The following is a 55952-nucleotide window of genomic DNA, read 5'->3' as shown; positions in this document are numbered from 1 at the left end:
CTACGGCCATGGAGTTCCGCGGGGATGGGTGCCACATCAAACCGGCTGGCTGCGGTGCCCACCAGCACGACGCGATCGATGCTGCGCGCCGCATGCAGCCGGGCAACAGCGTGGCTGGTGACAAATGCGCCAAACGAAAAACCGCAGAGGCACAGCGGGCCCGAGGGCGCCTGGGCGGCCGTCACCGCAAGCAGGTCATCCAGCTCGCCCCGACCTTCGTCATACACACCCTCGCTCTGACCCACACCACGGAAATTGAAACGCACAGCAACCCAACCGCTCTGCACGCAGGCTCGCGCCAGCGTCTGGACCACTTTGTTGGTGAACGTGCCACCGTGCAAGGGATGGGGGTGGGCGATCACTGCCGTGCCGTGGACCTCGCCAGAAGGGCGGTCGATCGCGACTTCCAGTGAGCCCACAGGGCCCGCCACGCTGAGAAATTCGGTCTGCGCGTTCATGGGCGCCGCTCAGCGCCCCACGTCCGCCGGCGTCAAAAGTCGCTGCACGACGACACCGTCGCGCAAATGTGATTGCACGATTTCATCGATGTCCTGCTCGTCCACATAGCTGTACCAGACAGCTTCCGGGTAGACCACGGCGATCGGGCCGCCCGCGCAGCGGTCCAGGCACCCGGCCTTGTTCACCCGCACCTTGCCCACCCCCGTCAAGCCCAGCGCTTTGGCCTGCGACTTGCAGCGGTCAAACGCGTCCTGCGCCCGATGCTGGGCGCAGGACGCCTCGCCTCCGTCCCGCTGATTCAAGCAAAAGAAGATGTGCCGCTCGTAGTAGGACTTGTTTTCACTCATGGCGGAATTTTAGTGGCGGGGCTCGACGAGCGAGCCACCGCGCGCAAACCGAAGACCAGCGCAGCGAATGGCCACAGCCATCCGAGCCACTGGGACAAGCCGTGAAAACGAATGAACCGCCCCTGCTCCCACACTTCCAGCGATTGCACGAAATACGGGCTGTCGGGCGCCTGATTCAACAGCGTGAGCGACACCGCCAAAGCCAACAGCATCACCACCGTGCACAGTCGACGCGGCAGGCCCAGCATGCCCAGGCCGGCCAACAACGCGACGCCCATCCCCAGAGCAGCCTGTGGCGTGATCCAGGCCCAGGCATGGGTCGGGCCGTAGGTGAGCGCGGCCGACAGGCCGGCGGCCACAAATGCACAGAGAAACAATGCGAGCATGAAAGCGCTGCGGCGAACGACCGAACGCATCTCGGCATAACCCATGAGCAGCGGGGACAACAGGCACAGCGCCACGCAAAAGGCCTCGGCCAGCGGACTCAGTGGATCGGGCGTTTCCAACCGCAAAGGCAACCAGGTGAGGAACGGCGTGTCTTCCAACAAGGCGACCAGGCCCGACTCCAGCCGATCCAGCACCTGCCCCAATCCGAACGGCACCGAGACCGGATACAGCAGAGCGAACGGCCACAAGGCCAACAGCACGAGGCTTCCATGGGCGGTCGGCTCAAACCAGTTGGCGCGGAACTGGCTCCAGCGCCGCAAGATGCCAATGCGCTCCATCACCCAGGCGCAGACCACCCCCGCCGCCGCACCAGCGCCGTTGAGCGCAAAGTCGACGTTGGATGGCACGCGCATCGGCAAGTAGTTCTGCAGGGTTTCCACCGCCAAGGACAACAGCGTGGGCAAGGCAAACGCCAGCCACCACGACCATCGCCCCAGGTCTGAGCGCAGCATCGCCAGACTCAGCAGGAAACCCAGTGGGGCATAACCGAGCAGATTGGACGCCACATCAAAGCCCGTCCAGTACTGCGGCAGTGGCGCCTGCAAAAAAGCCAGCGGCGAAACGCCCTGCACCCGCCACCCGCTGAAGGGGTACAGGCTGGCGTAAACCACCAACCCGGCAAACAACAGTGCCAGTGGCCAGGCGGACGAACGGGTTTTCAAGGCATCAGAAGGGCTTGACCACCACCAGCACCACAATGGCCACCAGCAGGATCACGGGCAATTCGTTGAACCAGCGGTACCAGGTGTGGCTGCGCCGGTTGCGGCCTTGCGCAAAATGACGCAAAGTCGCGGCGCAAGCGTGGTGGTAGCCCAGCACCAGGGCCACCGCAGCCAGTTTGGCGTGCATCCAGCCCTGCCCGGAGCCGCGACCGATGCCGTAGCCAAGCCAAAGCCAGAGCCCCAAACCCAACGCCGGCACCGCCAGCAAGGTCGTGAAGCGCAGCAGTTTGCGCGCCATGAGAAGCAGGCGCTCACGCTCGGCCACGCTTTCAGGCGGCACCATGGCCAGGTTTACGAAGATGCGCGGCAGGTAAAACAAACCGGCAAACCAGCTGGCCACGAAAATGATGTGGAAGGACTTGACCCAGAGCATGGCGGCAGTGTAGCCCGGGGGGTCAAGATGAGGGTCAACGCCCCACGCAGTGCTGATGGCACAAAAAAAAACCCGGCCTTTCGGGCCGGGTTCGGAAGCCTTTTTGCTGTCACACACTAAGGCACCCGCTCAGGGAGGAAAAGCGGGGAGTCGACCTTTCGGAAGACTCGGAAGAAATGTTACACCAGTTATATGGAAAAACCAAGTGACCCTGTCAATCCTGACATTGATTTTTTGTGACATTTGATGTAACTCGAACGATTACGTCATCTTGGCAAGTTCAAACATGATGGCTGTGCCCAAAGCTTCGCGGATATTGCCTCGCCCCACCTTGGCCATGGAGAACTCGCCAAACCCCGACATGTCAAAGGAACTGTCGTCCGGTGAAATTTCGACAAAGGGAAACTCGAACACGTCGCGCAGCAACTCGCGACGGAACTGGTCGAATCCGTAATCCTTGACGTCGGCGTCGACGACGATGAGGTTGGGCATGCGCGACGCAATCGCTTGGCGCGCCTGATCAAAGTCGACCACGCTGTCCGACAAGATGCCGATCTCGCGCAGCGCGTCGCGCACATCGGCCCGGATCTGCAGCGCAGGGGAGATTGTGAGCACATACACACTAGCGAGGGTCTTGAACATGGACGATTGGTTGTCCGAGAAGTCCACGGCCGAAATGCCGTCCACCGCTTGCACAGTACGCGTGAACATCGCCGTGAAATGCACTCCGTCTTCGGTCATCTGACGGTCGATTTCAATGCCGCCGGCGGCCAGGGCAATCTGGCGCACCAACATCCAGCTCAGGCTGTCCATGGAGGCGCTGCTGGAAGGCGGTGTGCCGTCATTGGAGACGCGCAGTTGGAGACGTGCGTACTCTGGCCATGTGTTGAGGTCCAGACGCACATCGATGTGGTTGCCAAAAGGTATTCCCCATTCGACCACCGCGCTGACGAACGTGTGGGCCACGGTCGGATCTATCAGGACTTCGATCGATTTGAGTTTGCGCCGCAGCTCAATGCCGAGGATGGCCAGGTCCTTCTTGCGCTCCTGCAACACGCCTTCGACCAGTTTGGCCATGCAGATGCGCTCGTGCGACTGCCGAATGCGCCCGCCATAAAAGCGGTGGATCTGCTGGGCGCCGATCCCCGAAAGCTTGATGCGGTCCGTAGGGATGCTGAGCATGAGGTGCTCTTGCTTGCTGATGCTTCCTTTGCTTAGCAACAAATCGATGGTGTTCTGCAGCGCGTTGGCGCCTTCGGTCACTTGATCGGCGAGCCCGGACAGCAGCGTCGGCCAATGATCGTCCAGCGACCATGACTCGGCTTCTTTGGTGTTGGGCTTGGTGTGCGCGACAGTGCTCACGCTGGGCTTTTTGGTAGTCAACATGTTCGTACAGAGGAGGTTGCGGCGTTGCAGGCCTCAATGCGCCGACAGGTAACAGAATGTGTCGCACAAGAATACCGCCATTGCCGGTGGAGTAGAAAGAACTAACACCCAGTATTTTCTTATTACTGTGTACTTCTTCGCAACCTTTGTTGATTTTTGCACTGCACACATCTACTAAAAGTTGTACATCAACCCGTGGCATCAGACGGCCGAGATGGCCAAAGTGGGTGTGTTTGCCACAATACGCCCATGCATCCACCTGCCCCCTACCCCTCAAACCGCCCCCGCCGCCTGCGCCGGGATGCTTTCACCCGTGACCTGGTGCGCGAACACCGCCTCCATGCGAGCGATCTGATTTACCCGGTGTTCGTGCAGGACGGCCAGAACCAGCGCGAGGCGGTGGCGTCGATGCCTGGCGTCGAACGACTGAGTCTGGACTTGCTGCTGCCCGTGGCAGAGGACTGCGTGGCGCTGGGGATTCCCGTGATGGCGCTGTTCCCGGTGATCGACCCGTCGCTGAAAACGCCCGATGGCCAGGAGGCGCTGAACCCGGACGGCCTGGTGCCGCGCGTGGTGCGTGAAATAAAACAACACTTCCCACAACTCGGCGTGATGACCGATGTGGCGCTAGACCCGTACACCAGCCATGGCCAGGACGGCGTGCTCGACGAGCACAACTACATCCTGAACGACCCCACGGTGGAAATCCTGGTGAAGCAGGCGCTCACACAAGCGCAAGCTGGTGTGGACATTGTGGCGCCGAGCGACATGATGGACGGCCGCGTGGGCGCCATCCGCACCGCGCTGGAGGCACAGGGCCTGGTACACACGCGCATCATGGCTTACAGCGCCAAGTACGCCAGCGCCTTCTACGGACCGTTCCGCGATGCGGTGGGCTCGGCGACCAACCTGGGCAAGGCCGACAAGAAGGTCTACCAGATGGACCCCGGCAATACCAACGAAGCCCTGCGCGAAGTGGCGCTGGACCTGGCCGAAGGGGCCGACATGGTGATGGTCAAGCCCGGCATGCCGTACCTGGACATCGTGCGCCGCGTGAAGGACAAATTCGCCGTGCCGACCTTTGCCTACCAGGTGAGCGGCGAGTACGCGATGCTCAAGGCGGCGGCCCTCAATGGCTGGCTGGACCACGATGCCGTGATGATGGAGAGCCTGCTGGCCTTCAAGCGCGCGGGCGCCGACGGCGTGCTGACCTATTTCGCGCGCGACGCCGCCCGGCTGCTGCGCGGCTGAAGCCCAACATGCGCATCTTTCGCGTTCTGCCCTCCGGCGCCAGCGAAATCGACAGCCTGCCGACGTCGCTGGACGCCCAAGGCTACCTCTGGATCGCCTGCGGGCGGCGCGAGTTCGAGCTGGAACAGGCGCGCATCCAGGCCACGCTGCAGTCGCTTGCGGGCACCACGCTGGTCGACCTGCACATCTCGGACCTGCTCAACAACCAGTTGCCGTCGCACTACGACTACACGTCGAAGTACGACATTCTGGTGTTCCGGCGGTTGGCGGCCGGCCAAAGCGAGACCGATCTGGCGCAGCCCGGCGCAGTGCTCACGCAGTCGCTCAAGCGCGGCGGCCCACCGGTGTTGCGGCGCATCGACACCAGCCCGGTGGGCTTTGCGGTGTTTGACAGGGTGCTGCTCACGGTGCATCCCGCCGGCTGCCAGGTGTTGGAGCAATACGCCACGCGCCTGCTCTCATCGACGGCGGTGGCCACGCGCGTGACCGGCGTGCACTTGCCACCGAGCCCTGCCGATCTGATGCTGCGCATCGTCAACCAGATGGTCGACGGCTACCTGGAGTTGCGCCGCGAGCTCACGCGCCAGCTCGACCACTGGCAGACCGAGTTGCTGCAACCCAAGGGTCGCTTCAGCAACTGGAGCTCGCTGCTGGATGCGCGGATTTCCCTGCACCAGCTCGACGAGATCTGCGAAGACCAGCGTTCAGCGATCCAGGACTGGATCGAATCGCTGTCGACCTGGGAACCCAACGAGACCAACGGCGGGCAACGCGGACTGGAGTTGCTCAAGGTGCGCTCGCGCGACGTGCTGGAACACATCGAACGCGTGGTGCACCACGTGCGCCGCCTGGAGCAGAACGCCGAGACGGCCGTTCAGATGCATTTTTCGGCGCAGAGCAACCGCACCAACGACATCATGCGCACGCTCACCGCGCTCACCGCCATCTTCCTGCCGCTGAACCTGATCGCCGGCATCTTTGGCATGAACTTCCAGTTCATTCCGTTGTTGCACCAGCAGACCGGCTTCTGGTGGGCCATCGGTTCCATGGCGCTGACCGCGGTGGTGCTGGGCGTGCTGTTCTGGCGCAAGCGCTACCTGGTGCGCACGTCCTCCGGGCGTTGAGCGTTCAGATGAAGGGAGCGCTCAGGCCTTCGTTGGCCAGCACCCGCTGCACGGCCGGGCGCTCCAGGACACGCCGCAAATAGGGACCAAGATGCGCCCGGTCGCGCGCGGGTGCGTTGGGGAAATTGCGCGTCCAGCGGCACAGCGTGAACACGTACGCGTCGAGCAGGGTGAAGGCTTCGCCCATGAACCACGGACCGCCGTGGCGCGCAAGTTCGGCGTCGAGCTGGTCGAGCAGCGGCCCCACGCGCGCCTGGGCGTTGCGCTGCACTTGCGCCGCCACGTCCGTGTTGCCGGTGTCCGCCCAGCGCTCGGGATAGAAGTAGACGATGAGCGTGGCCTGCAGCGTGTTCGTCATCCACATGAGCCATTTGTAGGCATGGGCGCGGTCGCGCGTGTCCATCGGCGGCATCAGCCGGGCCTCCGGGTGCGTGTCGCTCAGGTGCAGGCAGATGGCGGCGGTTTCGTACAGCACGAGGTCGCCCTCGACGAGCACGGGGATCAGGCCGTTCGGGTTGAGCGCGAGGTACGCGGGCGTCTTGTGCCCACCGTTCTGTTTGTCGACCAGCACGCGTTCGTAAGGCGCGCCGATTTCTTCGAGCAGGATGTGCGGCACCATGGAGGCGGTGCTGGGGGCGAAGTGGAGCTGGATCATGTTCAGGGTTTGGGCGTGGCCACGCCAAAGAGTTTCGCGCCATTGTCCCAGGCGATGCGCCGCGCCACGTTCGCGGGCAGTCCGCCGAGCCAGGTGCGGTAGCCCTTCATGAGTTCGTCGTAGTGCTGCCAGCGCTGGTTGATCCAGGTGTCCGAGCCGATCAGGAAACGGTCGGGGTACTTGAGCAGCAGCGCACGCCATTCGGGGCAGAGCTGACCGTCGGTGCAGGTCAGACCCGGGCGGTAGGACAGCTCGCCCATCAGGCGCGGATAACGCGCGAAGAGTTCGTCCACACGCGGAGCAGGCGTGCCACCGATGCCGGTGTGCGCCCAGATCAGCAGCGACTTCTGGCCTTTGGACGGCGTGTTCGCCATCAGCAGGTCGATGGCCGCGTCGTCCACGTGCGCGAGGATCGCCAGGTCTTTTTCTTCGGCCAGCGCCATGAGCTGCCTGGCCACCGGGCCGTTGGCGTTGGCGCTGTCGTAGAGATGGAACTCACCCAGACCACGGTAGGGGCCGGCGGGCGTGCCTTGCTTCAATTCGGCGTTCACCATGTCGACGATGGTCGGGTCGCGGAACCAGTTGTTGTAGTCGGCGCGGTCGCGGTACAGGCGCACGAAGGGCACCACCGCCACACCGGCCTTGCGCGTCTGCTCGCGCGCGCTGGCCAGCGCCTTGGTGCCATCGTTGGGCCGCGAGTTGGCGACGACGGCGCGCACGCCGTTGCGCTGCATGCGGTCGAGCACGTCGGCCATGGGGTGCGGGCAGCCCGGAGCGGGCGTGTCGTGCGTGCAGGCTTCGTTGTTGTAGTGCAGGTGGGCGTCGAACAGCGGGCCGCGGTAGTCGGCTGCTACCGCGGCCGAGCCAGCACCGATCAGCAGGCCCAACGACGCAACCGCGCGCCACATGGCATCACGCGATGTGTTGTGCGAAGAACGCCAGCGTGCGTTCGCGCGCGAGCTTGGCCGCGGCTTCGTTGTACGAGCCACGCTGGTCGCAGTTGAAGCCGTGGTTGGCATCGTAAAGGTGCACGGTCACGCCGGGTTGCGCCTTCTTGAAGGCTTCCACCGTGTCGAGCGGAATCCAGTGGTCTTGTTCGCCGAAATGCACCATCACCGGCACGGTCGGCTTGCGGGTAGGTTCCTCGCCGACGGTCATGCCACCGCCGTAGTAAGGCGCGGCGGCGGCCAGCCCCTTGAGCTGGCTGGCCGAGCGCCAGGTGAGCAGACCGCCCCAGCAGTAGCCCACGATGCCGACCTTGCCGGCCTGCGCGGCGTGGTCGATGGCGGCCTGGATGTCGGGCATCACCCCGGGTGCGGGCAAACCTTCCACCGCAGCCTTCAGCTCCATGCCGGCCTTCATGTCGGCCTCGGTGTAGCCGAGTTCCACGCCTTGCTTGACCCGGTGGAAGGTGGCGGGCGCGACCGCGAGGTAACCCTCTGCCGCGTACCCGTCGGCCACCGAGCGGATGTGCGAGTTCACGCCGAAGATTTCCTGCAGCACCACCACGGCGCCACGCGGCTTTCCGGCGGGCTGCGCCACGTAGGCGGGAAACTTGAAGCCGTCGGCGGATGTCAGTTCGATTGTTTGACCCATGGTGTTTCTCCTGTGTGTTGGTGGCTTGGGTTGAAAAATTCAGGCGCGCAGTTTGCGCGCCACGAAGTCGAGGCGGTCCTGGCCCCAGAACAGTTCGCCATCGACGACGTAACTCGGCGCACCGAACACGTTGAGATCGATCGCGGCTTGCGTCTGCGCGTCGTAACGCGCTTGCACGTCCGGCTGTTGCGACTGCACCAGGCGTTCGGCGTCGAGCCCGGTTTCGGCAAGCAGTTGTGCGAGCACCTCCAGCGAGGCGATGTCGCGCTGCTGTGTCCACACCGCGGCCAACACGGCACCCGTCAATCGCATCGCCGCGTCGTCGCCGTCGTGCAGGGCCACGGCGGTGATCAGCCGCGCGGCGGGGTCGCCTGCCACGGGAAAGAACTGCGGCTCGGGATGCAGCGGCATGCCCAGCGCTTCGCTGAAGCGGCGCAGTTCGAGCAGGCGGTACGCCTGGCGCTGCGGCGCGCGCTTGGGCAGCGGCAGGCCGCCGGAGAGGGGAAAGATGCGCCCGAGGTCCATGGGCAGCACGCGCACGCGGGTGCCGGTCTCGCGCAGCAGGGCGGCGAAGCGCTCGTGCCCCAGGTAGGTCCAGGGGCTTTGCGGCACGAAGTAATAGTCGACTGTGCGACCCATATCGGTCTCCTCTCGCTGTTGTAATGGCCACCGCGGCGGCGAGCCCGTGTTGTACGCGATGCCGCCACATTCTGCAGGAGACGGGTTATGGACAAGGTGCTTTTGGTCACCGGCGGCGGACGTGGTATCGGCGCGGCCACCGTGCAGCTGGCGGCGCAGCAGGGTTGGGCCGTGGCGGTGAACTATGCCGCGAATTCGCTCGCGGCCGACGAGGTGGTGCGCGCGATCCGGGCCGACGGTGGCACGGCCATGAGCGTGCAGGCCGACGTGGCCGACGAAACCCAGGTGCTGGCGATGTTCAAGAAGATCGACGCCAAGCTCGGTCGCCTCAACGGTCTGGTGAACAACGCGGGCGTGGTCGACGTGACCGCGCGCGTGGACGAGATGAGCGTGGCGCGCTGGCGCCGCATGTTCGACATCAACGTGATCGGCTCGATGCTGTGCGCGCGTGAAGCGGTGCGCCGCATGAGTACGAAACACGGTGGCGAAGGCGGCAGCATCGTGAACCTCTCGAGCGCGGCGGCGCGCCTGGGCGCGGCCGGCCAGTACGTGGACTACGCGGCGGCCAAGGGCGCGATCGATGCCTTCACCATCGGTCTGGCGCGCGAGGTGGGCGGCGAAGGCATACGCGTCAACGCGGTGCGCCCCGGGCTGATCGAGACCGAGATCCACGCCTCGGGCGGTCTGCCCAACCGCGTGAACGACCTCAAGCACCAGGTGCCGATGCAGCGCGGCGGCAGCGCCGACGAGGTGGCGCAGGCCATCGTCTGGTTGCTGTCCGACGCCGCGAGCTACACGACCATGAGCCTGATGGACGTATCGGGAGGACGCTGAAGATGACGACGAACACAAGCCACATCAAGTACTGGTGGGAAGACCTGCAGGTGGGCGAGACGCGCGACCTGGGCACGATCACGCCGACGGAGGAAGACACCTTGGCGTTTGCCCGCCAGTTCGATCCACAACCTTTTCACCTCGATGCCGATGCCGCCAAGGCTTCGGTGTTCGGCGCGCTGAGCGCCAGCGGTTGGCACACCTGCGCGATGGCGATGCGCCTGATGGTGACCAATTTCCTCAACCAAAGCTCCAGCCTGGGCTCGCCCGGCCTGGAAAGCGTGAAATGGCTCAAACCGGTGTTCCCTGGGGACACGCTGCGCCTGCAACACACGATCCTGGAAAAGCGCCCCATGCGCAAACGGCCCGACGTGGGGCTGGTGCGCACCACGTGGGAAATGTTCAACCAACATGGTGAGAAAGTGCTGTTCATGGACGGCTACGGCATGTTTCGACGCCGTGATCCGGGTCAGGTGTAAGGCCCCACAATCGCGCGCATGGACTTCAAGCCGCTCATCACCCTGCTGGCGATCGTCAACCCGTTGGCGATCGTGCCGTTCTTCATCCACTACACGCAGGGGTTTTCGCGCCAGCAGCGGCAGCGCACGGTGCTGGTGTCGGCGTTCAGCGCGTTCGCCGTCATCGCCACCTGCGCCATCATCGGCCTGCAGATCCTGGAGTTCTTCAGCATTTCATTGGCGAGCTTCCAGGTCGGTGGCGGCATGCTGCTGCTGACCTCGTCGCTGTCGATGCTCAACGCGCGTCCGGCCGAGGCCAAGGCCACCGACCAGGATTTGAGCGAGGCCTCCGCGCGCACCTCCATCGCCGTGGTGCCGCTGACGATACCGCTGCTGACCGGACCGGCCACGATGTCGACCGTGGTGATCTATGCCGACCAGGCGAAAACCTTTTTCCAGCACGCCGCGCTGGTGGGCTATGGCGTGGTGATCGCGCTGGCCACCGCGGTCTGTTTCACGCTGGCCGAGCCGATCGCGCGCGTGCTCGGACAGACCGGCATCAACGTGATGACCCGGCTGATGGGCCTGATCCTCGCAGCGCTGTCCGTCGAAGTGATGGCCACCGGCCTGGTGAAGCTGTTCCCGGCGTTGCTAGGCTGACGGGTACAACCCCAAGGTCTGCGCCTGCAGGCGCGCAAGACCGAGCAAGGCGTCGGTGAACGGCGTGGGCACGCCGGTGAGTTGGCCGAGTTCGCGCACCACCGCCACCAACGCATCGAGCTCCACCGGTTTGCGCGCCTCCACGTCCTGCAGCATCGAGCTTTTGAACGCGCCGAGTTTGCGGGTGACGGCGTGGCGGTCTTCGGGCTGCTGGTCGATCGGGATGCCGATGCGCGCGCCGATGTCCTTGGCTTCGAGCATCACGCGGCTGATGAAGCCTCGCACCAGTTCGTCGTCCAGGATGCGGTCGCTGGTGGCGCCGGTGAGCGCGCTCACGGGGTTCACCGTCATGTTGCCCCAGAGCTTGTACCAGACGTCTTTCTGGATCTGCGGCGACACGGCGGCGTTGAGGCCTGCGCGCTGCAGCAAGGCGGCCAAGGCCATCACGCGTTCGCTGGCTTGGCCGGACGGTTCACCCACGATGAGGCCGTTGCCGAAGTGGTGGCGAATGACGCCGGGCGCGTCCACCGAGCAGCTCGCGTGCACCACGCCACCGATGACGTGGCGCGCGGGAATGCCACGCTCGATCGCGCCGTCGGCATCCACCGTTTTGAGAGACGTGCCGGCGTGCGCGCCGCCGAAGCCGTTGAAGAACCACCAGGGCACACCGTTCATGGCCGTGAGCACCACCGTGTGCGGCGCGAGCAGCGGTGCGATGCCGCGCACCACACCGGGCAGCGCGGGCGCCTTCACGGCCACGATGACGAGGTCCTGTGCGCCGAGTGCCGACGCGTCGGCGGCGGCTTGCACGGGCGCTTGCTGCCGTTGGCCGTCCTGGTGCAGTTGCAGGCCGGCGCGCTGCAGCGCCGCGAGGGTCTCGCCGCGCGCCAGGGCGCTCACGTGGCAGCCCACTTGCGCAAGCCGCACGCCGAGCCAGCCGCCAATGGCGCCTGCCCCCACGATGGCCACGCGCGGAAATTCGGGGGTCGAACTCACCACATCACTCCAGGTAGCTGCGGTCCAGCCGGTTCACCTGCCGGACCAAGGCCTCGAACACGTCGCGCCCGGCGCCGTGGTCGGGGTTGAATTGCAGCGCATCGCGCGTGCATTTCACGGCAATGGCTTCGGACACGGGAATAGCCGCTGGCGCACCGCCCATGGCGAACGTGGCCATCTGGATTTCGCAGGCGCGCTGCAAGGTCCAGAGGATCACGAAGGTCTGCGGCACGGTCGCGCCCCAGGCGAGCAGGCCGTGGTTGCGCAGAATCACCGCCGGCTTGCCGCCGATGCTCTTGAGCAGGCGCGGCGCTTCGTCGGCGTGGATGGTGATGCCTTCGAAGTCGTGGTACGCCACCATGCCGTGCAACTGCGCGGTGTAGAAGTTGGTCTGCTGCAGGCCGTCTTTCAGACACGCCACGGCCACCCCCGCGGTGGTGTGCGTGTGCATGACGCAGTGCGCACCCGGCAGGCCATCGTGGATGGCGGCGTGCACGGTGAAACCGGCCGGGTTCACCGGGTAGGGCGAGCCGTCGAGCACCTCGCCTTGCAGGTTGATCTTGACCAGGTTGCGCGCGGTGACTTCGCTGTAGTGCAGGCCAAACGGGTTGATCAGGAACTGCTTGTCGTTGCCGCTCACGCTCGCGGGCAGGCGCAGCGTGATGTGGTTGTAGATCATCTCGGTCCAGCCCAGCATGGCGAAGACGCGGTAGCACGCGGCGAGTTCGACGCGCGTGGCCCACTCGTCGGGATGCATGCCAGCGGGCGCCGTGGTGATGGTGGCCGGTTGCAGCGCTGCGTTCATGGCGATCTCCGTTGGGCTGGGCCGTGTGTGGTCAATACACCGCGCCTTTGGCCGGCGTGGGCACGGCAGGGGCCTCGGCCTTGAAGCGCGCGGCGAGCGCGCTGGTCTGGCGCACGAGGATTTGCGTGTCCAGCCCCACGGCCACGAACACCGCACCGCGTGAGAGATAATGGCGCGCAAGGGTTTCGTCGGGCGTGAGGATGCCGGGCGCCTTGCCGGCGCGCAGGATGCGCGCGATGGCGTCTTCGATCGCGGCCTGCACCTCGGGGTGGCCCGGGTTGCCCACATGCCCCAGCGAGGCCGAGAGGTCGGCCGGGCCGATGAACACGCCGTCCACCCCGGGCGTGGCGGCAATGGCATCGAGATTTTTCAAAGCCTCGCGCGACTCCGCCTGCACCAGCAGGCAGACCTGGGCATTGGCTTCTTTGGCGTAGTTCGGGTAGCGGCCCCAGCGCGAGGCGCGCGCACCGCCCATGCCACGGATGCCGCCCAGCCCATCGATGTCGCCCGCCTGCGGATAGCGGCAGGCACGCACGAGGTGGGCCGCTTGCTCGGGCGTGTCGACCATGGGCACGAGCAAGGTCTGCAGACCCAGATCGAGGTATTGCTTGATGAGCGCCGCGTCGCCCACGGGAACGCGCGCGATGGCGTGCGATGCCGGGTAGGCGGCGATGGCCTGCGCCTGCGCCAACAGGTCTTGCAGGCCATTGGGCGAATGCTCGCCATCGATGAGCAGCCAGTCGAAGCCCGCGCCGGCGCAGATTTCGGCACTGTAGGCGTTGGCCAGGCCGAGCCAGAGGCCGATTTGGGCGCGGCGTTCGGCCAGCGCTTGTTTGAAGGGATTGGTGGGAGTTTGCATGGAATGAGGATCAAACGAACTGGAACGTCAGGCAGCCGAGCGGGCCGTAGTCGGCCTCGAACAGGTCGCCCGATTTTGCCGCCACGGGCCGCGTGAACGAACCGGCGAGCACGATCTGCCCGGGCTGGAGCGACTCGCCCCAGGGGGCCAGTTTGTGCGCAAGCCAGACGATGCCGATCGCGGGGTGGCCTTGCACGCCCGCGGCCAGGCCGGTTTCTTCGACCACGCCGTTCTGCCGCAGGATCGCGCCGCACCACGGCAGGTCGGTGGTACGCGGATCGGCGCGGTAGCGCGCGTCGCCTTCGCCGATCACGATGCCGGCATTGGCCGCGTTGTCGCTGATGGTGTCGAAGACCTTGCGCATGGCCTTGGTGTGGCGGTCGAACTGCTCGATGCGCGCGTCGATGATCTCGATCGCGGGCGTCACATAGTCGGTGGCGGCGAGCACGTCTTCCACCGTCACGTTCGGTCCTTGCAGGGGCGCCTTGAGCACGAAGGCCAACTCCACCTCGACGCGCGGCGCGATGAAGCGCGAAGCGGGAATCTGCAGCACCTCGCCGGCGCGTGCGGTGAAGCGCATGCTGTCGAGCAGGGTGCCGAAGTCGGGCTCGTCGATCTGGCTGGAGAGCTGCATCGCGCGGCTGGTGAGGCCGATCTTGTGGCCGATCACCTGTTTGCCGGTGGCCCGCTGCAGCGCGACCCAGGCGCGGCCGACGCGGTAGCCGTCGTCGATGGTGATGCCGGGAAAGCGCTTGGAGAAATGTTCCAGTGGCACGCGGCTGCGCTCGGATTGCTCGAGCTCGGCGGCGAGTTGCTGGATGAGGGTGTCGTCGAGCATGGGCTCAGCCGCCTCGGTTGAACAGCGGGTGCAGCGAGCTGGTCTTGCCGTCGAACACCTCGTGCCCTTCATCCACCTGCACGGTGATGCCGATCGGGCGCGTGGCGAGCTGCGTGGCGAAGTGCGTCTTCACGACCGCCTGCAGCGCATCGCCCACGCGCTGGTGCGTGAGCGCACTGCGGCCCTTGGCCATGCGCACGTTCATGTAGACGAAGGCGTAGTCGCCACCCCGTCCCGCCGCGATGCCGGCTGCGCCACCATCGCCCACAGCACTGTGTGCCGCGGGGTAGGCCAGCACGCGCGTGCCGCCGGTGGGAAACACCTGCTTGTCGGCTTCGTCGCGCACGGCAAGCATGGCGTCGCACAAGGTGCGGCAGAGCGCGCCCATGTCGGCACCGCCGTCGGAAACGGACTTGTCGAGGTTGGGGGTGTAGAGGATGACGAGGTGCGGCATGGTGATCGTTCTTCAGAGGCGCGAGACGGTCTGGTAGCCCTTGGCCGACGAGGCCTGGGCCGCTGGAATGGCTGCGCCCGTCTGCGGCGTGACGGGAAAAATCGCGTTGATCTGGCCGGTGCCGGACGCACCGAAGTACGGCGTGATGACTTCGGCCTGGCCGTCGTAGTCGCTCCAGCCGAGCGCGCCGAGCATCATGGCGGTGTCGTGCATGAAGCCTTCGCCGTGCCCTTTGGCGGCGTACTCGGGCAGCATCTCGCAGAAGGCGTTCCACTCGCCCTGCTCCCACATCTGCACCACGCGGCGGTCCAGCGTTTCGAGGAAGGGTGTCCAGATCTTGAAGGCAAAGTCCGGCGCAAGGCCGTTCTGCGCGAAGCGGTGGCTCAGCGAGCCGCTGGCGAAGAAGGCGACGGTGCCGTCGTAGTGGTCTTCCACGGCTTTGCGCATGGCCCAGCCCAGGCGTGCGCTGTCGTTGAGGTAATGCGACTGGCACAGCGCCGAGACCGAGATGGCCTTGAAGTGCTGGTCGGCGTTCATGTAGCGCATGGGCACGAGGGTGCCGTATTCGGGGCCGAGCGTGGTCGCGTCGTGGGCCAGGGTGTCAACGCCATGCTGGTTGCACACCTCGGCCAGCAGCTTGCCGAGTGCCGGGTTGCCCGGGATCTCGAACGGCATGTTGCTGATGAAGTGCGGCAGCTCGTTGCTGGTATAGGTACCCTTGAAATGCGGCGCGCAGTTGAGGTGGTAGCTGGCGTTGACGAGCCAGTGCGTGTCGAACACGACGATGGTGTCGACACCCAGTTCGCGGCAGCGGCGGCTGATTTCCTGGTGGCCGTCGATGGCGTCCTGTCGTGTGCCTTTGCGCGGCCCGTCGAGTTCGCTGAGGTACATCGAGGGGACGTGGGTGATCTTGGCGACCAGTGCTAGCTTACCCATGGCAGTCTCCGCGTTGTGAAGATCCTTCAGATCGAGCGGGCAGGGCGTTCTGCGCAGCGGGGTAAAGGAGGAGACGGCACCAGCCGTCGGGGGACTCCCGCGGAGCAGAGCGCCCTGCCCGTTCGATCCCACCCACACGGTGGAGCGAAACACAGCGCTTCACTCAAACACCCCAATGCGGAATGTGGTGCGACCCGAGCGACACCGCGACATTCTTGGGCTCCAGAAACACCTCATAACTCCAGGTGCCCCCTTCACGCCCAGTACCGCTGGCCTTCGTGCCACCAAACGGTTGACGAAGATCGCGCACGTTTTGCGAGTTGACGAAACACATGCCCGCTTCCACCGCCGCCGCCACCCGGTGCGCGCGGCCAAGGTTCTCGGTCCACACATAGCTGGACAAGCCGTATTGAATGTCGTTGGCCAGTTCGATCGCATGCGCCTCGTCGCGAAACGGAATCAGGCAGGCCACCGGGCCGAAGATCTCTTCCTGGGCGATGCGCATGCGGTTGTCCACATCGGCGAACACCGTCGGCCACACGTAGTTGCCCTTGGCCACGCGCGCCGACAACTCGGGCGCATAGGAAGGGCGATCCAGCCCGCCACACAACATCGTCGCGCCCTCCTTCGGCCCGAGCTCGATGTAGCCGCGCACCTTGGCCAGGTGCGCCTGGCTGATCATCGGGCCGACAATGGTTTTGGCGTCCAGCGGGTCACCGACCGTGATGCGTTTGGCGCGCTCGGTGAACTTCTGCACGAAGTCCGCGTAGATGCTTTGCTGCACAAGAATGCGGCTGCCCGCCGTGCAGCGTTCGCCGTTGTTGCTGAAGATCATGAACACCGCGGCGTCGAGCGCACGGTCCAGATCGGCGTCGTCGAAGATCACGAACGGGCTCTTGCCACCCAGCTCCATGCTGAACTTCTTCAGCCCCGCGCTCTGCGCGATGCGGTTGCCGGTGGCGGTGGAGCCGGTGAAGGAAATCGCGCGCACATCCGGGTGAGCGCACAGCGGTTCACCCGCTTCCTTGCCGTAACCATGCACGATGTTGAGCACGCCGGGTGGAATGCCCGCTTCAAGCGCGAGTTCGCCCAGGCGCGCAGCGGTCAACGGCGAAAGCTCGCTCATCTTCAACACCGCCGTGTTGCCGAACGCCAGGCAAGGCGCGGTTTTCCAGGTCGCCGTCATGAACGGCACGTTCCACGGGCTGATGAGCGCACACACGCCCACCGGGTGGAACAGCGTGTAGTTCAGGTGCGTGGGCGTGGGGTAGGTGTGGCCGTCCACGCGGGTGCACATTTCCGCGAAGTAGTGGAAGTTGTCGGCCGCGCGCGGCACGAGTTGCTGACCGGTCTGCGCAATCACCTGGCCGCAGTCGTTGGTTTCGGTGCGCGAGAGCTCTGGCACGTTGGCGGTGATGAGATCGCCCAGCCGGTGCATGAGCCTGGCGCGTTCGGTGGCAGGCAGGCCCGCCCACTTGGGGAATGCGTCTTTCGCGGCCTGCACGGCGGCGTTGATCTCGTCCTTGCCGCCGGCTGTGACTTCGGCGAGCACCTCTTGCGTGGCGGGGTTGACGGTCTCGAAGGTCGGGCCGCCCGCGACGGACTGGCCATTGATGAGGTGCTGGATCGTGGTCATGCGGATCAAGGGTGTTGGGTGATGGTGTTGACGAGCTCGCCGATGCCTTCGATGGACGTGACGATCACGTCGCCCGGCTGGCAATCGACCACGCCATCGGGCGTGCCAGTGAGGATCACGTCGCCGGGTTCCAGCGTCATGAAGGCGCTGAAATACTCGATGAGCGTGGGCACGTCGAAGATCATGTCGCGCGTGTGGCCTTGCTGCGTGAGCTTGCCGTTCACCGTCGTCTGCAGCGCGAGGTTCATCGGCCCTCCGTGGCGTTCGTGCACGTCGGCGGCGTCCACCAGCCACGGCCCGATGGGCGTGCAGGTGTCGCGGTTCTTCACGCGCAGGTTGGGGCGGTACCAGTTCTCCAGGTAGTCGCGGATCGCGTAGTCGTTGGCCACCGTGTAGCCGGCCACGAAGTCCAGCGCGTCGTCCTTGTTCACGCGCCGTGCCGTGCGCCCGATCACCACCGCGAGTTCGCATTCGTAGTGCATGAATTGCACGCCATGCGGACGCAGCGTGAAGGCACGGTGGCCCGTGAAAGACGCCTCGCCTTTCACGAAGGCCAGCGGTTCCTCCGGCGCCTTGAAGGCGAGTTCCCTGGCGTGGTCGGCGTAGTTCAGGCCGAGCGCGAGCACGGTGCGCGGGCGCTGGGGCGGCAAGGGTGGCAACGGCGGCAGCCAGACCACGTCGTCGAATCCGACCCGTCGGCCACTGAACGCGGGCGTGAGCAGCTCGAGCTGACCCTCGTGCTCGATGGCGTCGTGGACCGCGCCGGCCCAGGCGATGCGGGCGCGCTTCATGCGGCGGCCTCCTTCACGAAAGAATGGCGCGTGGGCGCGAACCCCGCGGCGGTGATCTCCACCGTATCGCCCGCGTGCACCAACGGCCGCGTGCCATCGGGCAGGCAGTCGGTGCCCAGCATCAGCACGTCGCCGGGGCGCAGCGTCATGAAACCGTTCACCGCGGCCAACAGGGTCGCGGGGTCGCGCACCAGGTCGGCCAGGACCGCGGTCTGCCGGTGCACGCCATTGATGTGCAACTCGATCTGCAAACCCGCCAGCCCCACCATGCCGCCGACCCGCGACAGGGGCACGCACTCGGCGCCCACGCCCAGGAAACCGTCCAGGCAATGCGCCTTGACCGCCGGCCGGTAGTAGCTCTCGTGCACGACCGACACGTCGTTGAACAGCACCGCGCCCACCACGCCGTCGCCGCCCATCACCAAACCCAACGAGGCCGCGACCTGCACCGCCGCGCCGGCGGGCAAGGCGATGGCCTGACCGGACGGCGTGAAGGTGTTGGCGGTCTTGATGTAGAGCACCGGCGCCTGTGGCGCGGCCTTGTAGGGCGCGTCGTTCATGCGCGGCGCCCACAGCGCGTGTTCGCGCTGGAAGTTGAGCAGCGTGCCGTAGACCGTGCCGGCCGGCATCCAGGGCATTGTTGTCATGCGGCGTCTTCCTCCAGGTTGTCGGCCTCGGCATCGGCGGGTGCTTCGAGCGCGATCACCTCGTCGAGCAAGGCGTAGAGCTGCCCCAGGCGTTCTGCACCCAGGCGCTGTTCCATCCAGACGTAGTGCGCCTCGATGGTGCTGGATAGGCTCTTCACCCGCTTCAGGCCCGCCGGTGTGGCGCGCACCACGGTGCGCCGAGCGTCTTCCCCGCAGCGGCTGCGCGAGATCAGGCCGTCGCGCTCCATGCGGGTGAGCACACCGGTGAGGCTGGGACCGAGCAAAAAAGCCTCGCGCGCCACGCGCCCGGTTTCCACACCACCGGGCAGTTGCGCGTGTTCGCCCAGCACGCGCAACACGCGCCATTGCTGGTCGGACAGGCCGTGCTCGCGCAGGCTGGGCCGGGTGTGCAGCATCACGGCCTCGCGCGCTTCGAGCAGCAGGCGCGGCAGGTTGCGGTGGATGAAGGGGGTGGTTTCGTCGCTCATTTATTTAACATGTTAAATGATTTTTTTGGAAACACTTTCATGGTTTACCCGGTGGGGGTGTCCCGGTGAGAATGGCGCGCATGAACGCACTCACCACCCTGCTCGGCACCGAACATCCTTTGATCCAGGCGCCCATGGCGGGCGTGCAGGGCGCCGCGCTCGCGGTACCGGTGTGCAACGCGGGGGCGCTGGGGTCCCTGCCCTGCGCCATGCTGTCGCCCGAGGCGCTGGAGCGCGAGCTGACGACCCTGGCGGCGGGCACCACGCGGCCGTACAACGTCAACTTCTTCTGCCATGTGCCGCCCGAGCCCGACGAGGCGCGCGAAGCGGCGTGGCGCGCCTGGCTGGCCACCTACTACCACGAGGCCGGACTCGACATCGACAGCGTGCCCCCGGGCGCGGGCCGCGTGCCGTTCAGCCGCGCGGCGGCCGACATCCTGGAACGCTTTCGCCCGAAGGTGGTGAGTTTTCACTTTGGCCTGCCCGACCTGGACCTGCTGGACCGCGTGAAGAGCTGGGGCAGCGTGGTGCTGTCGTCGGCCACCACGGTGGAAGAGGCGCGATGGCTCGAGGCTTTTGGAGCCGATGCCATCATTGCCCAGGGCGTGGAGGCCGGTGGTCATCGCGGCATGTTCCTGTCAGACGATCTCACCACGCAGAGCGGCACGTTCGCGCTGCTGCCCCAGATCGTGTCGGCCGTGAGCGTGCCGGTGATCGCGGCCGGCGGCATTGCCGATGCGCGCGGCGTGGCCGCGGCCATGGCACTGGGTGCGTCGGGCGTGCAGGTGGGCACCGCCTATTTGTGCTGCACCGAAGCCACCACGAGCGCGATCCACCGCGCGGCGCTGCAGAGCGAGGCCGCGCACCACACCGCCCTCACCCACCTGTTCACCGGGCGCCCGGCGCGCGGCATCGTGAACCGGGTGATGCGCGAACTCGGACCGATGAACCCCGTCGCGCCGGCCTTCCCACTCGCCACGGCCGCCATGGCACCGCTGCGCGCGCATTGGGAGGCGAAGGGCAGCGGCGATTTTTCACCGCTGTGGTCGGGGCAGAACGCCAGCGGTTGCCGCGAGGTGTCCGCGGCGGAACTCACGCGCGATCTGGTTCAGGGCTTTACGGGTCTCGCAGGGCGTTGAGCCAGCGCTTGAGGCGCGCCGGGTCGTCCACCTGTTCGAGGTCGTTCGAGAGTTGCGCCAACGCGGCCTCCAGCGCGCGGGTCTGATCAATCCTTTGCTGCTGCAAGGTGTTGGCATTGGGTGACTGCCCCTCGGGCAAGTCGAACTCATCGGCCAAGGCGTTCTGGCGCGCGGCGCGCTCGCGCTCCAGCTCGGCCACCTGGGCCTTGAGCAACAGCGTGAGCGAGGCCAGGCGCGCGTCCGACAGGTGGTGCACGGCCTCGGGGTCGGTCAGCTCGGCGCGGGCCTGGATCTGCAGCAACGCCACAAGATCGCGCTTGTCGTACGCGGCGTTGGCCTCGCTCATGAGCGCGGTCTTGTGCAAGCGCAGTTGCGGATCGCTCTCGCGGTCCGGGTGCAGGGCGCTGGCAAGCTGGCGGAACAGGCGGCGCAGCAGCGTATTGGCATCGTGCCGCTCGGTCTCGTGCTGCACGGCGCCGGGCTTCTTGCGCGCGCGCCGGGCCTGTATGGCCTCGCGGCGGCGCTCCTGCTCTTCCTCCTGTGAACGCCGCAAGCGCTCCATGCCCGCGCGCAGCAGCTGCTCGGCGCTCAGCGCCTGGCCATCGTCCTCCAGCGGCTCACCCAGCACGGCCTCCAGCCGTTGGCGCATCGCGTCGGCCGCGTCCTGCTTCAGTTGCGCGAGCGTGCGTGGGCTGTGGCGGTCGTGCAGTTCGCGCATCGCCGTGTCGCCCGCGTCGGCCAGGGTGCGCGCCAGGCGGCACAGCACGGCGCGCGCGGTGTCGGCCTGCAGACGGCTGAGCAGCTTGCCTTGCAGGTGTTCGTCCAGCGCCAGGGCCAGCGCGCGCTGGTCCCGCGCCAGTTGCCGACGCAGCGGCTCCACCGCGCCGTGCAGCTCGGCGCGGTGCCGCTGCGCCAGTGTGTCCATCTCGGCGAGCTGGCTCTTGAGCTTGTCGATGCGCGTGAGCTGCAGGTTGTAGGCGCGCGCGGCGGCCGACATCGGCTGCGCGGAAGGCGGCAGCACGCGCAAGGCAGCGGTGGTATCGGAAGAGGACATGGAGGCGTCGACTATATTGCCCGGCACCATGGCCAAAGACAAAACCCAATACACCTGCAACGAATGCGGCGGCAACAGCCCCAAGTGGCTGGGCAAATGCCCGCACTGCAATGCATGGAACACGTTGATCGAATCCGTCGCGGAATCGTCTGCGCCCTCGAAAAACCGCTTCGCCGCGCTGGCCAAGACGGCCGAGGTGACCACACTGGCCGACATCGACGCCACCGACGTGCAGCGCACGCCCACCGGCCACGACGAACTCGACCGCGTGCTCGGCGGCGGCATTGTGGAAGGTGGCGTGGTGTTGATCGGCGGCGACCCGGGCATTGGCAAGTCGACCTTGCTGCTGCAGGCGCTGGATTCGCTGCAGCGCGCGGGCCTGAAAACGCTCTACGTGACGGGCGAGGAAAGCGGCGCCCAGGTAGCGCTGCGCTCGCGCCGGCTCGGGCTGGACGGCTCGCAGGTCAGCGTGCTGGCCGAGATCCAGCTGGAAAAAATCCTGGCCACGCTGGACGCGACCCACCCCACCATCGCGGTGATCGACTCGATCCAGACCGTGTACTCCGAACAGCTCACCTCCGCCCCCGGCTCGGTGGCGCAGGTGCGCGAGTGCGCGGCCCACCTCACGCGCGCGGCCAAGGCCAGCGGCACGGCCATCGTGCTGGTGGGCCACGTGACCAAGGAAGGCGCGCTGGCCGGCCCGCGCGTGCTGGAGCACATGGTCGACACCGTGCTGTATTTCGAGGGCGACACGCACAGCAGCTTCCGCCTGATCCGCGCGATCAAGAACCGCTTTGGCGCGGTCAACGAGATCGGCGTGTTCGCGATGACGGAGAAAGGCCTCAAGGGCGTGAGCAACCCGAGTGCGATCTTTCTCTCGCAGCATTCGGAGCCCGTGCCAGGCAGCTGCGTGATGGTGACACTGGAAGGCACGCGCCCGATGCTGGTGGAGATCCAGGCGCTGGTGGACAGCGGCGGCCCGAGCCCGCGGCGGCTCTCGGTCGGCCTGGACCGCGACCGCCTGGCCATGCTGCTGGCGGTGCTGCACCGCCACGCCGGCGTGGCCTGCATGGACCAGGACGTGTTCGTCAACGCGGTCGGCGGCGTGCGCATCAGCGAGCCGGCGGCCGACCTGGCAGTCATGCTCGCCATCACGTCCAGCCTGCGCGGCAAGGCCTTGCCCAAGGGTTTCATTGCCTTTGGCGAGGTGGGCCTGGCCGGCGAGGTACGGCCCGCGCCGCGCGGCCAGGACCGGCTGAAAGAGGCGGCCAAGCTGGGTTTCAGCGTGGCGGTGGTGCCCAAGGCCAACCTGCCGCGCAAGAACGACAAGGCCTTCGAAGGCCTCACGGTGCATGGCGTGGACCGCATCGAAGAGGCCATGGAGCTGGCGCGCAGCCTGGCCTGAATCCATCCGTACTACCCGCAGGCTCGCGGCGCGGGCTTGCACCGACAATCCCCCCATGCGATTTCAGAAACTGCTTTATTTCGCGGCCGGCGTGAGCCTGCTCTACCTCGCCCACCGCACCTATGGCTGGCCCGGCGTGGCCGCTGTCGGCGGCGGACTGGTGATGTGGATGCTGCTGCATTTCACCCGCCTCATGACGGTGCTCAAGCGCGCGTCCGACCGTCCCATCGGCTACGTGGACAGCGCCGTGATGCTCAACGTCAAGCTCAAGCCGGGCGTGACGCTGATGCACGTGATGGCCATGACGCGCTCGCTCGGCGAGCGCCTGTCCGACGAAGGCGTGCAGCCCGAGGTCTACCGCTGGCGCGACAACGGCAACTCGACCGTGACGGTGGAGTTCAAGAACGGCAAGCTGCTGGGCTGGAAGCTGGAACGTCCGAACACAGACGAATAAGCCCCAGCGGCACCGTCGGGTGGCGACCCATCGGCTCCTGGGGCCGGCGCGCCAACGCCGTAAAATCGCCGGTTTGGCAGCGCAGACTGCCGCTTCCGACGAACTACCCCAAGGACCCACATGAGCCCCATCGTTCCCTCGATGTCCGACCGCGACGGCAAGATCTGGATGGACGGCCAGATGGTGGACTGGCGCGACGCCAAGATCCACGTGTTGACCCACACCCTGCACTACGGCTGTGGCGCCTTCGAGGGCTTGCGCGCCTACAACACGGTCAACGGCACGGCGATCTTCCGGCTCGAGGAGCACACCGAGCGCCTGTTCAACAGCGCCAAGATCCTGCGCATGAAGATCCCCTTCACCCAGGACGAGGTGAACGAGGCGCAGAAGGCCGTGGTGCGCGAGAACAAGCTCGAGAGTGGCTACATCCGCCCGCTGGTGTGGATCGGTGACCAGAAACTCGGCGTGAGCCCCAAGGGCAACCAGATCCACCTCATGGTCGCGGCCTGGACCTGGGGCGCCTACCTGGGCGAAGAAGGCATGAAGCGCGGCATCCGCGTCAAGACCAGCAGCTACACCCGCCACCACGTCAACATCACCATGACGCAGGCCAAGGCGGTGAGCAACTACAGCAACAGCATCCTGGCCAACATGGAGGCCCTGGACGACGGCTACGACGAAGCCCTGCTGCTCGATTCCAGCGGCTTCGTGAGCGAAGGCGCGGGCGAGAACATCTTCGTCGTGAAGAACGGCGTCATCTACACGCCCGACCTCTCCGCCGGCGCGCTCAACGGCATCACGCGCAACACCGTGTTCAGCATCGCCAAGGACCTGGGCCTGGAGATCGTGCAGAAGCGCATCACGCGCGACGAGGTCTACATCGCCGACGAAGCCTTCTTCACCGGCACCGCCGCCGAAGTGACCCCGATCCGCGAACTCGACCGCATCGAACTCGGCAAGGGCGACTACGTCGGCAGCCGCGGCCCAATCACCGAAAAGATCCAGGCCGCGTTCTTCGACATCGTCAACGGCCGCAATCCGAAGTACGCCTCCTGGCTCGCCAAGGTCTGAGGAACACGCCATGAGCAAAGCCGCCGTTGAACTCAAGGCCTCCGACCTCAACGCCCAAGGTGGCGTCTTCTGCCCCAGCCCCCTGGCCGACATGAAGCTGTGGAACAGCCACCCCAAGGTGTACCTGGACGTGGCCGCCACGGGCGCCGCCAAGTGCCCGTACTGCGGCACGGTGTACCAGCTCAAGGCCGGCGAGACCGTTTCACACGGTCACTAATGGAACATTGCGGTCGCCCGGGAGGCCCGGCAGACCGAAGATAATGCGGGGTGCCAAGCGGCCTGAAGGCGCTTGAAGACCAACCCCCAAGGGACAACCCATGATTCTGATCACTGGTGGCGCTGGCTTCATCGGCGCCAACTTCGTGCTCGACTGGCTCGCGCTCAACAACGAGCCGGTCATCAACCTCGACAAGCTCACCTACGCCGGCAACCTGGAAACCCTGGCCAGCTTGCAGGGCGATCCACGCCATGTGTTCGTGCAAGGCGACATTGGCGACAGCGCGCTGGTGGCCCGGCTGCTGGCCGAGCACCGCCCGCGCGCGGTCGTGCATTTCGCCGCCGAAAGCCATGTGGACCGGTCGATCCACGGCGCGGAAGACTTCGTCCAGACCAACGTGGTCGGCACCTTCCGCCTGCTCGAAGCCGTGCGCGCCCATTGGGCCGGCTTGGCCGACGCCGAGCGCGCGGCTTTCCGCTTCCTGCACGTGAGCACCGACGAGGTGTACGGCAGTCTGGCGCCCGACGCGCCCGCCTTCACCGAAACACACACCTACGAACCGAACAGCCCCTACTCGGCCAGCAAGGCCGCGAGCGACCACTTGGTACGCGCCTGGCACCACACGCACGGCCTGCCGGTGCTGACCACCAACTGCTCGAACAACTACGGCCCGTTCCATTTCCCCGAGAAGCTGATCCCGCTCATGATCGTCAACGCGCTCGCGGGCAAGCCCCTGCCGGTGTACGGCGACGGCATGCAGGTGCGCGACTGGCTGTACGTGAAGGACCACTGCAGCGCGATCCGCCGGGTGCTGGACGCCGGTACGGTAGGCGAAACCTACAACGTGGGTGGCTGGAACGAGAAGCCCAACATCGAGATCGTGCACACCATCTGCGCTTTGCTCGATGAGCTGCGCCCGCGAGCGGATGGCCAGTCGTACGCCACGCAGATCACCCACGTGAAAGACCGCCCCGGCCACGACCGCCGCTACGCAATCGACGCGCGCAAGCTCGAAGCCGAACTCGGCTGGAAGCCGGCCGAAACCTTCGGGACCGGCATCCGCAAGACGGTGCAGTGGTACCTGGACCACGCCGACTGGGTCGCGCGCGTGCAGAGCGGCGCGTACCGCCAGTGGGTGCAGACGCAGTACGGGGCGACGGCGGCCGCATGAAGATCCTGTTGCTCGGCAAGAACGGTCAGGTCGGCTGGGAGCTGCAGCGCAGCCTCGCGCCGCTGGGCGGGCTTGTCGCGCTGGACCGGCACAGCACCGAGGCAGATGGCGGTTGCGGCGATCTCAGCCAACCGCAACGCCTGCGCGAGACGGTGCTGCGGCTGCGACCGGATGTGATCGTCAACGCCGCCGCGCACACGGCCGTGGACCGCGCCGAGAGCGAACCCGAACTCGCGCGCACCGTCAACACCGTGGCGCCCGGCGCGCTGGCCGAAGCCGCACACGCGGTGGGTGCCCTGCTGGTGCACTACTCGACCGACTATGTGTTCGACGGCAGCGGTGATGCCCCCTGGCGCGAGGACGCGGCCACCGCGCCTTTGAGCGTGTACGGCGCCACCAAGCGCGATGGCGAGGACCGGGTGCGCGCCAGCGGTGCGCGCCATCTGATCTTTCGCACGAGCTGGGTCTACGCCGCGCGCGGCGGCAACTTCGCGCGCACCATGCTGCGGCTGGCGCAGGAGCGCGAGCGACTGACCGTGATCGACGACCAATGGGGCGCGCCCACTGGCGCCGACCTGATCGCCGACGTCACCGCCCACGCCATCCGCCAGACCTTGCGCGAGCCGACCTGCGCCGGCACCTACCACCTGTGCGCGGCGGGCGAGACAACCTGGAACGGCTACGCCCGCTTCGTGCTCGACACCGCCCGCGCGCTCAAGCCCGAGCTGGCGCTCAAGGCCCAAGAGGTCGCGCCCGTGCCGACCACGGCCTTCCCGACACCCGCGCGCCGCCCTCTGAACTCGCGCCTGGACACGAGGCGCCTGCGCGACACTTTCGGACTGGCCCTGCCCCACTGGCAGACCGGTGTGCGGCGTATGCTCGCCGAAATCCTCTGATCCACGGGGCACCCACGCATGACGCAACGCAAAGGCATCATCCTCGCTGGAGGCTCGGGCACCCGCCTGCACCCGGCCACGCTGGCGATCAGCAAGCAATTGCTGCCGGTGTACGACAAGCCGATGATCTATTACCCGCTGACCACGTTGATGCTGGCCGGCATCCGCGAGGTGCTGGTGATCAGCACGCCGCAGGACACGCCGCGCTTCCAGCAGTTGCTGGGCGACGGCAGCGCCTGGGGCATGAGCCTGCAGTACGCGGTGCAGCCCAGCCCCGATGGCCTGGCGCAGGCCTTCATCATCGGCGCCGATTTCCTGGGTGACTGCCCGAGCGCGCTGGTGCTGGGCGACAACATCTACTACGGCCACGACTTCGCGAGCCTGCTGGCCGACGCCGATGTACAAACGTCGGGAGCCACGGTGTTCGCGTACCACGTGAACGACCCGCAGCGTTATGGCGTGGTGGCTTTCGATGCGCAGGGCAAGGCCCGCAGCATCGAAGAGAAACCGGCGCAACCGAAAAGCAACTACGCGGTGACGGGGTTGTATTTCTACGACCAGCAGGTGGTCGACATTGCGCGCGCGGTGAAGCCCAGTGCGCGCGGCGAACTGGAGATCACCGCCGTCAACCAGGCCTACCTGGAACGCGGGCAGTTGAACGTGCAGATCATGCAGCGGGGCTATGCCTGGCTGGACACCGGCACGCACGACAGCTTGCTGCAGGCGGGGCAATTCATTGCCACGCTGGAGCACCGGCAGGGGTTGAAGATTGCTTGTCCGGAGGAGATCGCGTGGCGGCATGGCTGGATTGATGACGCACAGTTGGAGACCTTGGCCCAACCGGTGCTGAAGAATGGCTATGGCCAATACCTGATGCGCCTGCTCAGGGACCCGGTGCTGCGATGAACGTCATTCCCACCCGCATTCCCGACGTGCTGATCATCGAACCCAAGGTGTTCGGTGACGCGCGGGGCTTCTTTTTCGAGAGCTTCAACCAGAAGGCTTTCAACGAGGCCACCGGCCTGGACGTGAACTTCGTCCAGGACAACCACAGCCGCAGCGCCCAGGGTGTCCTGCGTGGGCTGCACTATCAGGTTCAGCAGCCGCAGGGCAAGCTGGTACGGGTGGTGCGAGGCGAGGTGTTCGATGTGGCGGTGGACATTCGAAAGAACTCCCCCACATTCGGACGCTGGGCCGGCGTTAAACTCAGCGAGGACAACCACCGACAGCTGTGGATTCCCGCGGGCCTAGCACACGGCTTCCTGGTGCTCAGTGAGTCGGCCGATTTCCTCTACAAGACCACCGACTACTACGCGCCTCAGCATGAGCGCTGCATTGCTTGGAACGATCCTGACATCGGGATTGAATGGCCGAGCACGGACGCTCCGCAGCTCTCAGCCAAAGACCAACTCGGCAAGCGGCTTCGTGAGGTCGATCTCTGATGCTCTCTCACCCCTTGAGCTGTAAATGAACCTTGACCAGAAGACTATAGCCATCATCGGCCTGGGCTATGTGGGCCTGCCACTGGCGGTTGAATTCGGCAAGCACCGTCCGGTGCTCGGTTTCGACATCAATGCCGATCGCGTGAACGAGTTGCGCCAAGGTCGTGATCACACGCTCGAGTGCAGCACGGAAGAACTTGCTCTGGCAAAACAGCTGGCTTTCAGTTGCGACAACAATGATCTACAAGAAGCTCAAGTCTTCATTGTCACGGTGCCCACCCCGGTGGACCAAGCCAACCGGCCAGACTTAACGCCGCTGATCAAGGCCAGCGAAACCGTGGGACTGGCGCTCAAAGCCGGAGATGTGGTGATCTACGAATCCACGGTCTACCCTGGTGCCACCGAGGAAGTCTGCGTCCCGGTGCTTGAGCGCCACAGCGGACTGATATTCAACAAAGATTTCTTCTGCGGCTATAGCCCGGAACGCATCAACCCGGGCGACAAGGTCAACACGCTCACCACCATCCGCAAAATCGTCAGCGGCAGCACGCCTGAGGTGGCGGACGCGGTCGATGCGCTGTATTCCCAGATCATCAAGGCGGGTACCTGGAAGGCCGGCAGCCTGAAGGTTGCCGAAGCCGCCAAGGTGATCGAGAACAGCCAACGGGACCTCAACATTGCCTTCGTCAATGAGCTCTCAGTCATCTTCGAACGCATCGGCATCGACACGCTGGAGGTGCTGGAAGCCGCCGGCAGCAAATGGAACTTCCTGCCCTTCAGGCCCGGCATGGTGGGCGGCCATTGCATCGGCGTCGATCCCTACTACCTCACGCACAAGGCCGAAGAGGTGGGCTACCACCCGCAGGTCATCCTGGCCGGGCGGCGCATCAACGACAACATGGCGCGCTACGCGGCGCGCAACGTCATCAAGCGCATGCTCAACAACGGCATCGACGTGCCGCGCAGCACGGTCGGCGTGCTGGGCGTCACCTTCAAGGAAAACTGCCCCGACATCCGCAACAGCAAGGTGGCCGACCTGGTGCGCGAACTGCAGGCCTGGAACGTCAACGTGGTAGTGGTCGACCCCTGGGCCGACCCCGAGGAAGTGCGCCATGAATACGGCATCGAGCTCTCGACGCTGGATGGCGCGCAGCCGGTGGACAGCCTGATCGTGGCTGTGGGGCACGAGGAATTCCGAGCGATGGATTCGGCCGCACTGCGCCGCTTGTGCAAGGGCGACTGCCAGCCCGTGCTGGGCGACCTCAAGAGCCTGTACGACCGCCACGCCGCCACGCGCGACGGTTTCACCGTCTTCCGTCTCTGAACATAGATCAACCCCACATGAAGAACTTCGCCCTCATCGGCGCCGCCGGCTACATCGCTCCGCGCCACATGCGCGCCATCAAGGACACCGGAAACAAGCTCTCGGTGGCCTACGACGTCAACGACTCGGTCGGCATCATCGACAGCATCTCGCCGCAAAGCGAGTTCTTCACCGAGTTCGAGCGCTTCCTGGAGCACGCACACCAGCTCAAGCGCCAGAGCAGCACGGCGCTGGACTACGTGTCTGTGTGTTCGCCCAACTACCTGCATCACGCACACATCGCGGCCGGCCTGCGCCTGGGTTGCGATGTCATCTGCGAAAAGCCCCTGGTGCCCACGCCCGACCTGCTCGACGAGCTCGCGCGCATTGAGCAGGAGACCGGGCGCCGCGTCTTCAACATCCTGCAACTGCGCCACCACGACGCCATCCTGAAACTGCGCGAGAAAGTGGCCGCCGCGCCCAAGGACACCAAGTTCGATGTCGAGCTGACCTACATCACTTCGCGCGGCAAGTGGTATGCCGAGAGCTGGAAGGGCGACCCACGCAGGGCTTTCGGCGTGGCCACCAACATCGGCGTGCACTTCTACGACATGCTGCACTTCGTCTTCGGCAAGCTGCAGCGCAACGTCGTGCACCACAGCGGTGAAGCCAATGCGGCCGGCTACCTGGAGTACGAGCGCGCGCGCGTGCGCTGGTTCCTGTCCATCGACGCGAACGACCTGCCTGACGAGGCGAAGGGCAAGAAGTCCACCTTCCGCAACATCGACATCAGTGGCGAGCAGCTCGAATTCTCCGAAGGCTTCACCGACCTGCACACCACCAGCTACCGCGAGTTGCTGGCCGGGCACGGTTACGGCCTGGCCGATGCACGCCACTGTATCGAAACCGTCGACGTCATCCGCAGCGCCACGCCAGTTCGCGGCGAGGCGGGCGAAGTCCACCCCTTCGTGCAAGGCAGGCGCGGCTGATGCAGGACGTGAGCATCCACCCCAGCGCCATCGTGGACGAAGGCGCGCAGATCGGGCCCGGTTCGCGGGTCTGGCACTTCGTGCATGTGTGCGCCGGTGCACGCATTGGCGCGGGCGTCTCGTTGGGGCAGAACGTGTTCGTGGGCAACCGGGTCCGCATCGGCGACCGCTGCAAGATCCAGAACAACGTAAGCGTGTACGACAATGTCACGCTGGAAGAAGGCGTGTTCTGCGGACCCAGCATGGTGTTCACCAACGTTTACAACCCCCGCGCGCTCATCGAACGCAAGAACGAGTACCGCGACACGCTGGTCAAGCGCGGTGCCACGCTGGGCGCCAATTGCACCGTGGTGTGCGGGGTGACGATCGGCGAACACGCCTTTGTGGCTGCGGGCACGGTGGTTAACCGCGACGTGCCAGCCTACGCGCTGATGGTGGGCGTGCCGGCGCGACAGCTCGGCTGGATGAGCGAGTTCGGCGAGCGCTTGCCCTTGCCTGTCGAGGGCGCTGCCGAAGCCACCTGCGAACACACCGGCGCGCGCTATGCGCTGCGCGGGAACACGCTGGAAAAACTCAGGAGCTGATCAGTCATGGAATTCATCGACCTCAAGGCGCAATACCGCCGGCTCAAGACCGAGATCGACGCCGGCATTCAGCGCGTGCTCGACCATGGCCAGTACATCCTGGGCCCCGAAGTGGACGAGCTCGAGGAAAAGCTGGCCGCCTACACCGGTGTGCGGCATTGCATCTCCGTGGCCAATGGCACCGACGCGCTGCAGATCGCCTTGATGGCGCTGGGCATCGGCCCAGGCGATGAAGTGATCACACCGGGCTTCACCTACATCGCCACCGCTGAAACCGTGGCGCTGCTGCGAGCCCAGCCGGTGTACGTGGACGTCGACGAGAAAACCTACAACCTGGACCCGGCGAAGCTCGAAGCCGCCATCACGCCGCGCACCAAGGCCATCATTCCGGTGAGCTTGTTTGGCCAGTGTGCCGACTTCGACACTATCAACGCGGTCGCAGCGCGCCATGGCATCGCGGTGATCGAGGACGCGGCGCAGAGCTTCGGAGCACTCTACAAAGGGCGCAAGAGCTGCAACCTGAGCCAGATCGCCTGCACCAGCTTCTTCCCCAGCAAGCCGCTGGGGTGCTATGGCGACGGCGGCGCGATCTTCACGAACGACGACGAGCAGGCCAAGGTGATGCGCCAGATCTCGCGCCACGGCCAGGACCGGCGCTACCACCACGTGCGCGTGGGCGTGAACAGCCGGCTCGACACGCTGCAGGCGGCCGTGCTGCTGCCCAAGCTCAAGGTGTTGGACGAAGAGATCGCGCTGCGCCAGAAAGTGGCCGCCCGCTACGAACGCCTGCTGCGCGCCGCGGGCATCGACACCACGCCGCATATCGAGAGCCACAACGTCAGCTCGTGGGCGCAATACACCATCCAGGTGGACAACCGCGAAGTGGTGCTGGCCGCACTCAAGGAGGCTGGCATTCCCACCGCCGTGCACTACCCGATTCCACTCAACAAGCAACCCGCGGTGGCCGACCCGTCGGCCCGTCTGCCCGTGGGCGATCTGATTGCCCAGCGCGTGATGAGCCTGCCCATGCACCCGGGCCTGGACGAGGCCACCCAGATCCGCGTGGTCAACGCGCTGCAGTCGGCCCTGTGCCCGGCCTGAAGCAACACATTCGATTCAACGAGGAGTACACATGGACGTCAGAGGCAAGAAATTCGTGATCGTGGGCGGTGCAGGTCTCATCGGTTCGCACACCGTGGACCGCCTGCTCAAGGAAGACATCGGCGAAGTCCTCATCTACGACAACTTTGTGCGAGGCACGCGCGAAAACCTGACCGAGGCGCTGAAAGACCCACGCGTGCGCGTCTACGACGTGGGCGGCGACGTGATGCAGACCGACATCCTGCAATCGGCCTTCGAGGGTGCAGACGGCGTGTTCCACCTCGCCGCACTGTGGCTGCTGCAATGCCACGAATACCCACGCACCGCGTTCGACGTGAATGTGCGCGGCACCTTCAACGTGATGGAAGCCTGTGTGGCCAAGGGCGTCAAGCGCCTGGTCTGGTCGTCCTCGGCCTCCGTGTACGGCGATGCCGTGGAAGAGCCGATGACCGAGAACCACCCGTTCAACAACCAGAACTTCTACGGCGCCACCAAGATTGCTGGCGAGGCCATGATGCGCGCCTACCACCACCGCTACGGCCTTAACTTCGTGGGTCTGCGCTATATGAACGTCTACGGTCCGCGTCAGGACTACCACGGCGCCTACATTGCCGTGATCATGAAGATGCTTGACGCGATCGACAAAGGCGAGAGCCCGACCATCATGGGCGACGGCTCCGAGGCCTTCGACTTCGTGGCAGTGGAAGATTGCGGACTGTCCAACGTGTGCGCCATGAAGGCCGACACGGTGGACAGCTTCTACAACGTGGGCACCGGCCGTCGTACCTCGCTGAAGGAACTTGCCGAAAGGCTGATCGCGATTACTGGCTGCCAGCAGCCGATCCGCTACGCCCCGCGCAGCCAGGCCACGCTGGTGCGCAATCGCATCGGCTCGCCCAAGAAGGCCAGCCAGGAAATCGGCTTCACCGCTGAGATTGGCCTCGATGAAGGGCTGCGCCGCCTGATCGAATGGCGCGCCTCGCACAAGGCCGAGGTAGCGGCGCGGCGCACTGCCGTCGGCCTGCCGACCTGAACCATAAAAGGTATCCCATGAGTACAAACACCGCGACCATGCAAGTCCCCATTGCCCGCACCCAACTCACCGAAGAAGAAATCCAGAGCGTGCTCGGCCCACTGCGAAGTGGCTGGCTTGTGCAGGGTCCGAAGGTGCGAGAGTTCGAAGACAAATGGAGCGCCTTTACCGGCGCAAAACATTCGATCGCTGTGACCTCCTGCACCACGGGCCTGCACTTGGCGCTGGCCGCACTGGGATTCGGTCCTGGTGACGAAGCCATTGTTCCGGCTTTCACCTGGATTGCCACTGCAAATGTCATCGAGCACCTGGGTGGCAAGGTGGTGTTCTGCGACATCGACCTCGAGACCTTCAACCTCGACCTGGCCGACCTCGAAGCCAAGATCACGCCGCGCACGCGCGCGATTCTGCCTGTGCACCTGTTCGGCCTGCCGGCCGACATGGACGGCGTGAACCGCCTGGCACGCGCACACAAGCTCTGGGTGCTGGAAGATGCCGCCTGCGGCTTCGGCAGCCGCATCGGCGATCGCCACGTGGGCACCTTCGGCCACGCAGCGTCCTTCAGCTTCCACCCTCGCAAGGCCATCACCACCGGCGAAGGCGGCATGGTCACCACCGACGACGACGAACTGGCGGTGAAGCTGCGCCGGCTGCGCGACCATGGGGCGGCCATCAGCGACCTGCAGCGCCACCTGGGCCCTCGCCCCTACTTGCTGGCCGACCACCCCGACGCCGGCTACAACCAGCGCATGACCGACATCCAGGCGGCCCTGGGCTCGGCGCAGATGGACCGTGCGGCGGCCATCGTGGCCGAGCGCCAACGCCTGGCGCACGTCTATGACGAGGCGTTCGCCGGCCTGTCCTGGCTGCGCACGCCGGCCCATATCGACAACATGACCCATGGCTACCAGAGCTACCCCTGCCTGTTCCAGCCCGAGCCTGTCACGCGCGATGCCATTGCCCGCGTCAATGCGCGCCGCAACGACTGGATGGACCGGCTGCTGAAAGCCGGCATCTCCACGCGCCCGGCCACGCACGCCGTGCACATGCTGCAGTTCTATCGCGAGAAGTACCAGCTGTCGTCAGGCGACCTCCCCAATGCCTGGGCCGCCAATGACTGCAGCATTTCGCTGCCGCTGTTCCATGGCATGAGCGAGGCCGAACAGGCCTATGTGATCGACCAGGTTCTGAGCTCGAACCCCTGATGTGCGGCATCGCTGGTCTGATCAATCTATCGGGCGACGCGGTGTCGCCGGCCATCCTGCAGCGGATGACCGATGCCATCGCCCATCGCGGTCCTGACGGCGAAGGCCACTGGATCGAAGGACCGGTGGGGTTCGGGCACCGACGCCTGGCCATCATCGACCTCACGCCCGGCGGACATCAGCCGATGATCAGCGCCGACCACCGCTACGTCATCACCTACAACGGCGAGATCTACAACTTCCGCGAGTTGCGCGCCGAATTGCAGGCGGCTGGCTACTGGTTCCGCTCGCAATCCGACACCGAGGTGCTGCTGCACGCCCTGGCGTGTTGGGGCGCCGAGGCCCTGGGGCGCCTCAACGGCATGTTCGCACTGGCCCTGTGGGACCGCAAGGAACAACGCCTGCTGCTCGCCCGCGACCGTTACGGCATCAAGCCCTTGTACGTGGCACGGCAAAACGGGCAGTTGCTGTTCGCATCGGAACAGAAGGCGATCCTGACCCATCCCGCGTTCCAGCGGAAGCTGGACAAAGCGGCGCTGCTGGAATACCTGACGTTCCAGAACATCTTCACCGATCGCACCTTGCTGGAGGATGTGCAGTTGCTGCCCGCGGGCCACTACGCCACGCTGGACCTGCGCCAGCCGAACGCGGCACTGGTCCGCACGCGCTACTGGGACTACCGCTTCCGCGAACCGGACCAGCCCGCCAGCCGCGAGGAGTACCTGGAAGAGCTCGACCGCCTGTTCCGCCAAGCCGTCAACCGCCAGCTCGTGAGCGACGTCGAGCTGGGCGCCTATCTGTCGGGCGGCATGGACAGCGGCTCGATCACCGCGGTTGCCGCACAGTCCTTCGCGAACCTCAAGACCTTCACCTGCGGTTTTGACCTGAGTTCGGCCTCTGGCATCGAGTTGGCGTTCGATGAACGCGTCAAAGCCGAGGCCATGTCGGCGCGCTTCAAGACCGAGCATTACGAGATGGTGCTCAAAGCCGGCGACATGGAGCGCTGCATGCCCCGGCTGGCCTGGCACCTGGAGGAGCCCCGGGTGGGTCAGAGCTACCCCAACTACTACGCCGCCCAACTCGCCAGCAAGTTCGTCAAGGTCGTGCTGTCCGGCAGCGGGGGGGACGAGCTCTTCGGTGGTTACCCCTGGCGCTACTACCGCGCCGCGGTCAACCAGGACTTCGAGCACTACATCGATCAGTACTACGCGTTCTGGCAGCGGCTCATCCCCAACACGGCCCTGTCCAAGGTATTCGCACCGATCTGGGGCGACGTGAAGCACGTCTGGACGCGCGACATCTTTCGCGACGTCTTCCTGACGCACGACAACGAGCTCGACCGGCCCGAGGACTACATCAACCACTCGCTCTACTTCGAGGCCAAGACCTTCCTGCACGGCCTGTTCGTGGTGGAGGACAAGCTCAGCATGGCGCACGGGCTGGAGGCCCGCGTGCCCTTCATGGACAACGACCTGGTCGACTTCGCCATGCAATGCCCGGTCAACCTCAAGCTCAACAACCTGGCGGAGGTGGTGCGCATCAACGAGAACGAGCCGGGCGGCAAGACGGACAGGTACTTTCAAAAGACGCGGGACGGCAAGCAGTTGCTGCGCGACGTGATGCGTCGCCACATACCGGCGGGGATCGCGGACGCAGAGAAGCAGGGCTTCTCCTCACCTGACGCCAGTTGGTTCAAGGGCGAAAGCATCGACTTTGTGCGCCGCACGCTGCTGCAGGGGCAGCCGCGCATCTACGAGTATCTCGACCGCGCGAGCATCCATTCGCTGGTCGATGATCACCTGCAGGGTCGCCAGAACCGGCGCCTGCTGATCTGGTCGCTGCTCAACCTGAACGCCTGGCTCGAGCAGCACCTACCCTGAAAGGAGCGGTAAATGGACGATTCCATGGACCCCGACAAGTCCCCGGACCTCGCGCTGGACAACTTGCTTGTCGCACTCAGGCAACTCCACGCCGAGCAGGCTCGCAAGGTGCTGACCGAGTGGCAACGCTCGCTGCCGTTCGGCGACTACATCGTCGACCGATGGGAACGCGCCGCCAGCCTCGGCTTCGGTCCAGGCGCCAGCATCTACGACAGTGCGCTGGTGCTCGGTCAGGTCCGCATCGGCGAGAAAACGTGGATCGGCCCCTTCACCGTCCTGGACGGATCGGGTGGTCTGGACATTGGCGCATTCTGTTCGATCAGTGCGGGCGTCCAGATCTACAGCCATGACACCGTCGCGTGGGCGCTGAGCGGGGGAACGGCGCCAGCTGAGCGGGCACCGGTGTCCATCGGTAGCCGCTGCTACCTGGGTCCGAACGTTGTCGTCAGCAAAGGTGTGCGCATCGGCGACGGCTGCGTGATCGGCGCAAACAGCCTGGTGAACTCGGACATCCCTGCGGGCTCGCGCGCGTGGGGCACGCCAGCAAGAGTCATAGGTCTGGCGTGAAGCGCGGCAGAGCTCGCTCACCACGCATCTTCCTCGGCATTACCGAGGTGTCAGGCTATTTCTCTCGACTTAGGCTGGGGCTGCTGGAGCTCGGTGCAGACGCCGTGCACGTATCCGTCCATGCCCATCAGTTCGGCTATGAAGCGGGCCCGGTCCCCTGGATCGTGGCCTGGTCGCGGCGCGCTGTCGCTCGCCGGGCCGTCGCGGCAGACACGTCCCGCCTTCGCAGCGCAGTTGCCCTGACGAACGTCATCGCTTCTCGCTCGGCGCTGCTGGTCTGGGCGATGTGCCGCTTTGATGTTTTCATTCTGGGCGCCGGCTCGTCTTTCTTTGCCCTGCGTGAATTGGCCCTGCTTCGCTGGCTTGGCAAGCGGGTCATCTACACCCTTCATGGCACCGATGCCCGCCCGCCATACATCGACGGGTTTTTCCCCGCTCTGCGCCCGGCACTCGATGGTCAGTGGCAAGACAGCGCCACCGCGGACCGGGCACTCGACGAACTGGCCACAGAGGTTGCTCGGCGGGTGCGCTTCCTGCGGCGTCTGGAGCGCTATGCGGACGTCATCGTCTGTGGACCCAGCTACGGTCACTTCCTCTCGCGGTCCTATGTCAACTTCTACGCCATCGGGTTGCCCACGCCCCTTCCCGCTCCGGAAAGCAGTGCAGGCAAACGGAAAACGCCCACACCCGCGACAGTCGTTTTGCATGCGCCTTCCCAGACGGCCGGCAAGGGCACCGCGCTCATCCGGAACATCGTCACCCGCTTGCAGCAGGAGGGGATGCCCATCGATTACCGGGAAATTTCCGGACGGCCCAACCATGAGGTCATGGCCGCCCTGCGTGAAGCCGATGTCGTGATCGACCAGGCCTGGTCCGATACGCCAATGGCGGGCTTCGCGGCGGAGGCTGCGGCCAGCGGCTGCCCGGCTCTGGTCGGCGGCTATTTCAGCGCCCTGGTGGGAGAGGCAGTGCCTGAGTCCTGGCGACCGCCCACCACATTTGTCGCACCCGAGCAACTGGAGGAAGGCTTGCGGGATCTGGCCGCCGATCCGCAGGAGCTGGCCCGCCTCGGAGAGGTGGCGCGCGAATACGTCTCGGCCCAATGGTCACAGAGGGCCGTGGCGGCCAAGATGCTGCAGCTTGTGCAGGAAGTACCACCGGAGTGGTTGGTCGCGCCGGCAAGCTGCCCCTACCTGGAAGGCTGCGGGCTCACGCGAGAGCAAGCCCGTTCGACCGTCCGCCGCCTGATTGACCGCCATGGCATCGGTGCGCTGGGCCTTTCGCATGCGCCCGCGCTTCAGAAGGCCTTCGCCACCTTCGCTCAGGCGGAGGCCGGGGATGTTTAGACGCCTCGCCAGCGACAGTTTGCAGTATGGCGCTGCGATGCTCCTGGTGCGCGGGCTGCAAATCTTCCTGCTACCGGTTTACACCAGCGTCCTGGGGGCAGGCCACTATGGCGTGGTCGAAGTCGCGACGATTGCTGGCGCACTGGTGAACCTGACCGTCGCGCTGGAAATATCCCAGGGCATGGCCCGGTATGTGGCCGATTCGTCTTCGCCTCAAGACCGACGCCGGTATGCAACGACCGCCGTCCTTTTCGCGACGGCGGCGTACACCGCCTTTTTCCTGCTTGCATCGGCAGCATCCGATCGTCTGAGTCAGTGGCTTTTCGACGGCCAGGCCGGGGCTTCCGAGATCGTGCTCATCGCGGCTGCGCTGGCACTCAACGGCGTCTTCGTCCTGCTGCAGGATCTGTTGCGCTGGCTTCTGCGCCCAGGCGCCTACCTGCTCGCAAGCCTGGCATACGCCGTTGGCACTGTTTCTGTTGGCGCTACGCTGGTTGTCCACGCAGATTGGGGGGTAGCAGGCGTGTTTTGCGGCCAGCTTGCAGGTGCCGCATTGGGTCTGGCGGTGTCGGCTTGGTCGGCCCGTAGCCTTCTTGGCCTGCGGGCCGACAGCAAGGCGTTTCGTACCATGCTGCGCTTCTCGCTACCCTTGGTCGTCTCGGGCATCGCGGTGTTCTGCAGCACGTTCGTCGATCGAATTGTGGTGCGCAACGTCCTGGGCCTCGAAGCGTTGGGCGTGTACGGCGTGGCGGCGCGGTTCGCGTCGGTAACGGGCATCCTTACGGTGGGTCTGCAGGCCGCGCTATCGCCGCTGGTCTACCGCGCCTGGCGTGAGCAAGGCATGGGCGGACAGCTGGCACAGGCATTCCGCTTCTATTGCTTCGGCATGTTGCCCGTGCTGGGAGGACTGAGCCTGTTCGCCGGCGAGATCCTGCTGGCGGCCACGGGTCCGCAGTTCCATGAAGCGCGCCATGTGCTGCCCATCCTTGCAGCGGCATCGATACTGGCCGCGCTATACGTGTTCGCGCCGGGCTTGTTTCTGGGTGAACGCACCGGCCGGGTGGCCCTGCTCAACCTGGCGGGAGCCGCTTTCAACCTTGCGCTGTGCCTGGCGTTGGTGCCCCTGCTGGGTCCGAGCGGCGCTGCACTGGCTGCTATCATCGCGGCCGCCAGTGTCTTCGCCGGCTTCGTTGGCGGGGGCAACGTGCATTTCAGCGTCCCTTTCGACGCCCGGCGCGGCGCGGCCGCTCTGGCGCTTGCCGTGGCCCTGGTCACCACCGGGCTGGCCTGGAACCAGGCTGCACCTCATTGGGACCTGTTGCAACTCCTTGGCAAATCAGCCCTGCTGATCATGGCCACCTTCATCGCCTTCGTCGTTGTGTTGCGGCCCGAGGACCGCCTTCGACTGCGGGCTGCCGTCAAGCGACTGACATAACACCCTCTGAAGAGGAACACCAAATGGCCATTATCGGAAAACACATCGTCATCACCGGCGGCGCCGGCTTCATCGGCTCCACCTTGGCCGGCCGCCTGGCCGACCGCAATCGGGTCACGCTGTTCGACAACCTGGCGCGCAACACCATCCAGCACACCGGCGGCGCACTGCACCCCAACGTGTCGCTGGTGCAGGGCGACATCCTCGATCCCGCGGCGGTGAAACGGGTGTTCACGGATGCCGACATCGTGGTGCACGCGGCCGCCATCGCTGGCATCGACACCGTGATCAAGTCCCCCGTGAAGACCATGGAAGTGAACATGATCGGCACCGCCAACGTGCTGCGCGCGGCACAGGAAGCGGGTGTGAAGGACCGCGTAATCGAGTTTTCCACCTCAGAGGTCTTCGGCAGCATGGCCTACCGGGTGACGGAGGAGAACCAGGCGGTGGCAGGCTCCGCCGGCGAAGCGCGCTGGGTGTACGCCGTCAGCAAGCTTGCTGGCGAGCACTTGGCCCATGCCTACTTCCGCGAGCACAACATGCCCATTGTCACGCTGCGCCCCTTCAACATCTATGGCCCCGGCCAGACCGGCGAGGGCGCCATCCAGATCTTCATCCGCAAGGCGCTGCGCAACGAGCCTATCTCCATCTATGGCGACGGCTCGCAGATCCGCGCCTGGTGCTTCGTCGACGACATGGTCGACGCCCTGATGCTCGCACTGGAACATCCCAAGGCCATCGGCGAATCCTTCAACGTGGGCAATGCGCGCGCGGTCACCACCATCTTCGGTCTCGCCGAAGCGGTGTGCCGCGTGCTGGGCTCGCAGTCCGAGATCGTGTTCAAGCCACCGCTGTCGGCCGACATCGAGCTGCGCATCCCCGAGACCCGCAAAGCCGCCGAGGTGCTGGGGTTCAAGGCCAAGGTCGACCTGGAGGAAGGCATTCGCCGGACGGCCGACTGGTACCGCAGCAATGCCATCTGACGCTCTGATCGAGCTCGTGCTGGTGGGTGGCGGCGGCACCAGTGCCGACGTGCTCGCCATCGTCGACGACATCAACCGCGAGGCCCCGCGCTACCGCGTGCGCGGCCTGCTCGACGATGCTCTGACGCCGGGCTCGCAGCAATTCGGCGTGCCGGTGCTCGGCGGCCTGAGCGACGCGCCGCAGCTGCTGGGCAACGGCCGTTTGGTCGACTGCCTGGGCAGCCCGCGCAGCAACGCGCGCCGCGAGGCTTTGTTGCAGGCCAAAGGCCTGGCAGGGCTTCCTTTTGAAAGCCTGGTGCACCCACGCGCCGTCGTGGCCAGCAGCGCCGATCTCGGGGAAGGCTGCATCTTGTACCCCAACGTGGTGTTGCTGGCGCAGGTGCGCCTGGGCCGCCACGTCACCGTACTGGCCAACTGCGTGCTGAACCACGATGTGTGTGTCGAGGATTTCGGCATCCTCGCCAGCGGCGTCAACCTTTCGGGCCGGGTGCACGTGGGCCGGGCAGCCTACCTGGGCTGCGGCTGCAACGTGCGCGAAAACATTCGCATTGGCGACGGTGCACTGGTGGGGCTGGGCAGTGCCGTGGTGCAAAACGTGGCTCCAGGGGCCGTGGTGGCGGGCGTGCCTGCACGTGTTCAAAGGTCAGGCACATGAACATCCTGCTGGTGGGCGGCATGTTTCCGCCCATGCGCACCGGTACCGCGTTCTACACCCAGAGCCTGGCGGCGGAGTTGCAGCGGCAAGGTCATGTCGTCGAAGTGGTGACACTGGGCTCAACCTTGTCGAGCACCAAAGAAGACGAACTCACGGTGCACCGTCTGCCGGCGTGGCGGTTGCCGCTGGCGGGCTTCTTCAAGCACTACCAGCTTTGCGCATTCAATCCACTCAACTGGTGGCGTCTGGCACGCATCGCCCGCAAGTTCGAGGCCGACGCGGTACTGCTGGTGAACCACTATCTGGACATCGCGTTACCGGCCGCATTCGCGGCCTGGTGCGTCAAGGCGCCCCTGGTCTGCTCTGTGGGCACGCAGCTGCAATCGCTCAATCCGCGCCGTGACCGCATCCTGAATCGACTCGATCGATGGATCTGCGGCCACGCGGTGTTTCCGTTCTGTGATGCGGTCGTCGCGTGGGACACGCAGATTCGCCAGTACCTGGCGGACGTACAGGGCGAACGCGTGCTGCGCAAGACCGCTATCGTCAACTACGGTGTGGCCGGCGACAGCATGGCGCTTCTGGCGCACGAGAGCGACCACCGAGCGCGCAACGTGATTCTTGGTGTGGGGGCCGTCAGCGAACAGCGCAGCTTCGTACCGCTGGTCAAGGCCTTTGCCCTGCTCGCTCCAGACTTCCCGGCTTTGAGGCTGCGCATCGTGGGCCATGTGTACTACGACGAGGCGCGCCGGCTCGCGCACAGTCTCGGCCTGGGCGAGCGTGTCGAGTTTCTCGGGGAGTGCCCCCATGAAGAGGTACTCGCCCACATGAAAGCCGCCGACCTGCTGTACTCGTCCCTGACGGGTCGTTACGTGGGCATGGGCACGGCCACCATCGAGGCCATGCTGCTGGCGGTTCCCACGGTGGTCAACACCCCACTCGATCTGCTCGGTACGGCGACCTTGATCGACGGAGAGCACCTCGTGCAATGCATCGACAACACGCCTGAGGTCATCGCGGAACGGTTGCGCCCCTTGCTGACCGACGAGACGCACCGGCGCCGCGTAGGCCTCGGCGGACGGCGCTTCGTGCAGGAGCATATGAATTGGCCGAAGGTGGCTCGAGACATGAGCGCGCTGCTGACCCGCCTCGTTGATGGGCGAGCCGCAAGATGAACCGCTGGCGACAGCACGCTCTGACACTCATAGGTCTCGCCGTGAGCCTGATCGCCATCGGCTGGCTGTTGAGCAACTTCGACCTCAGCGAGGTGGCCAGGACACTGGCACGCGCAGACCTCACGATCCTCTTGCCATTGCCGCTGATCCTGATTGCCTCGTTCGCGCTGCGAACTCAACGCTGGCGGCTCGTGGTGGAACATGAACCACCGGTGCACTGGTGGCCTGGATTTCGCGCACTGATGATTGGCTACCTGCTGAACAATGTGCTGCCCGCCAGGGCCGGCGACGTGGCGCGCGCCCTTGAACTGGGCCGCACTGAGCAGATGTCGCGCACCAAGGTCTTTGCCACACTCGTGGTCGAGCGCACCGCGGACCTCGCCTTCATGCTCGCGTTGTTGTCGGTTGTGCTGCTCTCTTACCCCGCCATTCCCGAGTGGCTCAAGCAAGCAGGCCTGGCGGTGACCGCGATCACGGTATTGGCAATGTCCTTGCTAGCCGCTGCCCACCTCCTGGGCAAACGCCTCATTCCGTGGCTGCACCGACGGCTGCTTCAGCGCCTCCCGATCCAGGCGGCGACTCGGGTGCAGAACATCCTCGCATCGGCACTTGACGGGATCGCCGGTGGCTTTCGCCTGAAACACTTCACCGGGTTCCTGGCACTCACGGTTGTGATCTGGGTGCTGGAAGTGGCGTTGGTGTGGCTCATCGCACGCGCCATCGGGCTCGACCTGGCGCCCGGCAACGCCCTTTTCGTCTTGTTGCTGATCGCCATCGGCACCATGGTCCCGGCGTCACCGGGTTTCGTGGGTACCTACGAGTTCTTCGGCGTGGCGGCCCTGGGCATGCTGCAGGTGCACGGCGCCCAGGCACTGGCTTTCGTCGTCCTGCTGCACCTGGCCACCCTGCTCGGATCCACGCTGATCGGCGCGCTGTGCTTCCTGGCGCGACCGGCTGCGCCATCGCCGCGCGCCATCGGGGCGCAGGATATCGCGTCCGCGCACTGCCCAGACGACAAGACATGAACGCCCACCCCACTGTCACCCTGGCCACGCTGATGCTGGCTGTACCGGTCACCACCGCACACGCCCTGGCCTGCTTGGGGGCAGGCCGCGCCATTCAATGGGCCCTGGACCATCGCGCTCCCGCCCGGCCGGCGCCCACCTCGGACGCCTGGGTGGACCTCGCCACGCAATTCCTGGCGGGCCTGATGGTCTTCACCGCGGTGTTCACCGTGCTGGGCCTCATGGGCCAATTGCGCCCCGTGCCGGTCGGTGCCGTGCTGGGCCTGGGCTGGCTGGCGCTGATCGCAAGCCGCCCAAGCGCCGCGCGGGGCCTGGCCATGCTGCGCAACGCCTGGGGCAGCATCTGGCACCTGAACTGGCCGATGCGCTGCCTGGCCGCAGTGGTGGTGCTGTTTTTCCTGTGCCTGGCCCCGGCCGCCCTCACCATGCCGCCCACGGGCGATGCCGAAGCCTTCTACCTCGCCTACGCCATGATCATGGCCAGCAGCGGCGTGCTGGAGCCCATGCGCGGCACCTACGAGCCGTTTTCCAGCATCAGCCTGCCGGCGGAACTGCACTACGCCGTGCTGATGCGCTGGCAGGGCACGGCCGCCGCCAAGTTCCTGGTCTGGCCGGTGGCGCTGACCTGCGGCGTGTTCCTCTCGGGCATCGTCGGCCGCTGCGGCGGTGGCCTGGTGGCGCGCTGGGTGGCCTGGATCATCCTGATCTCTTCGTCGAGCTTCACGCTGTATGTGTTCGACGGCAAGGTGGACCTGTTCGGCGCCGCCTTCGCCCTGGCCGCCTTGTACTGGCTGCTGCGCGATGCGCCGACAGATGATCGCAGGCTCGCCCTGGCCTGGGCGGGTTTGATGGCTGGCAGCGCCACGGTCGCCAAATTCTCGTACGTGATCACGCTGGGGATGGCCATGCTGGTTCTGCTGGTCTGGCAGCACCGTGGCCGGGGCCAGGCGTACGGCACCCGCGACCTCATGCGCACCGCCCTTGTGCTGGGCGCCTGGGCGGTGCTGGCCTGGCTGCCCCAGTTCCTCAAGAACGGGGTGCTGTATGGCGCGCCGCTGGCACCCTTCCTCGGCATGGGTGAGGTCGGCTCCTGGCTGAACCAGGTCTGGCACAGCCCCGAGGTGACTCGAGAGATCCTGCTGACCTACCCTTACGCTCTGGTGTTTGGCGAGTACCCCATGCAAGGTGGTGGCGTTTCGATGCTGCTGTTGGGCCTGCCGGTACTGGCTTGGTTCGTGCTGCGGCGAGGCGCCACCGACAAACGACTGCTCGACAGTCCCGTGACTGCGGTGACGCTGGCCGCCGTGCTGTCCACCCTGGCCTGGGTGCTCATTCGGCCCTCGGTACTCGCGCCGCGCTATATCCTCGCCACGCTCATGTTGTTCGCGCCCCTGGCGGCGCTGACGGCTGAGGCAGCGCTGGCCGATCGGCGCTGGTGGCTGCGCCTGGGCGCCTGGGGCCTGCTGGCGCTGGCGCTCTATTGGACCGTCAGCACGGTTCGCTCGGGCCCGCACAACCTGCTCCTGCTGATGACCGACCGGGCCGAACGCTGCCTCAAGGCCAGCGGATCCTGCAGAGCCCTGTCAGCCCTGGCCACTGAGGGGCGGCCCGGCGAGCGCGTCATGATGGCCGCGTACTACGGCTACTGGCTACGATCGGACCAGTTGCAGTGCCAGGCCAGTCGGGCCGAAAAGAAGAGCGTGGCCGAAGCCGACGACGTGTTGGCCGCCCTGCAGGCGGGCGGCTTTCGCTACATGGTGGTGGAGCGCAGCTCGCACGGCGAGTTGGAGGAGCGCCTGTTGCGGGCGCGCGAACCTGTGCGCCACTTGGTCAAACTAGGCGATATCGTGGTGTATGTGGTGCCGCCGGCGGCCGACGCACAGCCACCACAATGCATCGAAACCCGTCCTGGCGAATGGAAAGTCCTGCCGCACGGAGCCTCGAAATGAACCTGCCCGCCCCTCTGGTCTCGATCGTCATCCCGGCCTACAACCACGGCAACTATTTGGCCGAGGCGATCCGCAGCGTGCTGGCGCAGGATCACTCGCCTTTGGAGCTGATCGTGCTGGACGACGGCTCGACCGACCACACGCCCGATGTACTGGCGCGCGTGGACGGCGACTTCTTGCGCGAGAGACACGCCAACATCGGACAGGCCCGCACGCTGGAGAAGGGCTGGTCCATGGCCAAGGGCTCGATCCTTGGCTACCTCAGCGCCGACGACACCCTGGCGCCGGGCGCGGTGAGCGCAGCGGTGGCGGCCTTGCAGGCCGATCCCGACGCCGTGGCGACCTATTGCGACTACCACCTGCTCGACCCGCAGTCGCGCCCGGTGAGGCAGGTGCAGGCGCCGCCCTATGACTACCGCGCCATGTTCGTCGACGTCGTGTGCCCGCCCGGCCCGGGCGCCTTCTTCCGCCGAGACGCGTACGACGCGACTGGGCCGTGGAACCCGGCGCTGCGGCAAATGCCAGACTACGATTTCTGGCTGCGCCTGGGACTGCATGGGCACTTCATCCGCATCGAGCGACCGCTCGCCGGTTTCCGGGTGCACGACGACTCCCAGTCGTTCGCGCCCACCACGCCGCAGCGCGCTGCCGAACCCGTCGCCATCATCGAAGGCCTCCTGCGCACGCCGGGCTTGGCGCCCGACATCATGACCCAGGGGTCGCAAGCGCTGGCGCACGCGCACCTGATCAGCGCGCAGTTGCACCTGCGGGCGGGCCGATGGGGCGCGGCGGGCCGTTCCGTGCGTGCGGCCTGGTCGCAGTCCTGGTCGCGCGTGCTGTCCATGCGGGCCCTGCGCCTGCTCGGCAATGCCTTGTTCAACCGCGCAGGCCACCGCTTGTTGTGGACCCTGCGCTCCGGCCTGTCCGCGCGAAACCCATGACCCACGACCCTGTCACCCGCCGCTACACCGAGGGCGATTACGCCCGGCAGAACCCCGACTGGGATAGCGCCGATTCGCCCTGGAAAGCCCACCAGGTGCTGGGCCTGCTGGCGCGCCATGGCCTGTCCCCTGCCAGCGTAGTCGAGGTGGGCTGCGGCGCGGGCGGCGTGTTGTCGGCCCTGCGCGCCCAGTTGCCGCAGGCCGAATTGCGGGGCTTCGACATCGCCCCCGGCCTACCCGCGCTGTGGTCGCGACGCCAAGCCGACGACATTCACTTCACCCTGGGCGACTACCTGGCCAGCGACGAGCCTGCGCCCGAACTCACGATGGTGCTTGACGTGCTCGAACACCTGGGCGATCCCTTCTCCTTCCTGGCGCGCCTGCGCGAGCGCACCGGCTGGACCGTATTCCACATCCCGCTCGACCTTTCGGCCATCAGCGTGCTGCGCGAGCGTCCGCTGCTGCACGTGCGCCACAAAGTAGGGCACTTGCACTACTTCACGCGCGGACTGGCCGTGGCCATGCTCGAGGAATGCGGCTACGAGATCGTGGAAGCACGCTACACCGGCGCTTCGCTCAACGCCCCACGCCGATCGTTCAAGACCCGAATGGCAGGCTTGCTGCGCCAGGCAATCTACGCCGTCCATCACGACCTGGGCGCACGCCTGATGGGCGGAGAAACCCTGCTGGTCCTTGCCAGGCCCAAGGTGGCAGCGTGACGCTGATCGTTCACGCACCCAACGTTCATCTGGGCGGCGGGCGCACCCTGCTGCTGTCCTTGCTCAATGCCGTCCCCGCACGAGACAGTGTGGCATTGCTCGACACCCGGCTGGACACGTCGGGCGTGCCGACGGATCTCGTGCTGGAACGCTTTTCACCCACTTTGGTGGGACGGTGGCGCGCAGAAAGGCGCATCCTGCAACTCGCACGGCCCGGCGACACGGTGCTGTGTTTTGGCAATCTGCCCCCCTTGTTTCGCAACCAGGGGCGTGTGGCCGTGTTTCTGCAGAACCGGTATCTCTTCGGTGAGCGGAATCTGCGCGCATTTTCCTTGTGGGAGCGCTGGCGCATTGGGCTGGAGCGGCTTTGGTTTTCTCATCGCCTGGACATGGAAACGATGCTCGTCTATGTCCAGACCGCCTCCATGGCGGGTGAACTCCTGCGCGAGACCGGCGTCGCGGCTCGCGTGTTCCCGTTCATTCCCTCTGAGACATCCTCCGGGTCTGGGCAGATCGAACCTCCCGAGTTCGACTTCATCTACGTGGCTTCTGGCGAGCCGCACAAGAACCACCAACAGTTGATTGACGCGTGGAAAGCTCTTGCACAGCAAGGCTCTTTTCCCACTCTGTGCCTGACCCTGGAGCCCAAAAGGCATGCGGACCTGCTCGAGCACCTGAGGCACACACAGGATCGCCACGGCCTGCGGATCACCAATGTCGGTCCTGTAGCCCCCACCGACATGGCGCGCTGTTACCGGCGCTCGCGTGCGTTGATCTACCCATCGACGCTGGAATCGTTCGGGCTTCCACTGATTGAAGCGTCACAGCTGGGCCTGCCCATACTCGCGTCCGAACTGGACTATGTGCGCGATGTCGTCACGCCTGCCGAGACGTTCAACCCCAACTCACCGGTATCCATCGCCCGCGCGGTCAGCCGCTTCCTGCGGCAAGAGCAGGCGCCGCAACCCATGTTTTCCAGCACAGCCTTCGTGCGCGATGTCATTGGCGAAACAGCACGACCGCAATCCGCCCGCAAGTGACCACCCACGTAAAATCCGCCCGCATCACAGCAGTAGAGCGCGCAAGCAAGCGCGCCTGCTCCGCACCACGCATGGAGCTTGAATACCGATGATCCGAATTTTCGCCTCGCTGTTTGCCTTGGCATGCCTGGGGTTGGCGCTTGTTGCGGGCGCCCGCTATGAAGGCCAATGGATCGTCTATGCGCTGTTTACGCTGACGGCGAACGCTCTGTTGTTCATCGGTTTTCGCCAGAAGGCCATCTATTTCGACACCTTCATCGGCATCTTCCTGTGGCTTGGCTTCTGGCTGAAGCTGTCGCTGCGCGTGGCGTTCGCTTCAGGTCGATTTCACGAATCGATTGGCGCTTTCGACGGTTCGGGCGCCGCTTTCGATCACGCACTGATGGTGGCCTCGTTGGGCTTTGGTGGCCTGTTGTTGGCCAGCCTCATCAGGCAGCGGTTGTTTTGCTACCCCGCGACTCCGCCGTCGTGCACGGGCCAAGGTCTGTTCGAACTCTACCGAGCCTACCGCACGACCTGTCTTGTGCTATTCGGCTTGTTGGTGCTGGGCATCGCACTCAGCAACATCTGGCTGGGCATTTACCAGCGGGGCATGGTGACGCAAACGGTGTTGCCATTTGGCCTCAATGGCATCTACAAGTGGCTGCTGCAGTTCGGGCTGTCCTCGATGGCGGCGCTGATCATCCGGTTCGAGATCGAACTTCAGCGAAACGTGTCCATGGTGGCTATCTTCCCGCCGTTGCTGGAGTGCTTTGCGTCCAATGTTTCACTGCTTAGCCGTGGCATGGTCCTCAATGCCGCGGCCCTGGGGCTGGGTGGCCTGCGCACCGTGCTGGCCATGAGCGTGCGGCTACATCTGCGAACCGTGGCCGTGGCTGCGATCGCATTCACCGTCTTGTTCGCGGCGTCGGTGCTCTGCGTCAACTACCTACGCGCCAGCAGCGTGCTGGGCGCGATCTACAATCCCCCCACGGCGGCAACCCCGGAGGCGACGCTCGCCTACGACTCCAACGACTTTGCCAAGAGCGCCAAGACCATGACGGGGCCCCTCTTCATCGATCGGTGGGTCGGTATCGAGGGCGTGATGGCGGTGTCGTCTTCCGACCGACTCGGCTGGCCTCTTTGGCGAGAAGCTTGGCAGGAGACGTTTCAGGAAGGTCGGCTCAGCCTTTTTGACCGCTACTTTATCGATTCACCCTATAACGAGTTGGGGATCGACAAGTCCAAGCACCATTTCGTTTCACTTCCCGGTGTCATCGCGTTCTTTTACTACCCCGGCTCGATGGCCTTCGTCTTCGCCGGCCTGCTTGTGCTCGGGCTGGTGGGCGCGCTTTTCGAGTTCCTGTCGTATCGACTGGCTGGGCAAAACTGGGTGCTGTGCTCGTTGCTTGCCCAAGTCGTGGCCTTTCGGTACGCGAGTTTTGGATACGTTCCGGGGCAGTCCCACCTGCTCTTTGGCACTGTGTTGCTGAACGTACTGCTTATAGGCGTGGCGAGCTGGTCGATCCGGCGTTTGATGAACACGCCTCGCATCGCTCGCTAGCCGCTCACGATGATGAAGCATATTGGCAAAGAATCTTCTGGTAGCGCGCCGCGGCGCGCGCTGCTCGTCTTTCCCCTCGCCGCCTTGCTGAACTCGTTTTCGATGACGGCACTGCTCCTGGTGTTCGGCGTTGTCGGGTACTCGGAGATCGCAGCCAACATCGGCCTCGTCCAAGGTGCCACGCTCGCGCTCTTCTATGCCTTTTCCGCCAACGGCCGCAACCTCATTCTTGCGGACCCCACTGGCTCGGCAGCCGCACGCCTGCTGCAAACCCGCCTGTGGCTGCTGTTGCCGCTCTCGGCGGCTGCGTATCTGCTCAGCGTGGGTGTTGGTGATGCAAGCGCTGCGCTGGCCCTGGTGCTGATCCTGCGACGGGCTTCGGAATGGCTGGGCGAGATCGGCCTTGCGCGGCACGAGCAGAAACAACAGCTCGCCATCCCGACCCAGGCCGTTGTGGCCGAAGGTGCTTCGTTTCTGCTCTGCCTGCTGCCGCTTGTTCTCGATTGGAGTCTTGCGCTCTGTGCACTGCCTTGGGCCCTCGCACCACTCCTCGCAACGCGCCAGGCGCAGCTTTCCCTCGACAAAGGTGAGGGGCACCTCTCGTTACAGGCCCTGCTGCCCCATTTTGGCTCCACAGCCATCATCGGCACCAGCGTGTATGTCTTTCGCATCTCCATCGTGTTGCTCGCGGGCAAGGTGGTGGCTGGAGACCTGTTCACGGCCTTTGCTATCGGCGGCCTGATCCCGACGATCTACGGGCAGGCGCTGGCGCCCACGCTGGCGCACCGTTTTGGCAGCAGAGGCCTGCCGAAATGGCTGCTGGTCATCCCACTCGGCATGTTGCTGATCGCCGCCGGTGTGAGTGCTCTGGCCGTGATGCAGCCCGCCTGGCTGGCCGGCCTGGGCCGCTCGCCTAACTTCTGGCTCGCCGTGGGGATTTCGATGGCAGGCGGCGCGCTCATGAGCGTGGCGGCCGCCCTGCGCACGCGTCTGATCCAGCAGACCGGAGGAGAAAACGTGTTCGGCCCCGATCTGTTGGCCAATGTGTTGATCGCCACCTGCGTGCCGTTCGTGTTCTACGTGCTGGGTCCGAAGGCACTGGCCGGCCTGTACGGTCTGAGCGGATGTCTCAGCCTGGCCTTCCTGTCGGGTGTGGGGTGGCAGCGCAAGGGTGCGTCCTCCACCCACTTGCAGCCGATGCTGATGGGCATCGGCTTCCTGTTGCTGATCCCGGTCTTCTTCCAGATCAAGGGCGGGCTGTTTCGCGACGCTGCCTATGTGTTCGATGCAGGCGGCAGCATTCTGAAGTTGCCACTACCGCTGTCGATTCTGGCCTTGTTCGCAGGGATCGCGCTGCTGGGCAACTACGCGGGTGCCGCGAGGACACTGGCGACGCTGTTCTTCACGGCGCTGCTTTTCGTGATGACCTCGCTCACGATCACGCAGGGCAACAACGCGTACGAAGGCGCCAAACTCATCCTGCTGGCGCAGTTTCTGCTGCCCATGTTTGGCCTGGTGCTGGGACAGATGTATGGCGCCTCGACCTCTGCGCCGCCGTTTGAACGCGCCGCGCTGTGGGTCCTGCTGCTGGTCCTGCCCGCCCAATTGCTCGCGACCTGGCTTCAGGGCTACACGCTGCTGTATCCCAAGGTGTTCTTCTTCAGCATCTACCAGCATTTGCAGTATGTGCCGATGATCATCGTGGCACTGCTGATGCTGGCGAGCCAGTCGCTGTGGAACCTCGGTTTGAAATACCGCGTCGCGTTGGGGATTCTGTTGCCGGTCGCCATGCTCTACATCGTGGCATCGCTGTCCTGGGGAGCACTGCTGGGTGCGTCGTTCTGCTTGGCAGGCTTCGCGGCAACCCACCTACGCAAAATTCGCATCAGCCGCCGAACCATGGCCACGCTCGGGCTGGCGGCGATTTGCGCGATTTCCTATGTGGTTCTTTCCGAGGCCGGCGTGTTGTCACGGTCGCTGAGCAATGCCGATGGACCACGCGACACCTTGCAATGGCGCAACAAACTGGCCCCCTACCTGGCACGGGCAGAGACCACCGCAACGGCGGGCGGCGAAACCCGCGCGACGCACTGGCGCTTCTATGCCAGCGGTGTCGTGGAGTCGCCCAGGGCCTTTTTCCTCGGGCATGCCACACCGCCCGATCGGGATCGGCACCCCAGCGCGCACAACTACTGGCTCGACGCCCTGTACAACTTCGGTGCGATCTCGATGTTGCCCTTGATCATCCTGATGTTCACCACGATCCAATGGGTGTGGCGACAGCGTCGAGACTTGCTGTCCAACCCGATGCTGCTCGGCACCACGATGGCCGCGCTGTACCTGCTGCTCTTTGAGAACATGCTCAAGGTAGGGATGCGTCAACCCTATCCAGGCATCATCACTTTCTTCATCTGGGGCCTACTGATTGCGCGCTTGCAGCCCAAGACGACGACCGATGAAAAAAATGCCACGACGATCGCATGAAGGTCTTGATCTTCACCCAATACTTCTGGCCTGAAACCTTCGGCATCAACGCACTGGCGAAGAAGCTGCGGGACCAGGGCATGGAGGTCACGGTCATGACGGGCAAACCCAATTACCCGGAAGGCAAGGTGTTTGCCGGCCATTCGGCATGGGGCACCGCCCGCGACGCCTACGACGGCATCGAGGTCCTGCGCCTGCCGCTCTCTCCGCGAGGCAAACAATCGTCGCTGCGCCTGCTGCTGAACTATCTGTCGTTCATCGTGGCAGGAACCGTCATCGGCCCCTGGATGTTGCGCCATCGATCGTTCGATGCCGTGTTCGTCTACGCCCCCTCTCCTCTGCTTCAGGCCTTGCCCGCCATCTGGCTCGCCCGACTCAAGCGCGCGCCCATGGCGCTCTGGGTACAGGATCTCTGGCCCGAGAGCCTCTCAGCCACCGGATTCATCAAAAACCAGCGCGTGCTCGGCCTCGTGGCCCATGTGGTCCGCTTCATCTACCGGCACACCGACCGGGTGCTGGTGCCCTCCGAGGCGTTCAGAGCACCCATTCTCGCGCTGACCAAGGGCGCGGCCGACATCCACTACTACCCGAACGCATGGGTCGAAGAGCCGGTCTCGGACACGCTGGCCGACGTAGACGCCCTGGCCAACAACATTGCCTCGGGCTTTTCGGTCGTGTTCGCCGGCAACCTCGGCGTCGCGCAATCCCTTGACACGATCCTGGACGCGGCCGAGCGGCTTCAGAATTCCGGATCACAGGCCCGGTTCTTCCTGATCGGCAGCGGCAGTCTCTCTTCGTGGCTGAACGACGAGATCCAGCGCCGCAACCTGCGCAACGTGGTGCTGCCCGGGCGGTTTCCGCCAGCTGCCATGCCTCGGCTGTACGAGGCAGCGTCGGCACTGCTGGTGTCGCTGCGCGACGAACCGATCTTCGCGTACACGATTCCGAGCAAGGTGCAAGGCTATCTGGCCGCCGGGCGGCCTGTCATTGCCTCCCTCAATGGCGAGGGCTCCCGGGTGGTCACTGAAGCCGGCGCGGGCATAGCGTGCGCCGCCGGTGATGCCCAGGCACTGGCCGAAGCGGTGCAGGTTCTGACACAAATGGACAGCGATTCACGCACCAAAATGGGCGAAAATGCCCGCCGGTATGCGCTTGCTCATTTCTCTCTGGACCGGTTGGCCAGTGATCTGGTGGGGCAGTTCGAAGAACTTTTGGCCACACACGCCATTCAAAAACAGGAGAAATCGCGGTGAGAGTTTTGGTATTGGGTGCCTCGGGCATGCTGGGCAACGCCATGTTGCGCACCCTGTCGCAATCGGATGCATACGAAGCGTGGGGAACCGCCCGCTCGGCCGGCGTGTTGAAACACTTTGACGCCGCCTTGGCGCAGCGCATCGTCACCGGCATCGATGTCGAGAACGTCGACGCACTGACCGCCTTGCTGGCCCAGGTGCGCCCTGAGGCGGTGATCAACTGCATCGGCCTCGTGAAACAACTGGCGCAGGCGGACGACCCGCTGTCCGCACTGCCTATCAACGCCCTGCTGCCCCATCGATTGGCCCGACTGTGTGGCTTGGTGGGCGCGCGCTTTGTGCACATCAGCACCGACTGCGTCTTCAATGGCCGAAAGGGCGACTACCGCGAGTCCGACCCGTCGGACGCGGAGGATTTGTATGGCCGCTCCAAGTACCTGGGCGAAGTGGCGTACCCGAATGCCGTCACACTGCGCACCTCCATCATTGGCCACGAACTGAGCAGCGCACACGGACTGGTGGGTTGGTTTCTCGCGCAACAAGGCACCGTCAAAGGCTATCGGAAGGCCATCTTCTCGGGCCTGCCCACGGCAGAACTCTCGCGCGTCGTGCGCGATGTCGTGCTGCCCCACCCTGAACTGTCTGGCCTCTACCACGTCGCGGCGCAGCCGATCGCCAAGTACGACCTCTTGCAACTGGTGCGCGACGCTTACGGCAAGACGATCGATATCGAGCCCGACGACCGCCTCACCATCGACCGTTCGTTGAACGCCGAGCGCTTCCGGGAGGCCACCGGCTATGTCGCCGCGCCCTGGCCCGAACTCGTCGCGCGGATGCGCGATTTTCACTGAAGGACATGAGATGTTTGCTGGCAAGACCCTGCTGATCACCGGAGGTACCGGCTCATTCGGCAACGCGGTGCTGAGTCGTTTTCTCGATACCGACGTGCGAGAGATCCGAATCTTCAGCCGCGACGAGAAGAAGCAGGAAGACATGCGCATCGCGCTGAACAACGAGAAGCTCAAGTTCCATATCGGTGACGTGCGCAATCTGGACAGCGTTGCCCAGGCGATGCATGGCGTCGACTATGTGTTTCACGCCGCGGCACTCAAGCAGGTCCCGTCCTGCGAGTTCTATCCCATGGAGGCGGTGCGCACCAATGTGCTGGGCACGGAAAACGTGATGAACGCGGCCATCTCCGCGGGTGTGAAACGCGTCGTGGTGCTGAGCACGGACAAAGCGGTCTACCCTGTCAATGCCATGGGAATCTCCAAGGCCATGATGGAGAAATTGATGGTGGCCAAGGCCCGCTCGCGCCTGGAAGGCGAGACCGTGCTGTGCGCCACCCGCTATGGCAACGTGATGGCATCACGCGGCTCGGTGATCCCTCTGTTCGTGGACCAGATGCGCGCGGGAAAACCCTTGACCGTGACAGATCCCAACATGACCCGCTTCCTGATGTCGCTGGAAGATTCGGTCGATCTCGTGCTGCATGCTTTCGAGCATGCCGTGCAAGGTGACATCTTCGTGCAGAAGGCACCCGCCTCGACCGTGGGCGATCTGGCCCAGGCGCTCATTGCGCTGTTCAAAAGCGAGAGCGCCGTGCGCGTGATCGGCACGCGGCACGGCGAGAAGCTGTACGAATCCCTGCTGTCGCGCGAAGAGATGGCGCGCGCCGATGACATGGGGCGCTACTACCGGGTGCCAGCCGACGACCGCGACCTCAACTACAACAAGTATTTCGTTGAAGGCGAAACGCGCGTATCGACGCTGGAAGACTACACCTCGCACAACACCGAACGCCTCGACATCGAACAGGTCCAGCAGCTGCTGCTCAAGCTCGACTTCATCCAGGACGCGCTCCATGCTTAAGGTGATGACCATCGTGGGCACACGGCCCGAGCTGATCAAGATGAGCCGCGTCATCGCCGAGTTCGATCGACACACGCAGCACGTGCTCGTGCATACCGGGCAAAACTACGACTACGAGCTCAACCAGGTGTTCTTTGATGACCTGGGGATCCGCAAGCCCGATCATTTTCTGGCGGCGGTGGGCGAGAACGCGGCGCAGACCATCGGCCAGGTGATCATCAAGTCCGACCAGGTGCTGGAGCAGGAAAACCCGGACGCGGTGCTGCTCTACGGCGACACCAACTCATGCCTGTCGGTGCTGTCGGCCAAGCGCCGCAAGATCCCGGTGTTTCACATGGAAGCCGGCAACCGGTGTTTCGACCAGCGCGTGCCCGAGGAGCTCAACCGCAAGGTGCTGGACCACCTCAGCGACATCAACATGGTGCTCTCAGAGCACGCCCGGCGCTACCTGATCGCCGAAGGCGTGCCGCCCGAGACCATCATCAAGACGGGCTCGCACATGCGTGAGGTACTGGACCACTACCGGCCGAAGATCGAAGCTTCCGACGTGCTGGACCGCCTGGGCCTGAGCAGCGGCCGCTACTTCCTGGTGAGCATGCACCGCGAGGAAAACGTCGATG

Annotated in this window: 58 protein-coding genes (2 of these 58 running past the window's edge); 38 read left to right on the top strand and 20 right to left on the bottom strand. The window is 65.2% G+C overall.

The window, feature by feature from the left end; genetic code table 11:
* The 5 genes from FFS09_RS07860 to FFS09_RS07840 form a co-directional block, all read right to left on the bottom strand.
* On the bottom strand, window positions 1-458 hold the 5' portion of the coding sequence (locus FFS09_RS07860) for an alpha/beta hydrolase (RefSeq protein ID WP_137918318.1). Its footprint begins 166 nt before the window's first position; the window shows 458 of its 624 coding nt (coding positions 1-458); it begins with the start codon at window positions 456-458; the stop codon falls past the left edge of the window.
* A gap of 9 nt (window positions 459-467) precedes the next feature.
* Window positions 468-806, bottom strand: a complete 339-nt coding sequence (locus FFS09_RS07855) for a (2Fe-2S) ferredoxin domain-containing protein (RefSeq protein ID WP_137918317.1) — start codon at window positions 804-806, stop codon at window positions 468-470.
* Window positions 803-1915, bottom strand: a complete 1113-nt coding sequence (locus tag FFS09_RS07850) for a VanZ family protein (RefSeq protein WP_137918316.1) — start codon at window positions 1913-1915, stop codon at window positions 803-805. The genes FFS09_RS07855 and FFS09_RS07850 overlap by 4 nt, the downstream gene beginning before the upstream one ends.
* Window positions 1916-1919: 4 nt before the next feature.
* Window positions 1920-2348: a CopD family protein gene (locus FFS09_RS07845; RefSeq protein WP_137918315.1), complete on the bottom strand. Its 429-nt coding sequence runs from the start codon at window positions 2346-2348 to the stop codon at window positions 1920-1922.
* 261 nt (window positions 2349-2609) lie between these two features.
* Window positions 2610-3710 (bottom strand): hypothetical protein, encoded by a 1101-nt coding sequence (locus tag FFS09_RS07840; protein ID WP_137918314.1) that lies wholly within the window; start codon window positions 3708-3710, stop codon window positions 2610-2612.
* A gap of 273 nt (window positions 3711-3983) precedes the next feature.
* On the opposite strand from FFS09_RS07840, the gene hemB reads away from it, so the two are divergent.
* Window positions 3984-4985, top strand: a complete 1002-nt coding sequence (gene hemB, locus FFS09_RS07835) for a porphobilinogen synthase (RefSeq protein WP_137918313.1) — start codon at window positions 3984-3986, stop codon at window positions 4983-4985.
* 8 nt (window positions 4986-4993) lie between these two features.
* Complete coding sequence (locus FFS09_RS07830) at window positions 4994-6109, top strand: magnesium transporter CorA family protein (RefSeq protein ID WP_137918312.1); 1116 nt, start codon at window positions 4994-4996, stop codon at window positions 6107-6109.
* 4 nt (window positions 6110-6113) lie between these two features.
* On the opposite strand, the gene FFS09_RS07825 is transcribed toward FFS09_RS07830, so the two are convergent.
* The 4 genes from FFS09_RS07825 to FFS09_RS07810 are packed head-to-tail and all read right to left on the bottom strand — an operon-like array spanning window position 6114 to window position 8999.
* Window positions 6114-6764, bottom strand: coding sequence for a glutathione S-transferase family protein (locus tag FFS09_RS07825; RefSeq protein WP_137918311.1), 651 nt, complete (start codon window positions 6762-6764; stop codon window positions 6114-6116).
* Between the two features lie 2 nt (window positions 6765-6766).
* Window positions 6767-7672, bottom strand: a complete 906-nt coding sequence (locus FFS09_RS07820) for an amidohydrolase family protein (protein WP_137918310.1) — start codon at window positions 7670-7672, stop codon at window positions 6767-6769.
* A 4-nt stretch (window positions 7673-7676) separates the two neighbouring features.
* Window positions 7677-8360 (bottom strand): dienelactone hydrolase family protein, encoded by a 684-nt coding sequence (locus FFS09_RS07815; RefSeq protein WP_137918309.1) that lies wholly within the window; start codon window positions 8358-8360, stop codon window positions 7677-7679.
* 39 nt (window positions 8361-8399) lie between these two features.
* A complete protein-coding gene (locus tag FFS09_RS07810) occupies window positions 8400-8999 on the bottom strand; it encodes a 2-hydroxychromene-2-carboxylate isomerase (protein ID WP_137918308.1) in 600 nt (199 codons plus the stop codon).
* 87 nt (window positions 9000-9086) lie between these two features.
* Here FFS09_RS07810 and FFS09_RS07805 point away from each other — a divergent pair, with 87 nt between their 5' ends.
* The 3 genes from FFS09_RS07805 to FFS09_RS07795 are packed head-to-tail and all read left to right on the top strand — an operon-like array spanning window position 9087 to window position 10951.
* A complete protein-coding gene (locus tag FFS09_RS07805) occupies window positions 9087-9833 on the top strand; it encodes an SDR family oxidoreductase (RefSeq protein WP_137918307.1) in 747 nt (248 codons plus the stop codon).
* A 2-nt stretch (window positions 9834-9835) separates the two neighbouring features.
* The gene (locus tag FFS09_RS07800; RefSeq protein WP_137918306.1) at window positions 9836-10312 is read left to right on the top strand and encodes a MaoC family dehydratase; all 477 of its coding nucleotides are present in this window, start codon (window positions 9836-9838) and stop codon (window positions 10310-10312) included.
* Window positions 10313-10330: 18 nt separating this feature from the next.
* Window positions 10331-10951, top strand: a complete 621-nt coding sequence (locus tag FFS09_RS07795; protein WP_137918305.1) for a MarC family protein — start codon at window positions 10331-10333, stop codon at window positions 10949-10951.
* On the opposite strand, the gene FFS09_RS07790 is transcribed toward FFS09_RS07795, so the two are convergent.
* The 10 genes from FFS09_RS07790 to hpaR all read right to left on the bottom strand — a co-directional run bounded on the left by FFS09_RS07790 (window position 10943) and on the right by hpaR (window position 19401).
* The gene (locus tag FFS09_RS07790) at window positions 10943-11947 is read right to left on the bottom strand and encodes a 2-dehydropantoate 2-reductase (RefSeq protein WP_137918304.1); all 1005 of its coding nucleotides are present in this window, start codon (window positions 11945-11947) and stop codon (window positions 10943-10945) included. The two genes, FFS09_RS07795 and FFS09_RS07790, sit on opposite strands and share 9 nt — an antisense overlap.
* Before the next feature lie 4 nt (window positions 11948-11951).
* A complete protein-coding gene (locus tag FFS09_RS07785; RefSeq protein WP_137918303.1) occupies window positions 11952-12752 on the bottom strand; it encodes a class II aldolase/adducin family protein in 801 nt (266 codons plus the stop codon).
* A 31-nt stretch (window positions 12753-12783) separates the two neighbouring features.
* Window positions 12784-13611 (bottom strand): aldolase/citrate lyase family protein, encoded by an 828-nt coding sequence (locus FFS09_RS07780; protein WP_137918302.1) that lies wholly within the window; start codon window positions 13609-13611, stop codon window positions 12784-12786.
* Between the two features lie 10 nt (window positions 13612-13621).
* Entirely contained in the window at window positions 13622-14449 is an 828-nt protein-coding gene (gene hpaH / locus FFS09_RS07775; RefSeq protein ID WP_137918301.1) for a 2-oxo-hept-4-ene-1,7-dioate hydratase, read from the bottom strand.
* 4 nt (window positions 14450-14453) lie between these two features.
* Window positions 14454-14903 (bottom strand): 5-carboxymethyl-2-hydroxymuconate isomerase, encoded by a 450-nt coding sequence (locus FFS09_RS07770; RefSeq protein WP_137918300.1) that lies wholly within the window; start codon window positions 14901-14903, stop codon window positions 14454-14456.
* 12 nt (window positions 14904-14915) lie between these two features.
* Window positions 14916-15839 carry a 3,4-dihydroxyphenylacetate 2,3-dioxygenase gene (gene hpaD / locus FFS09_RS07765; RefSeq protein WP_137918299.1) on the bottom strand — a complete coding sequence of 308 codons (924 nt, stop codon included), beginning with the start codon at window positions 15837-15839 and terminating at the stop codon, window positions 14916-14918.
* 163 nt (window positions 15840-16002) lie between these two features.
* Complete coding sequence (hpaE, locus tag FFS09_RS07760; protein ID WP_137918298.1) at window positions 16003-17475, bottom strand: 5-carboxymethyl-2-hydroxymuconate semialdehyde dehydrogenase; 1473 nt, start codon at window positions 17473-17475, stop codon at window positions 16003-16005.
* Between the two features lie 5 nt (window positions 17476-17480).
* Window positions 17481-18266 carry a fumarylacetoacetate hydrolase family protein gene (locus tag FFS09_RS07755; protein ID WP_137918297.1) on the bottom strand — a complete coding sequence of 262 codons (786 nt, stop codon included), beginning with the start codon at window positions 18264-18266 and terminating at the stop codon, window positions 17481-17483.
* Window positions 18263-18913 carry a fumarylacetoacetate hydrolase family protein gene (locus FFS09_RS07750; RefSeq protein ID WP_137918296.1) on the bottom strand — a complete coding sequence of 217 codons (651 nt, stop codon included), beginning with the start codon at window positions 18911-18913 and terminating at the stop codon, window positions 18263-18265. The genes FFS09_RS07755 and FFS09_RS07750 overlap by 4 nt, the downstream gene beginning before the upstream one ends.
* Complete coding sequence (gene hpaR, locus FFS09_RS07745; protein WP_137918295.1) at window positions 18910-19401, bottom strand: homoprotocatechuate degradation operon regulator HpaR; 492 nt, start codon at window positions 19399-19401, stop codon at window positions 18910-18912. Before hpaR ends, FFS09_RS07750 begins: the two co-directional genes overlap by 4 nt.
* 80 nt (window positions 19402-19481) lie before the next feature.
* On the opposite strand from hpaR, the gene FFS09_RS07740 reads away from it, so the two are divergent.
* Complete coding sequence (locus FFS09_RS07740; protein WP_137918294.1) at window positions 19482-20540, top strand: NAD(P)H-dependent flavin oxidoreductase; 1059 nt, start codon at window positions 19482-19484, stop codon at window positions 20538-20540.
* Here the strand turns inward: FFS09_RS07740 and FFS09_RS07735 are convergent.
* Window positions 20518-21594, bottom strand: coding sequence for a coiled-coil domain-containing protein (locus FFS09_RS07735; RefSeq protein WP_137918293.1), 1077 nt, complete (start codon window positions 21592-21594; stop codon window positions 20518-20520). The genes FFS09_RS07740 and FFS09_RS07735 overlap by 23 nt on opposite strands.
* Before the next feature lie 28 nt (window positions 21595-21622).
* Between FFS09_RS07735 and radA the strand changes: the two genes are divergently transcribed.
* The 32 genes from radA to wecB all read left to right on the top strand — a co-directional run.
* Entirely contained in the window at window positions 21623-22999 is a 1377-nt protein-coding gene (radA, locus tag FFS09_RS07730; RefSeq protein ID WP_137918292.1) for a DNA repair protein RadA, read from the top strand.
* A 55-nt stretch (window positions 23000-23054) separates the two neighbouring features.
* On the top strand, window positions 23055-23453 hold the full coding sequence (locus FFS09_RS07725) for a glycerate kinase (protein WP_137918291.1): 399 nt from the start codon (window positions 23055-23057) through the stop codon (window positions 23451-23453).
* Window positions 23454-23573: 120 nt separating this feature from the next.
* A complete protein-coding gene (locus FFS09_RS07720; RefSeq protein ID WP_137918290.1) occupies window positions 23574-24524 on the top strand; it encodes a branched-chain amino acid transaminase in 951 nt (316 codons plus the stop codon).
* A 10-nt stretch (window positions 24525-24534) separates the two neighbouring features.
* Complete coding sequence (locus tag FFS09_RS07715) at window positions 24535-24741, top strand: zinc-finger domain-containing protein (RefSeq protein WP_137918289.1); 207 nt, start codon at window positions 24535-24537, stop codon at window positions 24739-24741.
* A 100-nt stretch (window positions 24742-24841) separates the two neighbouring features.
* The gene (gene rfbB / locus FFS09_RS07710; RefSeq protein ID WP_137918288.1) at window positions 24842-25912 is read left to right on the top strand and encodes a dTDP-glucose 4,6-dehydratase; all 1071 of its coding nucleotides are present in this window, start codon (window positions 24842-24844) and stop codon (window positions 25910-25912) included.
* Window positions 25909-26808 carry a dTDP-4-dehydrorhamnose reductase gene (gene rfbD, locus FFS09_RS07705; protein WP_137918287.1) on the top strand — a complete coding sequence of 300 codons (900 nt, stop codon included), beginning with the start codon at window positions 25909-25911 and terminating at the stop codon, window positions 26806-26808. The genes rfbB and rfbD overlap by 4 nt, the downstream gene beginning before the upstream one ends.
* 18 nt (window positions 26809-26826) lie before the next feature.
* Window positions 26827-27714, top strand: a complete 888-nt coding sequence (rfbA, locus tag FFS09_RS07700) for a glucose-1-phosphate thymidylyltransferase RfbA (RefSeq protein WP_137918286.1) — start codon at window positions 26827-26829, stop codon at window positions 27712-27714.
* Window positions 27711-28250: a dTDP-4-dehydrorhamnose 3,5-epimerase gene (gene rfbC, locus FFS09_RS07695; RefSeq protein WP_137918285.1), complete on the top strand. Its 540-nt coding sequence runs from the start codon at window positions 27711-27713 to the stop codon at window positions 28248-28250. The genes rfbA and rfbC overlap by 4 nt, the downstream gene beginning before the upstream one ends.
* Window positions 28251-28275: 25 nt before the next feature.
* A complete protein-coding gene (locus FFS09_RS07690) occupies window positions 28276-29574 on the top strand; it encodes a nucleotide sugar dehydrogenase (protein ID WP_137918284.1) in 1299 nt (432 codons plus the stop codon).
* 17 nt (window positions 29575-29591) lie between these two features.
* A complete protein-coding gene (locus FFS09_RS07685; protein WP_137918283.1) occupies window positions 29592-30542 on the top strand; it encodes a Gfo/Idh/MocA family protein in 951 nt (316 codons plus the stop codon).
* Window positions 30542-31126: a UDP-2-acetamido-3-amino-2,3-dideoxy-D-glucuronate N-acetyltransferase gene (wbpD, locus tag FFS09_RS07680; protein WP_137918282.1), complete on the top strand. Its 585-nt coding sequence runs from the start codon at window positions 30542-30544 to the stop codon at window positions 31124-31126. Before FFS09_RS07685 ends, wbpD begins: the two co-directional genes overlap by 1 nt.
* A gap of 6 nt (window positions 31127-31132) precedes the next feature.
* A complete protein-coding gene (locus FFS09_RS07675) occupies window positions 31133-32227 on the top strand; it encodes a DegT/DnrJ/EryC1/StrS family aminotransferase (protein WP_137918281.1) in 1095 nt (364 codons plus the stop codon).
* A gap of 31 nt (window positions 32228-32258) precedes the next feature.
* Window positions 32259-33260 (top strand): NAD-dependent epimerase/dehydratase family protein, encoded by a 1002-nt coding sequence (locus FFS09_RS07670; protein WP_137918280.1) that lies wholly within the window; start codon window positions 32259-32261, stop codon window positions 33258-33260.
* A 17-nt stretch (window positions 33261-33277) separates the two neighbouring features.
* A complete protein-coding gene (locus FFS09_RS07665; RefSeq protein ID WP_252374279.1) occupies window positions 33278-34465 on the top strand; it encodes a DegT/DnrJ/EryC1/StrS family aminotransferase in 1188 nt (395 codons plus the stop codon).
* A complete protein-coding gene (gene asnB / locus FFS09_RS07660) occupies window positions 34465-36345 on the top strand; it encodes an asparagine synthase (glutamine-hydrolyzing) (protein ID WP_137918279.1) in 1881 nt (626 codons plus the stop codon). Before FFS09_RS07665 ends, asnB begins: the two co-directional genes overlap by 1 nt.
* Window positions 36346-36357: 12 nt before the next feature.
* Entirely contained in the window at window positions 36358-36912 is a 555-nt protein-coding gene (locus FFS09_RS07655) for an acyltransferase (RefSeq protein ID WP_252374278.1), read from the top strand.
* Entirely contained in the window at window positions 36909-38258 is a 1350-nt protein-coding gene (locus tag FFS09_RS07650) for a glycosyltransferase (protein WP_137918278.1), read from the top strand. The genes FFS09_RS07655 and FFS09_RS07650 overlap by 4 nt, the downstream gene beginning before the upstream one ends.
* Window positions 38251-39693 carry a lipopolysaccharide biosynthesis protein gene (locus FFS09_RS07645; RefSeq protein ID WP_171019914.1) on the top strand — a complete coding sequence of 481 codons (1443 nt, stop codon included), beginning with the start codon at window positions 38251-38253 and terminating at the stop codon, window positions 39691-39693. The genes FFS09_RS07650 and FFS09_RS07645 overlap by 8 nt, the downstream gene beginning before the upstream one ends.
* 23 nt (window positions 39694-39716) lie before the next feature.
* Window positions 39717-40676 carry an NAD-dependent epimerase/dehydratase family protein gene (locus tag FFS09_RS07640; protein ID WP_137918276.1) on the top strand — a complete coding sequence of 320 codons (960 nt, stop codon included), beginning with the start codon at window positions 39717-39719 and terminating at the stop codon, window positions 40674-40676.
* Window positions 40666-41331, top strand: coding sequence for an LbetaH domain-containing protein (locus FFS09_RS07635; protein WP_137918275.1), 666 nt, complete (start codon window positions 40666-40668; stop codon window positions 41329-41331). The genes FFS09_RS07640 and FFS09_RS07635 overlap by 11 nt, the downstream gene beginning before the upstream one ends.
* Window positions 41328-42506 (top strand): glycosyltransferase family 4 protein, encoded by a 1179-nt coding sequence (locus tag FFS09_RS07630; RefSeq protein WP_137918274.1) that lies wholly within the window; start codon window positions 41328-41330, stop codon window positions 42504-42506. Before FFS09_RS07635 ends, FFS09_RS07630 begins: the two co-directional genes overlap by 4 nt.
* Complete coding sequence (locus tag FFS09_RS07625) at window positions 42503-43531, top strand: lysylphosphatidylglycerol synthase transmembrane domain-containing protein (RefSeq protein WP_137918273.1); 1029 nt, start codon at window positions 42503-42505, stop codon at window positions 43529-43531. The genes FFS09_RS07630 and FFS09_RS07625 overlap by 4 nt, the downstream gene beginning before the upstream one ends.
* Window positions 43528-45480, top strand: coding sequence for a hypothetical protein (locus FFS09_RS07620; protein WP_137918272.1), 1953 nt, complete (start codon window positions 43528-43530; stop codon window positions 45478-45480). The genes FFS09_RS07625 and FFS09_RS07620 overlap by 4 nt, the downstream gene beginning before the upstream one ends.
* Window positions 45477-46421: a glycosyltransferase gene (locus FFS09_RS07615; protein ID WP_171019912.1), complete on the top strand. Its 945-nt coding sequence runs from the start codon at window positions 45477-45479 to the stop codon at window positions 46419-46421. Before FFS09_RS07620 ends, FFS09_RS07615 begins: the two co-directional genes overlap by 4 nt.
* Window positions 46418-47140: a class I SAM-dependent methyltransferase gene (locus tag FFS09_RS07610; RefSeq protein WP_171019911.1), complete on the top strand. Its 723-nt coding sequence runs from the start codon at window positions 46418-46420 to the stop codon at window positions 47138-47140. The genes FFS09_RS07615 and FFS09_RS07610 overlap by 4 nt, the downstream gene beginning before the upstream one ends.
* Window positions 47137-48180: a glycosyltransferase gene (locus FFS09_RS07605; protein WP_171019910.1), complete on the top strand. Its 1044-nt coding sequence runs from the start codon at window positions 47137-47139 to the stop codon at window positions 48178-48180. Before FFS09_RS07610 ends, FFS09_RS07605 begins: the two co-directional genes overlap by 4 nt.
* An 88-nt stretch (window positions 48181-48268) precedes the next feature.
* On the top strand, window positions 48269-49723 hold the full coding sequence (locus tag FFS09_RS07600) for a hypothetical protein (RefSeq protein WP_137918268.1): 1455 nt from the start codon (window positions 48269-48271) through the stop codon (window positions 49721-49723).
* A 9-nt stretch (window positions 49724-49732) separates the two neighbouring features.
* A complete protein-coding gene (locus tag FFS09_RS07595) occupies window positions 49733-52207 on the top strand; it encodes an O-antigen ligase family protein (RefSeq protein WP_137918267.1) in 2475 nt (824 codons plus the stop codon).
* Window positions 52204-53460: a glycosyltransferase family 4 protein gene (locus FFS09_RS07590; protein ID WP_137918266.1), complete on the top strand. Its 1257-nt coding sequence runs from the start codon at window positions 52204-52206 to the stop codon at window positions 53458-53460. The genes FFS09_RS07595 and FFS09_RS07590 overlap by 4 nt, the downstream gene beginning before the upstream one ends.
* Window positions 53457-54311 (top strand): dTDP-4-dehydrorhamnose reductase family protein, encoded by an 855-nt coding sequence (locus FFS09_RS07585; RefSeq protein WP_137918265.1) that lies wholly within the window; start codon window positions 53457-53459, stop codon window positions 54309-54311. Before FFS09_RS07590 ends, FFS09_RS07585 begins: the two co-directional genes overlap by 4 nt.
* 10 nt (window positions 54312-54321) lie before the next feature.
* On the top strand, window positions 54322-55332 hold the full coding sequence (locus FFS09_RS07580) for a polysaccharide biosynthesis protein (RefSeq protein WP_137918264.1): 1011 nt from the start codon (window positions 54322-54324) through the stop codon (window positions 55330-55332).
* On the top strand, window positions 55325-55952 hold the 5' portion of the coding sequence (gene wecB / locus FFS09_RS07575) for a non-hydrolyzing UDP-N-acetylglucosamine 2-epimerase (RefSeq protein ID WP_137918263.1). It continues 500 nt past the right edge of the window; 628 of the gene's 1128 nt are visible here — the first part of the coding sequence; it begins with the start codon at window positions 55325-55327; its stop codon lies off the right edge, out of view. Before FFS09_RS07580 ends, wecB begins: the two co-directional genes overlap by 8 nt.

It is taken from the genome of Hydrogenophaga sp. 2FB (assembly GCF_005503365.1).
Lineage (GTDB): Bacteria > Pseudomonadota > Gammaproteobacteria > Burkholderiales > Burkholderiaceae_C > Hydrogenophaga.
This window is presented reverse-complemented; position numbering and strand designations above follow the sequence as displayed.

Coding starts and splice junctions, on each gene's coding strand:
- FFS09_RS07815 (WP_137918309.1), bottom strand. CDS start 8,360: ATGGGTCAAACAATCGAACTGACATCCGCCGACGGCTTCAAGTTTCCC.
- FFS09_RS07645 (WP_171019914.1), top strand. CDS start 38,251: ATGTTTAGACGCCTCGCCAGCGACAGTTTGCAGTATGGCGCTGCGATG.
- FFS09_RS07625 (WP_137918273.1), top strand. CDS start 42,503: ATGAACCGCTGGCGACAGCACGCTCTGACACTCATAGGTCTCGCCGTG.
- FFS09_RS07685 (WP_137918283.1), top strand. CDS start 29,592: ATGAAGAACTTCGCCCTCATCGGCGCCGCCGGCTACATCGCTCCGCGC.
- FFS09_RS07640 (WP_137918276.1), top strand. CDS start 39,717: ATGGCCATTATCGGAAAACACATCGTCATCACCGGCGGCGCCGGCTTC.
- FFS09_RS07600 (WP_137918268.1), top strand. CDS start 48,269: ATGATCCGAATTTTCGCCTCGCTGTTTGCCTTGGCATGCCTGGGGTTG.
- FFS09_RS07725 (WP_137918291.1), top strand. CDS start 23,055: ATGCGATTTCAGAAACTGCTTTATTTCGCGGCCGGCGTGAGCCTGCTC.
- rfbC (WP_137918285.1), top strand. CDS start 27,711: ATGAACGTCATTCCCACCCGCATTCCCGACGTGCTGATCATCGAACCC.
- FFS09_RS07830 (WP_137918312.1), top strand. CDS start 4,994: ATGCGCATCTTTCGCGTTCTGCCCTCCGGCGCCAGCGAAATCGACAGC.
- hpaE (WP_137918298.1), bottom strand. CDS start 17,475: ATGACCACGATCCAGCACCTCATCAATGGCCAGTCCGTCGCGGGCGGC.
- FFS09_RS07785 (WP_137918303.1), bottom strand. CDS start 12,752: ATGAACGCAGCGCTGCAACCGGCCACCATCACCACGGCGCCCGCTGGC.
- FFS09_RS07630 (WP_137918274.1), top strand. CDS start 41,328: ATGAACATCCTGCTGGTGGGCGGCATGTTTCCGCCCATGCGCACCGGT.
- FFS09_RS07855 (WP_137918317.1), bottom strand. CDS start 806: ATGAGTGAAAACAAGTCCTACTACGAGCGGCACATCTTCTTTTGCTTG.
- FFS09_RS07620 (WP_137918272.1), top strand. CDS start 43,528: ATGAACGCCCACCCCACTGTCACCCTGGCCACGCTGATGCTGGCTGTA.
- rfbD (WP_137918287.1), top strand. CDS start 25,909: ATGAAGATCCTGTTGCTCGGCAAGAACGGTCAGGTCGGCTGGGAGCTG.
- FFS09_RS07750 (WP_137918296.1), bottom strand. CDS start 18,913: ATGACAACAATGCCCTGGATGCCGGCCGGCACGGTCTACGGCACGCTG.
- hpaH (WP_137918301.1), bottom strand. CDS start 14,449: ATGCTCGACGACACCCTCATCCAGCAACTCGCCGCCGAGCTCGAGCAA.
- hpaR (WP_137918295.1), bottom strand. CDS start 19,401: ATGAGCGACGAAACCACCCCCTTCATCCACCGCAACCTGCCGCGCCTG.
- FFS09_RS07845 (WP_137918315.1), bottom strand. CDS start 2,348: ATGCTCTGGGTCAAGTCCTTCCACATCATTTTCGTGGCCAGCTGGTTT.
- FFS09_RS07795 (WP_137918305.1), top strand. CDS start 10,331: ATGGACTTCAAGCCGCTCATCACCCTGCTGGCGATCGTCAACCCGTTG.
- FFS09_RS07780 (WP_137918302.1), bottom strand. CDS start 13,611: ATGCAAACTCCCACCAATCCCTTCAAACAAGCGCTGGCCGAACGCCGC.
- hpaD (WP_137918299.1), bottom strand. CDS start 15,839: ATGGGTAAGCTAGCACTGGTCGCCAAGATCACCCACGTCCCCTCGATG.
- FFS09_RS07615 (WP_171019912.1), top strand. CDS start 45,477: ATGAACCTGCCCGCCCCTCTGGTCTCGATCGTCATCCCGGCCTACAAC.
- radA (WP_137918292.1), top strand. CDS start 21,623: ATGGCCAAAGACAAAACCCAATACACCTGCAACGAATGCGGCGGCAAC.
- FFS09_RS07810 (WP_137918308.1), bottom strand. CDS start 8,999: ATGGGTCGCACAGTCGACTATTACTTCGTGCCGCAAAGCCCCTGGACC.
- FFS09_RS07740 (WP_137918294.1), top strand. CDS start 19,482: ATGAACGCACTCACCACCCTGCTCGGCACCGAACATCCTTTGATCCAG.
- FFS09_RS07690 (WP_137918284.1), top strand. CDS start 28,276: ATGAACCTTGACCAGAAGACTATAGCCATCATCGGCCTGGGCTATGTG.
- rfbB (WP_137918288.1), top strand. CDS start 24,842: ATGATTCTGATCACTGGTGGCGCTGGCTTCATCGGCGCCAACTTCGTG.
- FFS09_RS07735 (WP_137918293.1), bottom strand. CDS start 21,594: ATGTCCTCTTCCGATACCACCGCTGCCTTGCGCGTGCTGCCGCCTTCC.
- rfbA (WP_137918286.1), top strand. CDS start 26,827: ATGACGCAACGCAAAGGCATCATCCTCGCTGGAGGCTCGGGCACCCGC.
- FFS09_RS07590 (WP_137918266.1), top strand. CDS start 52,204: ATGAAGGTCTTGATCTTCACCCAATACTTCTGGCCTGAAACCTTCGGC.
- FFS09_RS07715 (WP_137918289.1), top strand. CDS start 24,535: ATGAGCAAAGCCGCCGTTGAACTCAAGGCCTCCGACCTCAACGCCCAA.
- FFS09_RS07770 (WP_137918300.1), bottom strand. CDS start 14,903: ATGCCGCACCTCGTCATCCTCTACACCCCCAACCTCGACAAGTCCGTT.
- asnB (WP_137918279.1), top strand. CDS start 34,465: ATGTGCGGCATCGCTGGTCTGATCAATCTATCGGGCGACGCGGTGTCG.
- FFS09_RS07665 (WP_252374279.1), top strand. CDS start 33,278: ATGAGTACAAACACCGCGACCATGCAAGTCCCCATTGCCCGCACCCAA.
- FFS09_RS07825 (WP_137918311.1), bottom strand. CDS start 6,764: ATGATCCAGCTCCACTTCGCCCCCAGCACCGCCTCCATGGTGCCGCAC.
- hemB (WP_137918313.1), top strand. CDS start 3,984: ATGCATCCACCTGCCCCCTACCCCTCAAACCGCCCCCGCCGCCTGCGC.
- FFS09_RS07595 (WP_137918267.1), top strand. CDS start 49,733: ATGATGAAGCATATTGGCAAAGAATCTTCTGGTAGCGCGCCGCGGCGC.
- wbpD (WP_137918282.1), top strand. CDS start 30,542: ATGCAGGACGTGAGCATCCACCCCAGCGCCATCGTGGACGAAGGCGCG.
- FFS09_RS07610 (WP_171019911.1), top strand. CDS start 46,418: ATGACCCACGACCCTGTCACCCGCCGCTACACCGAGGGCGATTACGCC.
- FFS09_RS07675 (WP_137918281.1), top strand. CDS start 31,133: ATGGAATTCATCGACCTCAAGGCGCAATACCGCCGGCTCAAGACCGAG.
- FFS09_RS07755 (WP_137918297.1), bottom strand. CDS start 18,266: ATGAAGCGCGCCCGCATCGCCTGGGCCGGCGCGGTCCACGACGCCATC.
- FFS09_RS07720 (WP_137918290.1), top strand. CDS start 23,574: ATGAGCCCCATCGTTCCCTCGATGTCCGACCGCGACGGCAAGATCTGG.
- FFS09_RS07805 (WP_137918307.1), top strand. CDS start 9,087: ATGGACAAGGTGCTTTTGGTCACCGGCGGCGGACGTGGTATCGGCGCG.
- FFS09_RS07670 (WP_137918280.1), top strand. CDS start 32,259: ATGGACGTCAGAGGCAAGAAATTCGTGATCGTGGGCGGTGCAGGTCTC.
- FFS09_RS07800 (WP_137918306.1), top strand. CDS start 9,836: ATGACGACGAACACAAGCCACATCAAGTACTGGTGGGAAGACCTGCAG.
- FFS09_RS07655 (WP_252374278.1), top strand. CDS start 36,358: ATGGACGATTCCATGGACCCCGACAAGTCCCCGGACCTCGCGCTGGAC.
- FFS09_RS07635 (WP_137918275.1), top strand. CDS start 40,666: ATGCCATCTGACGCTCTGATCGAGCTCGTGCTGGTGGGTGGCGGCGGC.
- FFS09_RS07580 (WP_137918264.1), top strand. CDS start 54,322: ATGTTTGCTGGCAAGACCCTGCTGATCACCGGAGGTACCGGCTCATTC.
- FFS09_RS07820 (WP_137918310.1), bottom strand. CDS start 7,672: ATGTGGCGCGCGGTTGCGTCGTTGGGCCTGCTGATCGGTGCTGGCTCG.